Annotated in this window: 55 protein-coding genes and 1 pseudogene (2 of these 56 only partly in view); 19 read left to right on the top strand and 37 right to left on the bottom strand. The window is 65.5% G+C overall.

Annotation, left to right across the window (positions count from 1 at the left end; translation table 11 throughout):
- From tssF to EPK82_RS11690, 15 genes and pseudogenes are all read right to left on the bottom strand, one after another.
- Positions 1-1,638 carry the 5' portion of a type VI secretion system baseplate subunit TssF gene (tssF, locus tag EPK82_RS11755; RefSeq protein ID WP_134676672.1) on the bottom strand. It extends 153 nt beyond the left edge of the window, so 1,638 of the gene's 1,791 nt are visible here — the first part of the coding sequence; the start codon lies at positions 1,636-1,638; its stop codon lies beyond the left edge, outside the window.
- 14 nt (positions 1,639-1,652) lie between these two features.
- The gene (locus EPK82_RS11750) at positions 1,653-2,567 is read right to left on the bottom strand and encodes a hypothetical protein (RefSeq protein ID WP_134676671.1); all 915 of its coding nucleotides are present in this window, start codon (positions 2,565-2,567) and stop codon (positions 1,653-1,655) included.
- Positions 2,568-2,698: 131 nt separating this feature from the next.
- Positions 2,699-2,818 (bottom strand): annotated as a pseudogene (locus EPK82_RS24765) (type VI secretion system baseplate subunit TssF); the annotation flags it as partial.
- Complete coding sequence (locus EPK82_RS24760) at positions 2,818-3,351, bottom strand: carboxypeptidase-like regulatory domain-containing protein (RefSeq protein ID WP_167494338.1); 534 nt, start codon at positions 3,349-3,351, stop codon at positions 2,818-2,820. The gene EPK82_RS24760 and the pseudogene EPK82_RS24765, both read right to left, overlap by 1 nt.
- Positions 3,352-3,475: 124 nt before the next feature.
- Positions 3,476-3,865, bottom strand: coding sequence for a hypothetical protein (locus tag EPK82_RS11740; protein ID WP_134676669.1), 390 nt, complete (start codon positions 3,863-3,865; stop codon positions 3,476-3,478).
- Between the two features lie 190 nt (positions 3,866-4,055).
- A complete protein-coding gene (locus EPK82_RS11735; protein ID WP_134676668.1) occupies positions 4,056-4,397 on the bottom strand; it encodes a hypothetical protein in 342 nt (113 codons plus the stop codon).
- Positions 4,387-5,211: a hypothetical protein gene (locus EPK82_RS11730; protein WP_244229924.1), complete on the bottom strand. Its 825-nt coding sequence runs from the start codon at positions 5,209-5,211 to the stop codon at positions 4,387-4,389. The genes EPK82_RS11735 and EPK82_RS11730 overlap by 11 nt, the downstream gene beginning before the upstream one ends.
- Before the next feature lie 11 nt (positions 5,212-5,222).
- Positions 5,223-5,726, bottom strand: a complete 504-nt coding sequence (locus tag EPK82_RS11725; RefSeq protein WP_134676667.1) for a PAAR domain-containing protein — start codon at positions 5,724-5,726, stop codon at positions 5,223-5,225.
- Positions 5,716-6,141 carry a type VI secretion system baseplate subunit TssE gene (tssE, locus tag EPK82_RS11720; protein WP_037052140.1) on the bottom strand — a complete coding sequence of 142 codons (426 nt, stop codon included), beginning with the start codon at positions 6,139-6,141 and terminating at the stop codon, positions 5,716-5,718. The genes EPK82_RS11725 and tssE overlap by 11 nt, the downstream gene beginning before the upstream one ends.
- A 6-nt stretch (positions 6,142-6,147) precedes the next feature.
- Positions 6,148-7,626: a type VI secretion system contractile sheath large subunit gene (gene tssC, locus EPK82_RS11715; RefSeq protein ID WP_037052143.1), complete on the bottom strand. Its 1,479-nt coding sequence runs from the start codon at positions 7,624-7,626 to the stop codon at positions 6,148-6,150.
- A 25-nt stretch (positions 7,627-7,651) separates the two neighbouring features.
- A complete protein-coding gene (gene tssB, locus EPK82_RS11710) occupies positions 7,652-8,158 on the bottom strand; it encodes a type VI secretion system contractile sheath small subunit (protein ID WP_037052146.1) in 507 nt (168 codons plus the stop codon).
- A 54-nt stretch (positions 8,159-8,212) separates the two neighbouring features.
- The gene (gene tssA, locus EPK82_RS11705) at positions 8,213-9,775 is read right to left on the bottom strand and encodes a type VI secretion system protein TssA (RefSeq protein ID WP_134676666.1); all 1,563 of its coding nucleotides are present in this window, start codon (positions 9,773-9,775) and stop codon (positions 8,213-8,215) included.
- 435 nt (positions 9,776-10,210) lie between these two features.
- Positions 10,211-11,113, bottom strand: coding sequence for a D-hexose-6-phosphate mutarotase (locus tag EPK82_RS11700; RefSeq protein ID WP_134676665.1), 903 nt, complete (start codon positions 11,111-11,113; stop codon positions 10,211-10,213).
- A 105-nt stretch (positions 11,114-11,218) separates the two neighbouring features.
- Positions 11,219-12,595, bottom strand: a complete 1,377-nt coding sequence (locus tag EPK82_RS11695) for a TRAP transporter large permease (RefSeq protein ID WP_037052157.1) — start codon at positions 12,593-12,595, stop codon at positions 11,219-11,221.
- A complete protein-coding gene (locus EPK82_RS11690) occupies positions 12,588-13,133 on the bottom strand; it encodes a TRAP transporter small permease subunit (protein WP_037052162.1) in 546 nt (181 codons plus the stop codon). Before EPK82_RS11690 ends, EPK82_RS11695 begins: the two co-directional genes overlap by 8 nt.
- Before the next feature lie 244 nt (positions 13,134-13,377).
- On the opposite strand from EPK82_RS11690, the gene EPK82_RS11685 reads away from it, so the two are divergent.
- Entirely contained in the window at positions 13,378-14,478 is a 1,101-nt protein-coding gene (locus tag EPK82_RS11685; RefSeq protein WP_037052165.1) for a TRAP transporter substrate-binding protein, read from the top strand.
- Between the two features lie 78 nt (positions 14,479-14,556).
- Here EPK82_RS11685 and EPK82_RS11680 read toward each other — a convergent pair whose 3' ends face one another.
- Positions 14,557-14,961 (bottom strand): acyl-CoA thioesterase, encoded by a 405-nt coding sequence (locus EPK82_RS11680; protein ID WP_021442733.1) that lies wholly within the window; start codon positions 14,959-14,961, stop codon positions 14,557-14,559.
- Between the two features lie 365 nt (positions 14,962-15,326).
- Here EPK82_RS11680 and EPK82_RS11675 point away from each other — a divergent pair, with 365 nt between their 5' ends.
- The 4 genes from EPK82_RS11675 to EPK82_RS11660 all read left to right on the top strand — a co-directional run bounded on the left by EPK82_RS11675 (position 15,327) and on the right by EPK82_RS11660 (position 17,484).
- Positions 15,327-15,524: a hypothetical protein gene (locus EPK82_RS11675; RefSeq protein WP_037052167.1), complete on the top strand. Its 198-nt coding sequence runs from the start codon at positions 15,327-15,329 to the stop codon at positions 15,522-15,524.
- 19 nt (positions 15,525-15,543) lie between these two features.
- Positions 15,544-15,708: a DUF1328 domain-containing protein gene (locus EPK82_RS11670; RefSeq protein ID WP_037052169.1), complete on the top strand. Its 165-nt coding sequence runs from the start codon at positions 15,544-15,546 to the stop codon at positions 15,706-15,708.
- 10 nt (positions 15,709-15,718) lie between these two features.
- Positions 15,719-16,180, top strand: coding sequence for an inhibitor of vertebrate lysozyme family protein (locus tag EPK82_RS11665; RefSeq protein WP_134676664.1), 462 nt, complete (start codon positions 15,719-15,721; stop codon positions 16,178-16,180).
- A 74-nt stretch (positions 16,181-16,254) separates the two neighbouring features.
- Entirely contained in the window at positions 16,255-17,484 is a 1,230-nt protein-coding gene (locus EPK82_RS11660) for a nucleoside recognition domain-containing protein (RefSeq protein ID WP_134676663.1), read from the top strand.
- A gap of 6 nt (positions 17,485-17,490) precedes the next feature.
- Here the strand turns inward: EPK82_RS11660 and EPK82_RS11655 are convergent, their stop codons facing one another.
- Positions 17,491-18,069, bottom strand: coding sequence for a hypothetical protein (locus EPK82_RS11655; protein WP_037052179.1), 579 nt, complete (start codon positions 18,067-18,069; stop codon positions 17,491-17,493).
- Between the two features lie 218 nt (positions 18,070-18,287).
- Between EPK82_RS11655 and EPK82_RS11650 the strand changes: the two genes are divergently transcribed.
- Positions 18,288-19,265, top strand: a complete 978-nt coding sequence (locus EPK82_RS11650; RefSeq protein WP_134676662.1) for an NAD-dependent epimerase/dehydratase family protein — start codon at positions 18,288-18,290, stop codon at positions 19,263-19,265.
- Here the strand turns inward: EPK82_RS11650 and EPK82_RS11645 are convergent.
- The 8 genes from EPK82_RS11645 to EPK82_RS11610 form a co-directional block, all read right to left on the bottom strand.
- Positions 19,234-19,449, bottom strand: a complete 216-nt coding sequence (locus tag EPK82_RS11645) for a dodecin (protein ID WP_037052187.1) — start codon at positions 19,447-19,449, stop codon at positions 19,234-19,236. The two genes, EPK82_RS11650 and EPK82_RS11645, sit on opposite strands and share 32 nt — an antisense overlap.
- Before the next feature lie 133 nt (positions 19,450-19,582).
- Positions 19,583-22,015 (bottom strand): TonB-dependent receptor domain-containing protein, encoded by a 2,433-nt coding sequence (locus tag EPK82_RS11640; protein ID WP_134676661.1) that lies wholly within the window; start codon positions 22,013-22,015, stop codon positions 19,583-19,585.
- A gap of 783 nt (positions 22,016-22,798) precedes the next feature.
- Complete coding sequence (locus EPK82_RS11635) at positions 22,799-23,746, bottom strand: DUF4880 domain-containing protein (RefSeq protein WP_037052191.1); 948 nt, start codon at positions 23,744-23,746, stop codon at positions 22,799-22,801.
- Positions 23,743-24,249 carry a sigma-70 family RNA polymerase sigma factor gene (locus tag EPK82_RS11630; protein WP_134676660.1) on the bottom strand — a complete coding sequence of 169 codons (507 nt, stop codon included), beginning with the start codon at positions 24,247-24,249 and terminating at the stop codon, positions 23,743-23,745. Before EPK82_RS11630 ends, EPK82_RS11635 begins: the two co-directional genes overlap by 4 nt.
- Before the next feature lie 119 nt (positions 24,250-24,368).
- Positions 24,369-26,756: a TonB-dependent receptor gene (locus EPK82_RS11625; protein ID WP_134676659.1), complete on the bottom strand. Its 2,388-nt coding sequence runs from the start codon at positions 26,754-26,756 to the stop codon at positions 24,369-24,371.
- Positions 26,757-26,872: 116 nt separating this feature from the next.
- Positions 26,873-27,814 carry a FecR family protein gene (locus EPK82_RS11620; protein WP_134676658.1) on the bottom strand — a complete coding sequence of 314 codons (942 nt, stop codon included), beginning with the start codon at positions 27,812-27,814 and terminating at the stop codon, positions 26,873-26,875.
- Positions 27,811-28,476 carry an RNA polymerase sigma factor gene (locus tag EPK82_RS11615; RefSeq protein ID WP_244229922.1) on the bottom strand — a complete coding sequence of 222 codons (666 nt, stop codon included), beginning with the start codon at positions 28,474-28,476 and terminating at the stop codon, positions 27,811-27,813. Before EPK82_RS11615 ends, EPK82_RS11620 begins: the two co-directional genes overlap by 4 nt.
- The gene (locus EPK82_RS11610; protein ID WP_134676657.1) at positions 28,454-29,341 is read right to left on the bottom strand and encodes a LysR family transcriptional regulator; all 888 of its coding nucleotides are present in this window, start codon (positions 29,339-29,341) and stop codon (positions 28,454-28,456) included. Before EPK82_RS11610 ends, EPK82_RS11615 begins: the two co-directional genes overlap by 23 nt.
- Before the next feature lie 121 nt (positions 29,342-29,462).
- Here EPK82_RS11610 and trpB point away from each other — a divergent pair, with 121 nt between their 5' ends.
- A complete protein-coding gene (gene trpB / locus EPK82_RS11605; RefSeq protein ID WP_134676656.1) occupies positions 29,463-30,674 on the top strand; it encodes a tryptophan synthase subunit beta in 1,212 nt (403 codons plus the stop codon).
- Positions 30,671-31,480, top strand: a complete 810-nt coding sequence (gene trpA, locus EPK82_RS11600; protein ID WP_134676655.1) for a tryptophan synthase subunit alpha — start codon at positions 30,671-30,673, stop codon at positions 31,478-31,480. Before trpB ends, trpA begins: the two co-directional genes overlap by 4 nt.
- Positions 31,481-31,621: 141 nt before the next feature.
- On the opposite strand, the gene EPK82_RS11595 is transcribed toward trpA, so the two are convergent.
- The 3 genes from EPK82_RS11595 to EPK82_RS11585 all read right to left on the bottom strand — a co-directional run bounded on the left by EPK82_RS11595 (position 31,622) and on the right by EPK82_RS11585 (position 34,238).
- Positions 31,622-32,056, bottom strand: a complete 435-nt coding sequence (locus tag EPK82_RS11595; protein WP_047588709.1) for a hypothetical protein — start codon at positions 32,054-32,056, stop codon at positions 31,622-31,624.
- The gene (locus EPK82_RS11590) at positions 32,046-32,648 is read right to left on the bottom strand and encodes a nucleotidyltransferase domain-containing protein (RefSeq protein ID WP_134676687.1); all 603 of its coding nucleotides are present in this window, start codon (positions 32,646-32,648) and stop codon (positions 32,046-32,048) included. The genes EPK82_RS11595 and EPK82_RS11590 overlap by 11 nt, the downstream gene beginning before the upstream one ends.
- 147 nt (positions 32,649-32,795) lie before the next feature.
- The gene (locus tag EPK82_RS11585) at positions 32,796-34,238 is read right to left on the bottom strand and encodes a SulP family inorganic anion transporter (RefSeq protein WP_037052208.1); all 1,443 of its coding nucleotides are present in this window, start codon (positions 34,236-34,238) and stop codon (positions 32,796-32,798) included.
- 232 nt (positions 34,239-34,470) lie between these two features.
- On the opposite strand from EPK82_RS11585, the gene EPK82_RS11580 reads away from it, so the two are divergent.
- From EPK82_RS11580 to fauA, 3 genes are all read left to right on the top strand, one after another.
- Positions 34,471-35,214 (top strand): SDR family oxidoreductase, encoded by a 744-nt coding sequence (locus tag EPK82_RS11580; RefSeq protein WP_134676654.1) that lies wholly within the window; start codon positions 34,471-34,473, stop codon positions 35,212-35,214.
- 42 nt (positions 35,215-35,256) lie between these two features.
- Positions 35,257-36,252: a helix-turn-helix transcriptional regulator gene (locus EPK82_RS11575; RefSeq protein WP_051800583.1), complete on the top strand. Its 996-nt coding sequence runs from the start codon at positions 35,257-35,259 to the stop codon at positions 36,250-36,252.
- A 135-nt stretch (positions 36,253-36,387) separates the two neighbouring features.
- Positions 36,388-38,595 carry a TonB-dependent alcaligin siderophore receptor FauA gene (gene fauA, locus EPK82_RS11570; protein ID WP_134676653.1) on the top strand — a complete coding sequence of 736 codons (2,208 nt, stop codon included), beginning with the start codon at positions 36,388-36,390 and terminating at the stop codon, positions 38,593-38,595.
- A gap of 79 nt (positions 38,596-38,674) precedes the next feature.
- Here fauA and dkgB read toward each other — a convergent pair whose 3' ends face one another.
- On the bottom strand, positions 38,675-39,478 hold the full coding sequence (dkgB, locus tag EPK82_RS11565) for a 2,5-didehydrogluconate reductase DkgB (protein WP_134676652.1): 804 nt from the start codon (positions 39,476-39,478) through the stop codon (positions 38,675-38,677).
- Positions 39,479-39,701: 223 nt separating this feature from the next.
- On the opposite strand from dkgB, the gene EPK82_RS11560 reads away from it, so the two are divergent.
- Positions 39,702-40,625: a LysR substrate-binding domain-containing protein gene (locus EPK82_RS11560; RefSeq protein WP_134676651.1), complete on the top strand. Its 924-nt coding sequence runs from the start codon at positions 39,702-39,704 to the stop codon at positions 40,623-40,625.
- A gap of 80 nt (positions 40,626-40,705) precedes the next feature.
- On the opposite strand, the gene pbpG is transcribed toward EPK82_RS11560, so the two are convergent.
- The gene (gene pbpG / locus EPK82_RS11555) at positions 40,706-41,608 is read right to left on the bottom strand and encodes a D-alanyl-D-alanine endopeptidase (protein WP_134676650.1); all 903 of its coding nucleotides are present in this window, start codon (positions 41,606-41,608) and stop codon (positions 40,706-40,708) included.
- Between the two features lie 91 nt (positions 41,609-41,699).
- Complete coding sequence (locus EPK82_RS11550; RefSeq protein ID WP_037052233.1) at positions 41,700-42,620, bottom strand: choline sulfate utilization transcriptional regulator; 921 nt, start codon at positions 42,618-42,620, stop codon at positions 41,700-41,702.
- A 113-nt stretch (positions 42,621-42,733) separates the two neighbouring features.
- Here EPK82_RS11550 and betC point away from each other — a divergent pair, with 113 nt between their 5' ends.
- Genes betC through EPK82_RS11535 form a run of 3 tightly spaced genes read left to right on the top strand, consistent with a single transcriptional unit; the run spans position 42,734 to position 46,842 of the window.
- A complete protein-coding gene (gene betC / locus EPK82_RS11545; protein ID WP_134676649.1) occupies positions 42,734-44,242 on the top strand; it encodes a choline-sulfatase in 1,509 nt (502 codons plus the stop codon).
- A 49-nt stretch (positions 44,243-44,291) separates the two neighbouring features.
- Positions 44,292-45,212: a choline ABC transporter substrate-binding protein gene (choX, locus tag EPK82_RS11540; RefSeq protein WP_134676648.1), complete on the top strand. Its 921-nt coding sequence runs from the start codon at positions 44,292-44,294 to the stop codon at positions 45,210-45,212.
- A 58-nt stretch (positions 45,213-45,270) separates the two neighbouring features.
- Positions 45,271-46,842, top strand: coding sequence for a SulP family inorganic anion transporter (locus EPK82_RS11535; protein WP_134676647.1), 1,572 nt, complete (start codon positions 45,271-45,273; stop codon positions 46,840-46,842).
- Between the two features lie 32 nt (positions 46,843-46,874).
- Here EPK82_RS11535 and EPK82_RS11530 read toward each other — a convergent pair whose 3' ends face one another.
- The 3 genes from EPK82_RS11530 to hemF form a co-directional block, all read right to left on the bottom strand.
- A complete protein-coding gene (locus EPK82_RS11530; RefSeq protein ID WP_134676646.1) occupies positions 46,875-47,225 on the bottom strand; it encodes a DOPA 4,5-dioxygenase family protein in 351 nt (116 codons plus the stop codon).
- Between the two features lie 10 nt (positions 47,226-47,235).
- Complete coding sequence (aroE, locus tag EPK82_RS11525; RefSeq protein ID WP_134676645.1) at positions 47,236-48,057, bottom strand: shikimate dehydrogenase; 822 nt, start codon at positions 48,055-48,057, stop codon at positions 47,236-47,238.
- Positions 48,058-48,212: 155 nt separating this feature from the next.
- Positions 48,213-49,130 (bottom strand): oxygen-dependent coproporphyrinogen oxidase, encoded by a 918-nt coding sequence (hemF, locus tag EPK82_RS11520; RefSeq protein WP_134676644.1) that lies wholly within the window; start codon positions 49,128-49,130, stop codon positions 48,213-48,215.
- Between the two features lie 148 nt (positions 49,131-49,278).
- Between hemF and EPK82_RS11515 the strand changes: the two genes are divergently transcribed.
- The gene (locus EPK82_RS11515; RefSeq protein WP_037052249.1) at positions 49,279-50,256 is read left to right on the top strand and encodes an NADPH:quinone reductase; all 978 of its coding nucleotides are present in this window, start codon (positions 49,279-49,281) and stop codon (positions 50,254-50,256) included.
- 97 nt (positions 50,257-50,353) lie between these two features.
- On the opposite strand, the gene EPK82_RS11510 is transcribed toward EPK82_RS11515, so the two are convergent.
- The 3 genes from EPK82_RS11510 to EPK82_RS11500 form a co-directional block, all read right to left on the bottom strand.
- Positions 50,354-50,911: an L-threonylcarbamoyladenylate synthase gene (locus tag EPK82_RS11510; protein ID WP_047585274.1), complete on the bottom strand. Its 558-nt coding sequence runs from the start codon at positions 50,909-50,911 to the stop codon at positions 50,354-50,356.
- A gap of 262 nt (positions 50,912-51,173) precedes the next feature.
- Positions 51,174-52,289, bottom strand: a complete 1,116-nt coding sequence (gene dprA / locus EPK82_RS11505; protein ID WP_134676643.1) for a DNA-processing protein DprA — start codon at positions 52,287-52,289, stop codon at positions 51,174-51,176.
- Between the two features lie 86 nt (positions 52,290-52,375).
- Complete coding sequence (locus EPK82_RS11500; RefSeq protein ID WP_037052257.1) at positions 52,376-53,413, bottom strand: LysM peptidoglycan-binding domain-containing protein; 1,038 nt, start codon at positions 53,411-53,413, stop codon at positions 52,376-52,378.
- Positions 53,414-53,566: 153 nt separating this feature from the next.
- On the opposite strand from EPK82_RS11500, the gene def reads away from it, so the two are divergent.
- The 3 genes in view from def to rsmB are tightly spaced (at most 56 nt apart) and all read left to right on the top strand, a layout consistent with a single transcriptional unit that may run on beyond the window.
- Positions 53,567-54,073: a peptide deformylase gene (gene def / locus EPK82_RS11495; RefSeq protein WP_013713230.1), complete on the top strand. Its 507-nt coding sequence runs from the start codon at positions 53,567-53,569 to the stop codon at positions 54,071-54,073.
- 56 nt (positions 54,074-54,129) lie between these two features.
- Positions 54,130-55,062: a methionyl-tRNA formyltransferase gene (gene fmt, locus EPK82_RS11490; protein WP_047592741.1), complete on the top strand. Its 933-nt coding sequence runs from the start codon at positions 54,130-54,132 to the stop codon at positions 55,060-55,062.
- Positions 55,059-55,257: the start of a 16S rRNA (cytosine(967)-C(5))-methyltransferase RsmB gene (gene rsmB / locus EPK82_RS11485; protein ID WP_037052262.1), read on the top strand. 1,115 nt of this gene lie beyond the right edge of the window; the window shows 199 of its 1,314 coding nt (coding positions 1-199); its start codon is at positions 55,059-55,061; its stop codon lies off the right edge, out of view. Before fmt ends, rsmB begins: the two co-directional genes overlap by 4 nt.

Below are 55,257 nucleotides of genomic sequence, written 5' to 3'. Positions count from 1 at the left end.
CAGGTAGCCCTCCGGGTTCATCACCAGCTCGGTGCGCACCCCGCGCACTGGCAGGCCACGGTGCAGGCGGTCGACATGGCGGTGGCCGATCTTCTTCAGGCCGCCCAGCAGGCGCTTGCTGACCCGCTCGGCATGCTGGTCGTAGTAGCGCGGCAGGTCGTAGGTCTCGAGGATCACCTTGAGCGCCTCGACGTTGGCCAGCGACAGGTAGTTCAGCGACATGTTGGAAATCAGCTTCCAGAGGAAGTCGCGATGCAGCGGTGGCGCGTAGCACGGCGTGACCGCGCTGATGTTGCGGAAACTGAGGAAGTCCGGGGTGTCCTCGCTGGGCAGGCAGATGTCGCCCAGGCTCAGCTGACGCGGCAGGTTCTGGTTGGTGCAGGTCAGCTCGATGGACAGCGTCTCGTGGCGGTCCAGGTTGCGCAGGCCGAAACTGAGCCAGGTCTCCAGGCCATCACCGAGCATCGACGGCTGCTGGCGCACGCTGTAGTGCGGGCGCGCCATCGGCACGTCGAAGCTGGGGTCGTGCTCGAACGACTCGAACGGCACGTACTCCTCGTAACCCATGCCGCCCGGCTTCCAGCCGGTGACACGGTCGACCGAGAACACACCGCAGTGCTGGGCATCGAACTCGGCGGGCAGCAGCAGGTACTGGTCCTGCTTGCCGTCGAGGCGGATGGGAATGGCGTCGTGCTGGAACAGGTTGACCACCGGCGTGCAGTACAGGCGGACGTTTTCCAGGGTCGGGCGAATACGCTGCACGCCGGCCTTGTGGATATCGAAGCGCAGCTCCAGGCCGCGCGCCTGCTTGAGCAGGTCCTCGGGCAGGCTGTTGACGGCATCCAGGCCGAGCAGGTCGACGAACAGGAACTTCTCCTGGAAGGCGAAGTACTCCTGCAGGTAGCGGTAGCCGCGGAAGGTGTTGAGCGGGTAGGGAATCAGCGCCTCGTCTTCGGCGAACCCTACCGGCTGCACCAGCTCGGGCTTGAGCTGGAGGGTGCCGAGGGCCTGGCCGAAGGCATCCAGCAGCGGCTTGCCTGCGGCATCGAGGGGCACCACCTGGATGCCACCGAGGTTGCGCAGCAGCGCCAGGTAGAGCATCTGGCCGATGTATCGCTCGCCGGCCAGGTGCAGGCGCAGCTTGTTCAGGCCGATCTCGCCGATATGACCATCGGCGGTCATGCCCAGGCGCAGGCTGAGCAGCGCACCATCGCCCTTGACCGAGTAATCCAGGCCGTTCAGCGACAGCGGCAGCACCTCGGTGGGGAAGCACGTGCGGAAGCGGCAGGTAACGCCCTCGATGGCCTTGGCTTCCACCGGCGTACCGCGATTGACCGGCAGCGCCGGGCCGGGCCGGGTCAGCGGATCGAACTGCAGCATGCTGAAGGCCGGCAGCGGGCGCATGTAGTTCGGCCACAGCAGGTGCATCAGCGAGTGAGTCAGCTCCGGCAGCTCGTCATCGAGCTTCTGCCGCAGGCGCCCGGTGAGGAAGGCGAAGCCCTCCAGCAGGCGCTCGACGTCCGGATCGCGCCCCGCCTGGCCAAGGAACGGCGCCAGCGCCGGGCTGCGTTCGGCGAAGCGCTTGCCCAACTGACGCAGGGCCGTGAGTTCGCTCTGGTAGTAGTGGTTGAAAGACATCTATCTATCCTTGATCAGTCAGAGCCATTAGCTTGTCCAGCCAAGTACTCAATCCATTCATCACTGGCCTTGTGTTTCCTCAGATAAGCCATGCGGACTTCATCGGAGGCGTGCTGCCAAAAGGGACTCCAGATCCAGTCCCACCAGTATTCGAGGCTGCCCTGCTTACTCGTGATCGACTCGATGGGTGCCATGTCGGGAAAAGCAAACCATGGTGCTGGAGGTGCCTTGAAGGTCGCATCTAGCTCCTCGAGAAAGGTATTCGAATTAGTGATCAACTCGATAATCAAGCCGTTGAACTCTCGGCGTACGTTAAGCTTCAGACTGCTACCATCACCATTCGAATAGACGGAATCTTGCTCCAGGCTTATTTTCGAGTGATCGAATAGCCTATCCACTAAACTGCAAAACTCTTCAAATTCACTCTCGGCGATCATCATGATTACGTGACAAGCAAATAAATCTTGCTGTCCGAGAAAAGTCTTTCGAGGATAAAAAGCAAAGTCCTCTTCATTACCAGCATCTATGCCGAACTCAGCTCTCTTGCCGAACAGCTCGGTATTCCCCACCATCTTCATACCTGAGCTTGGCGACATACAAAAGGCCTCACGACCTGTGCCAACCGACTTAAAAAAAACTTGATAAACAAGAATTGTCAGCACCACAAACACATAACCAACTACGATTATGCAAGGCGAGAAAGCAACCCATAGGATAGCCATGGCAAAACCCGACATATCACCCATTGCGACATGAAACAATCCATACGTAATCCAGGGAATCCCATAGAACGGAATAAATATGAGAGGTGCCCACCAAACAAGCCGAACAACGGCGGACTCTGTTCTTTCCTTGATGAACCAAGTAGTCCATGCTGCAAAAATAAAATAAGCCAGGGTCCCGAACCAAAGCCCATAGGTCACGAGCATGTCCTCAAGACTTCCCTTGCCGCGACTCAAGACCTCAAGAAAAGGTAGCGATAATAAGAGAGCCGCAGGTGTCCAGAGGGCTAGCTGGAAAAATCGGGAGACTGACGTATTCACTGGGCTACGCTCGGCTTTTCAGGCATGGGCTCCGCCTGGCCAAGGAACGGCGCCAGCGCCGGGCTGCGCTCGGCGAAGCGCTTGCCCAGCTGACGCAGGGCAGTGAGTTCGCTCTGGTAGTAATGGTTGAAAGACATTAGCGGGCCTTCTCCATGGCCGATTCGGTGCATTGCCAGAGGCTGTCCGGCATCTCTTCTTCGCGCTCTGCGAGGTGTTCCGGCTGCAGCAGCAGCCGTGGCAGCTTCATCGGTTCTGACGAGCATCCCTGCAGGCTGATCCAGCCGCAGCGACGCGTGTGATAACCCGGGGCACTGACCGAGAGCGCGGTCAGGCAGCGTGGCGCATCGGCCAGCTGGACCATCAGGCGATGGTCGCGGCGCTCGGCAAAGGCGAAGCGCCCAGCGGAATCGCTGAGGGTTTCGGATACCCACGACGCGTCACTGCGAACCTGCAGCTCGATCGTGGCGCCCGCCACGCCCAACCCTGTCTCGGCAGACAGCACACGGCCCTCGATGGCAGCGTTTCGGGTCACCGAGTGCGGGTAGGGAACACAGGCCGCGAGCACAAAGAAAGCCGCAAGCATCAGACTGTTGATGAGCATATTGGAAAGCACCAGCGTACCCAGCGATGCGAACAGCGCAGCGATGCAGGCAGCACGTTCAGCGTTCACAAACCACAAGTTTCCGGCACCACTTTTCATCCCCTCAGGGCAACAGAACCCGGAACCCGGCTGTGCAGAGGCTGGCCGCAGAAAGCTAAAGCCCTGTTCTTCAATGCAGAGAAAGCACATCGCGTCAGTTCTCAACAACTTGGTAAGGCGTGTTACTGATAAAGACGTTCATCCAGCTATCTTTCCAGTCTGGAACCCCCACACTGAAGGACTGTTGTTGCTTGTCGAAGTCGAACCAAATAACGCCTACAACTCGATCATCTTCGTGCATACGCATATCGGTATAATATTTGCTGTAGAGCGGCGTACGGAAACTGGAATCCGGCGTATGGGTGTCGATAACTCGGATGTAGGCAAGATCACACCAAGTGCCGAACCATGGTAACAACAATACATTTTGAATAATAAATTGCCCTGATGGGCTGGCATATGAGTACTGCACACCTTGAGTCGTGGCCACATGAACCGCTCCCCATAAGGAGATCAAGAACGATACTGGCAACAACAGAATCATAGAGACCTTCTTAACACTCATCTCTTGCGCCCTGAATTAGCTGCCCTGAAGAACACCTCGCAAATGAGGCCTCCGAAAAACGATACACCGAAGGGTGATGTGTAGGTTCTGAAGCCCAGGCTGGCAAACACTGGGAAAGGTAGGCACACAAAGTGATGACATACCAAATCCGTAACTTTTTTCAGGCTCATTAATTACCTCCCAACTTGCTTTTGGCTTTGGGGGCACACCAAGTACTGACATCATTCCTCTGAAAGTCTTGGCAGGGCTGGCCCTTGCTCATTAGCAGGTATTCCCGCCCTGGCTCATAGGTGAAGTGGTAGTAGTTGTCGTTGTCTTCGGCATACAGCCAGTACGAACTTGATCCCTCGTTGATGACATAAGGATCGAGAGTGAAGATCGAAGCCTCTGCGGGTACGAAGTTCTCGCGATCCATAAGTAGCATCAGACCGTTGCCGACCACTCGGGTGAACAGCAACACGCCCAGCAGGACGACCGCCATGGCCAGACAGACAGCTCGTTTAGCGTTCATAGAAATACAAACTCGCGGTGCCCATTTTGGCGCGCTCAAGAAGATTCATGGCATCGCTGGCGTACTTTTCGGCCAGAGGGCCCGAGCCGTTGTAGGCACCGATAACCGCCTTCAGTTGCTGCGCTGTCAGGTTGCCCTTGTGGCAGGGGGTGCCGGTTACGCGATCAATCAGTTCACGCAGGTGGGCGGCGGCGTAGTAGAGGTCAGCCTTCCAGTCGTCGCCGGGAATACGGGTGTCTTGGTTGTAGCCAAAGATGCGGTACTGGACGTCCTCCGGCATGGGCCGCTTGCAGTAGTAATCTTCGGTATAGGTTGCAGCCTTTCGCAGCGTGTTGCGGCTCATATTGACGAAGCCGCTGGAGCTGCCAGCGATCCTGTCCGGAACGATGTCGAATGCGACCTCGTCGACAATAGCGAGAAAGGTCGTGAGCGAGCGCTCACCGAACTGCAGGGTCTGCAGGGTCTTGCTGGCTCCGGGGCCGTTCTCCTGTTGCAATATCACCGCAAGCAAGATGTGGGGAATGCCATGGTATTTGGCGGCATCCCTGATCCAACCGCGAATTTCAGAGTCCGGAATTTCGGTTTTGAGAACTTCGTTACCCTCGGGGACGTACCACATGAACTGCAGGGGCGAGGGCAGGTCGCCCGTATAACTCGGTATGCTCGCATACTCAGGAAGGGTGGTCAGTTCTTGGCCCGTGCAGCGGCAGTACGACAGCACTTCCGGTTCGGTTTGCTGCACCTCTGTCGAGGTGGAAGTACCTGCTTTAACGTAGGTAACACCGTCTCTCTTTCGAGTGGGTTGGCCGGCCATCTTGCGCCTCCTCAGAATTCGATAAAAACTTCGAGCGGCTCGGCCGCGCCATGCGCTGCCAAGCGGTGGGTCATCCCCTGCCCATCAGTTATCCCGGACTCTTCGCGTCCGTCCTGACGAACGATCAAATAACGGGTATTGGCCAGGGGATCCCCGAGGCTATTGGTGAGCTGGTACTGAGCATCGAAGCTGCCTTGGAAGGACAGTGTTGATGGCGAAATGAATGACGCGGCGGAGTGTGACGCTCCAATCAACACCGTCCCCGACCCACTAACCACCACATTGCCATGGCTACCGACGCTACCGACCACCGCCGCCGGCTTGCCGTTGATCAGCACGGTGGGAATCACCGCGCCGGCCATGGCGCCGCCACAGGCGGAGGCATCGCCCATGCGCGCGGCGGGCAGGGCGTCGAACAGCACGTCGGGCGAACCGGCGGCGATCGGGTTGGTGCCGTGGCCCGGGATCGGGCATGCGGTGGGATCACTCAGGCGAGCGGCGGGTTTACCGGACATGTGAGGCTCCTGGGTTGACGTTGACCTGACCGCTGCCATCCAGGCTCGCGGAGAAACTGACCTGACGCTTGATACCGTCCATCTCCAGCATCGCGTCGATGGCGAAGGCCTGACGCAGCGGATCGTGCGTGCGCGGCAGGGAAATCACGCGCACCTGGGACAGTCTCGGTTCGTACGCTTCGATGAAGCGTTCGATGGCGATACGCGCCTGCTGCAACGAGTCGTGCAGCGACAGGCGCATATCGTTCAAATCGGGCAACCCGTAGTCGGGCAGCGTCTGCACGCTGCCCGCACGGGTGCTGAGCATCTTGGCCAGATGGGCAGCCACCGAGGCCATGGCGGCGACCTCGCGGCTCCAGCCGGCACGTTGGCCGGCCTCGCCACCGAGGCGCTCGAACAGGCTGCCGTAGGCCATCGATGCTTACTCCTTGTCCAGCTTGCCGACCAGCGACAGGGTGAAGTCGGCACCCATGTACTTGAAGTGCGGACGCACGTTCAGGCCGACGCGGTACCAGCCCGGCTCGCCTTCGACATCGCTGACGATGACCTGGGCGGCACGCAGCGGACGGCGGCTACGCACTTCGGCGCTCGGGTTCTCCTGGTCGGCCACGTACTGGCGGATCCACTTGTTCAGTTCCAGTTCGAGGTCGGTGCGCTCTTTCCAGGCGCCGATCTGCTCGCGCTGCAGCACTTTCAGGTAGTGGGCCAGACGGTTGATGATGAACATGTACGGCAGCTGGGTGCCCAGCTTGTAGTTCAGCTCGGCGGTCTTGCCTTCTTCGCTGATGCCGAAGAACTTCGGCTTCTGCGCCGAGTTGGCGGAGAAGAACGCGGCGTTGTCGCTGCCCTTGCGCATGGTCAGGGCGATGAAGCCTTCCTCGGCCAGTTCGTACTCGCGGCGGTCGGAAACCAGCACTTCGGTCGGGATCTTGGTCTCGATCTCGCCCATGCTCTCGAAGTGGTGCAGCGGCAGGTCTTCCACCGCGCCACCGCTCTGCGGGCCGATGATGTTCGGGCACCAGCGGAACTTGGCGAAGCTGTCGGTCAGACGGCTGGCGAAAGCGTAGGCGGTGTTGCCCCACAGGTAGTGCTCGTGGCTGTTGGCCACGTTTTCCTTGTAGACGAAGGTCTTCACCGGGTTGTCTTCCGGGTCGTACGGGTTGCGCAGCAGGAAGCGCGGTACGGTCAGGCCGACATAGCGGGCGTCTTCCTGTTCGCGGAAGCTCTGCCACTTGGTGAACTGCGGGCCTTCGAAGTGATCCTTGAGGTCCTTCAGGTCCGGCAGGCCGGTGAAGGTTTCCAGGCCGAAGAATTTCGGGCCGGCAGCAGCGATGAACGGCGCGTGGGACATGCAGGCCACCGAGGCGACGTACTGCAGGGTCTTGACGTCCGGGGCGCTCGGATCGAAGAAGTAGTTGGCGATCAGGGCGCCGACCGGCTGGCCACCGAACTGGCCGTACTCGGCGGTGTAGATGTGCTTGTACAGGCCGGACTGAACGATTTCCGGGCTGTCTTCGAAGTCATCGAGCAGATCCTGCTTGGAGGCGTTGAGGATCTCCAGCTTGATGTTCTCGCGGAAGTTGGTGCGATCCACCAGCAGCTTGAGGCCGCGCCAGGAGGATTCCAGGGACTGGAACTGCTGGTGGTGGAGGATTTCGTCCATCTGCCGGCTGAGCTTGGCGTCGATCTCCGCGATCATGCGGTCGACCATGGCCTTTTTCACCGGCTCGTTTTCGTTCTGCGGCTTGAGCAGCTCTTCGATGAAGGCCGACACGCCACGCTTGGCGATGTCGTAGGCTTCGTCGTCCGGAGTCAGCTTGGTTTCAGCGATGATGCGGTCGAGGATACCGAGGTCGGCGGCGCTTTGGCTGCTTTCTACGGCTGCGCTGGTCGTGCTCATGAATATGCGTCCTTGTCAGTGAGTATCAGGAGTCGAGCTTGTCTTTGGCGGCCAGGCCCAGTTCGCCGAGCACGCGGTCACGCGAGTCGTCGTCGGAGAGCACGCTCTCGATGGCCTTGCGGAAGGCCGGGGCGTTGCCCAGCGGGCCTTTCAGCGCGACCAGGGCGTCGCGCAGTTCCATCAGCTTCTTCAGCTCCGGGACCTGATCGACCAGGTTGGCCGGGTTGAAGTCCTTCATGGAGTTGATCTTCAGCTGCACGGCCAGCTCGTCGTCGGTCTCTTCGTCCTGCAGACGGTTCGGTACGGCGAAGGTCAGGTTCAGTTCCTGCTTGGCCAGCACTTCGTCGAAGCTGTTCTTGTCGATGCTGATCGGCTTGCGGTCTTCGATCTTGCGATCGTCAGCGCGCTGGGTGAAATCGCCGAGCACCATGAGCTTCAGGGGCAGTTCGATTTCTTCCTGGGCGCCGCCAGTGGCGGGTTTGAAAGTGACGTTGATGCGTTCCTTGGGGGCTACCGAGCCTTCTTTGGCCATGGGTGTTCTCCTTTGCGTTGATGGCCCGGAGGCCTTGATTGGCGTATTGGCGCCTTACTCCAGCACCACCTCGAGATCGAGGTGGCACAGCCTGCGATAGATCTCGTCCTTGCTGTCACGCACCGCATGGTTCTGCGGCAGCAGCTCGCAGCAGTTGTGCAGCAGACGCAGCACGTCCAGGGCGAGATCGGGTTCCCACTCGCCGAGGCCGGAGGCCTGCAGCGTCTGGTCGAGCGATTCGAGTTGGGTCTTGGCCAGGTCGTACTTCTTCGCCGCGAAGCACAGACGGGCCAGGGTCAGTTGCCAGAAGAAGCGTTCGCGGCCGCCGCGGGCGCGCGACATGCCCTGCTTGAGCTGCTGCACGGCGGGTTTCAGGCCGTCCTTGCGCAGGCCAGGCAACACCTGCTGCAGGGCCTCTTCCCATGGCGGCGTGGCGCCTTGCTCAGTGGCGCTGGGCTTCTTCTCGACTTCCGGGGCCTGCAGGTGCGGCAGCACGTGAGCGCCGATCCAGGCACGGGTCTCGGCGTCGGCGAACGGCACGCCGTCGTGGAAGCGCAGTTCGTCGAGACCGGGCACGCGCTGCAGGAACAGCGCCAGCTGGATCTCCACCTCGCGCACGGCCTGCTCGGACTTGAGTTCCTGCAGGCACTCCCAGACCAGGCGCTGACCATCGAGCCAGAACGGCGCACGCGCGATGCTGGCCTCGAGGTCGGCCAGCAGGTCGGCATAGGCGCCCTGGGCGAAGCGCTCCTTATAGGACGCCAGCTTGTCGGCCGGCAGGCCACGCAGGGCGGTGATCTGTTCAGCGTTGCGCTCCGGCAGCGACTCGATGGGCAGCCAGAGCAGGGTGCGTGACAGGCGCAGCGGCTTGAGGTCGGTGGCCTTGTTCTTCAGCCACCAGCTGCACAATGGCCGAGCCGCGTCCTGCTGGGTGCGCAGGGCCTTGTGCGCATCCTTCTCGCTCTCGATCGGGCCAGTGCCGGTGATGATCTGGGTCGCGACCTGCTTGACCTGCGCAATCGCCGCTCCCACCGCGCCGGGCTCGGCCTGGCCCTGGCTGGCGCGCTTGATCTGCTCGTCCAGGCGCCGGCACAGCGGCAGCAGCAGGGGCGAGTCCTCGCCCAGGTGGCTGGACAGGCTGGCTTCGAGCCCGTGCAGGTGCTCGGCGATGCGCCGGAACAGTGGCAGCTGCTCGCTGATCGGCACGTGTTCGGCCAGCGCCTGTTCCAGGCGGGGCAGCAACCAGTTGATGGCGGCGGTGCGGGTACGGGCCTTGCGCGGATGCAGCTCGTGCCAGTGCTGTTCGCAGAGGTAGTGCAGCAGGTTGAGGCCGGCCTGAAGACCGGCGAAGGATTCGCGCTGGAACAGCCCCCAGGTCAGCCAGGTGGCGGCCCGCAGGTCCTTGGACTGGGTGCTCAGCAGGCTCTCGCTGCCCTCACGCACTTTCTGCCAGTCGATGCCGCCGGTTTCATGCAGGGAGGCCGCTTTGCCGAGTTCGGTTTCCAGCAATTCGTATTCGCTGGAATAGCGCACATCCTCGCCGGCGAAGTTGCCTTCATTAATAGGCGTCCTGGCCAGATCGAGATAATGCGCTGTCAGCTTGCTGGAGTACGTCATTCCATGACTCGACTATTAAAGTGGGCAACTTCCACGGCATCGCAAACGGCCATCCGGCCATCGCAAAAACACCGCAATGCGCAACTTTTTGCGCAGTTGTTTGTGCAACAAATTGCGCAAGATCCTTATGAGTCGGGCATCCTAGCCCCATGATCGAAGGTGGGCAACCGCCCAAAGTGTGAAATGCCTAACATTCGTCGACATCTTCCGGATTATTGCCGGAACGTCAGTACCTGGTATTTGTCGCGCACTTCCAACAAGTTGTTATCGATGTTTTGCCGTACGGATAAGTTCTTCGATAGCTGTAGGAAATAACTTACTAGCAAATTAGTGGCGCATCACATTTGATGGCTTATTGATATTGTCTTTTTGTGATGCCGACCACTGTTTGCAGTGCTGGCTTTATGCCAGAGCGACAGGCGAGGACGACGCCCGTCAGGACGCCGTAGCCTCGCTGGACAGGCGTAGCTGCAATCGATGCCGTTCGTCGCTTTCCAGCTGTACGACATCCTCCAGCAGGTTGGCGGTCTCGATGCACAGCATGTTCTGCCAGGCCTCATCGGGAAACTGCGACAGGCGCCTGGCCTTGTCGATCCACGGGTTCCACAGCACCGCCGAGCGTGACCCGGTGCTGTCCAGGTGAATGCGCCGCCCCCAGGCCGGGTCGACGATGCTCAGGCGAGCCGGTGTGTCGAGGTAGATGCGGTCGGTCTCGCCGGCGAATCCTGGCGCCGCCTCCTGGCGCAGCTCCTGCCAGTCCTGCAGGGTGTCGATGTAGCGGCACCCCTGCAGCCCTTCCACGTGAACCTGGCGCACGTCGCTGACGGCGAAATAGGTGTGCAGTGCCTGGCTCAGGGTCAGCGGGTGGTCGCTGCGGTTCTGCGTCTCCAGGCGCAGCTGCAGGTCGTCTCCCAGGCGGATGTCGAAGTGCACGGCGGCATCGCGCGGCCAACCGGGCAGCGGCTGTTCGCGGCTGTCGAAGGCAAAGCGCAGGTTGACCGCGCCATCCTCCTCGGCGATGCCCAGCAGTTGCCAGTCCAGGCCACGGACCAGGCCGTGCGCCGGCGCCTCGGCGTGCTGATAGTGCGCTTGTACCGCCTCGGGGTTGCGCCGCAGATCGCCGAACCAGGGCCAGCAGACAGGCACGCCGCCACGCACGCTCTGGCCATGCCGATAGGCCGCGTCGGGGCTCAGCCAGATCAGCGGGGGCTGATCATCCTGCTGGTAGCTGAGAATCTGCGCGCCCTGCTGGGCAACCAGCAGCTCGCTGCGCTGCGCCCGTATGCGCCAGCAGGTGAGCTGGTCCAGCTCCACGCGTTCGACTTGGGTCTTGCTCATGAGGGCCTCTCGCTCCACGAAGTAGGGTCTGGTTGAAGCATGCCGTGCACAGGAAGCAAAAACGCCCGTCACAGGGACGGGCGTCTGCTCACTGCAAGCTATGACCTACGGACCATAAACCTGTTCCGGCAGCCAGGTGATCAGCCCCGGGAACAGGTAGGCGATCACCAGCAGCAGAATCTGGATCAGGATGAACGGCAGCACGCCCTTGTAGATGGTGCTGGTCGCCACGCTGGCCGGTGTCACGCCCCGCAGGTAGAACAGCGCGAAGCCGAACGGCGGGGTGAGGAACGAGGTCTGCAGGTTGAGGGCGATCATCACGCCCAGCCAGATCGGGTCCAGCCCCATGGCCAGCAGCACCGGCCCGACGATCGGCACCACCACGAAGGTGATCTCGATGAAGTCGAGGATGAAGCCGAGCAGGAAGATCACCAGCATCACCAGGAAGAACGCACCGAGCACGCCACCCGGCAACTGGGCGAACACGTCCTCGATCAGCACTTCGCCACCGAAGCCACGGAACACCAGGGAGAACAGCGAGGCGCCGATCAGGATCATGAAGACCATGGCACTGATTTCGGTGGTGCCGTAGGCCACTTCCTTGAGCTGGCCGAGGTTCAGCTTGTTCTTGCTCAGCGCCAGCAACATGGCACCGACCGCGCCCAGCGCAGCCGCCTCGGTGGGCGTCGCGTAGCCGGCGAGGATGGAGCCGAGCACCGCGCCGATGAGGATCAGCGGCGGAATCAGCGCCTTGGCCAGCTTGCCCCATTCGATCGGGCCGAGCTCTTCCTGCGGCAGCGCCGGCAGTTTCTTCGGCTGGAAGATCGCGACGAAGATGATGTAGGCGATGTACAGGCCGACCAGCAGCAGGCCGGGCAGCAGCGCGCCGACGAACAGGTCACCGACCGATACGGTCTTCGGCGAGAAGATCCCCATCTTCAGCTGCGCCTGCTGGTAGGCGCTGGACATCACGTCACCCAGCAGGACCAGGACGATGGACGGGGGGATGATCTGCCCCAGGGTGCCGGTGGCAGCCAGGGTGCCGGTGGCGATCGCCGGGTCATAGCCACGCCGCAGCATGGTCGGCAGCGCCAGCAGGCCCATGGTCACCACGGTGGCGCCGACGATGCCGGTGCTCGCGGCGAGCAGGGCGCCGACCACGCACACGGAGATCGCCAGGCCGCCACGCAGGGTACCGAACAGGCGCGACATGGACTCGAGCAGGTCCTCGGCCACCCGTGAGCGTTCCAGCATCACCCCCATGAACACGAACAACGGCACGGCGAGCATGGTCTGGTTGTTCATGATGCCGAACAGACGGTTCGGCAGGGCACTCAGATAGCCTGCGTCGAAGGTTCCGGTGAGCACGCCGATACCGGCGAACAGCAGGGACACGCCGGCCAGGGTGAACGCCACCGGGAAGCCGGCCATCAGGGCCACGCAGATACTGACGAACAGCAGAATCGCCATCAACTCAGCCATGTTTCACCTCCGGAGCCGGCAGGCGACCGCTGATGACGCAAAGTGCCTTGATCAGGTTGGAAATGCCCTGCAGCACCAGGCTGGCGACCAGCACCAGGATGATGCTCTTCTGCAGGTAGACGAACTTCAGGCCGCCCGACTCGCTGGAGGCCTCCAGCGTCGACCAGGAGTTGCTGACGTAGTCCCAGCTGGCCCAGCCGAGAAACAGCGCCACCGGCAACAGCAGCAGCAGGTTGCCGAGCACCTCCACCAGCGCCTGACGGCGGCCGCTGAAGTTCTGATAGAAGATATCCACGCGGACGTGGCCGTTGCGCTGCAGAACCCAGGCGGCAGCACCCATGAAGACCAGGGCATGCGCGTAGAGAACCGCCTCCTGCAGGGCGGTGGCGCCGATACCGAAACCGTAACGCAGCACCACGACGATGGCGGTGCCGATCACCAGGAACAGGGTCAGCCAGGCGCAGGCCTTGCCCAGCCAGGCGTTGAGAGCATCGATCAGGTACGCAAGAGCGAGGGGGAGTGGAGGCTTGTCGGACATAGTGAGTCCTTTATCGTTATGAGTAGGAGACAGGACAGCAAACCGGTTGGCTGCACATCACGCCGCCCGCGTCCTTGTGGGCCGCAGGCCGGGGATTCTAGGCAGGCTACCGGTGATGCAGCAATGCCCGTACTACTTTAGTCGTAGCAACTAGGCTTGTGGGTCACGACCCCCTATGTTATTCACGCCCGGTCTACCTTCGGCGATCCCGTGGTCAGACCAATACAACAAGAAGGAGCATTGCATGAAACGTCGCGACATACTCGCCGCAGCGGGCGTAGGCCTTGCAGCAACCGCACTGGCTGGCTGCAAAGAAGAGGCCAAGAGCAGCGCAGCACCTCAAGAGGGTTCGAGTGCCCAGACCTTCACCTGGAAGATGGTCACCTCCTGGCCGAAGAACTTCCCCGGCGTCGGCGTGGGGGCCGAGCGCTTCGCCAAGCTGGTCGATGAAATGAGCAACGGCCGCCTGAAGGTCAAGGTGTACGCAGCCGGTGAACTGGTGCCGGCCCTGGAAGTGTTCGATGCAGTCTCTCGCGGTACCGCCGAAATGGGTCATGGCGCACCGTACTACTGGAAGGGCAAGGTGCCGGCCGCACAGTTCTTCTGCGCCCTGCCGTTCGGCCCGAATGCCCAGGAAATGAACGCCTGGCTGCACTACGGCGGCGGCCAGGCCCTCTGGGAAGAAGTCTACAAGCCGTTCGGCGTGCTGCCGATGGCCTGTGGCAACACCGGCGTACAGACCGCTGGCTGGTTCAACAAGGAAATGAACTCGGTCGACGACTTCAAGGGCCTGAAGATGCGCACCCCGGGTCTGGGCGGCGAAGTGCTGACCAAGATGGGCGGCACCGTGGTCAACATGCCGGCCGGTGAGATCTTCACCGCCATGCAGACCGGCGCCATCGACGCCACCGAGTGGATCGGCCCATACAACGACCTGGCCCTGGGTCTGCACAAGGCAGCCAAGTACTACTACACCCCGGGCTGGCAGGAGCCGAGCGTCCTGTTCGAGCTGGACATCAACATCAAGGCCTGGGAAACCCTGCCGGCCGACCTCAAGGCGATCGTTCGTGCCGCCGCGCGTGACGTCAACGGCGACATGCTCGACGACTACAACGCCAAGAACATGGAAGCCCTGGAGCAACTCAAGGCCGATGGCGTCGAAGTGCGTCGCCTGCCCGACGAGGTGCTGGCACGCCTGAAGGAAGTGGCGGGTGAAGTGGTCGAGGCCAGCGCAGCGGCCGACCCGGCAGCGGCCAAGGTCTGGGAACACCAGAAAGCCTACCTGCAGCGCCTGTACGACTATGCGGAAGTGGCCGACAAGGACATCTACAACATCCGCGGCTGATCACTCGGCAGCAAACAAAACGCCGGCTTGTCGCCGGCGTTTTCGTTGTAGCTGTTCGCTTTCCCGTTGCGCGGTCGCTCAACCGCGACGTGGCGGTACCGGACGGGTGCGGCCACTGCCGTCGATGGCGACGAACACGAACACCGCCTCGGTCACCTTGCGCCACTCGTTGGATAGCGGGTCGTCGCTCCACACCTCGACCATCATCTGGATCGAACTGCGACCGACCTCCAGCGCCTGGGTGTAGAAGGACAGCTGTGCGCCCACCGCCACCGGCACCAGGAAGGCCATGCGATCGATGGCCACGGTGGCCACCCGGCCGCCAGCGACCTTGCTGGCCATGGCGGTGCCGGCGAGGTCCATCTGGGACACCAGCCAGCCGCCGTAGATATCACCGAAACCATTGGTCTCACGCGGCAGCGCGGTGATCTGCAGGGCGAGGTCGCCCTGGGGTATCGGGTCTTCCTGTTCGTAGTCGTTCATCGGCTCGAGACTCGCGGCGCGGTTGTTGTTCTGGGCGCGGAACCCGCATGGCAGGCGCTGCGAGTATACCGACTGCGCAGTCGACGGGCGACCACTCTGGCAAGCGCCGGCGCGTCATGACGCCTGACCGATCGGGCAAAACGCACGACCGGCGCAGGCCCATTCGGGCAGGATGCCCGCCAGGTTCGTCGCAGGAATTTCGTAACCATATGATTTTCAAGAACTTTAATTATCAGAAAAGACTGGCACGGGCGCTGCAATACCTTCAGTGAGCGACCTGTCATGTACCGGTCGCAGCGTTGAAGGAAGAGACGGACCCGCCAGCAACCCGAGCGATCCGCCTCAGGTGCAACAGGAGAACCGCCATGTGGATAGTCGCCCTGGTACTTGCCAGCTTGCTGCTTCTGCTCGGCCTGACGCTCGCCAGCGTCCTGCTGATCGGCCAGACCCTGTGCGCAAGCCGCAACACCGCCGAACTGGAGCTGCCCACGGGCAACTCGCCGCAGCCGGCCGTTGCGAGCGACACGCAAGACCCATGGCCTGCCTGGGCCATCACTCACTGAGTCATCGAGGAGAAACGCCATGCTGAGCTGGGCACTTACCTTTCTGATCATCGCCATCATCGCTGCTGTACTGGGCTTCGGTGGTATCGCCGGCACCGCTGCAGGTATCGCCAAGATTCTATTCGTGGTGTTCCTGGTGCTGTTCATCATCTCGTTCGTGATGGGCCGTCGCCCCCGCGTGTAAGGAGACCTAGATGCAGTCGATCCACGCCATTGCCGCCGCCCTGCTGATGGGCGGCGGCCTGGCGGCTCAGGCCGCCGATCGAGACGCGAGCTTCCACCCCGGTGAACTGCTGACCAGCAACGCCGAGTACCGCGAAGCCTGGCAAGACCTGGTCAGGGACGAACAGCGCCTGCCGGAATGGCTGATGAACCTCAGCGGCCTTTCCACCCCCATGCAGGCCATGGAGGCCGAGAGCGATCGCTTCCTGGTCGGTCAGGTGTGCGAAGCGCACAACTGCTTCAACCAGCGCGTCTACGTCGCCTTCGAATGGGAAGACGACGATGCCTATGCGCTCTACGTACAGGTGCCGGACGGTCTGCCGGAGGACCGCGCCCCCAGCGAACATGCCAGCCTGCGCTGGCTGGGCGATCCGGACGAAGAGGTCCGTGAGCTGCTGGAAGAACAGCTGCGCAGCGACCCGAACTGGTACTGAAGCCCGTACGCTGGCCGCAGCATTGAAGCGGCCGGCGCGCTATCATCCCCCGCCATAACCCAAGGGGGATCGCAATGCTCAACGGCCTGTGGCTGAGCTTCTTCGTGCTGGGCGCCATCGCCGCCCTGGCACGCTGGCTGATTGGTGGCGACGCCAGCGTATTCGGCGCCATGGTCGAGAGCCTGTTCGCCATGGCCAAGCTCTCGGTGGAGCTGATGGTGGTGCTGTTCGGCACCCTGACCCTGTGGCTCGGCCTGCTGCGCATCGCCGAGAAGGCCGGGCTGGTCGACCTGCTCGCACGCCTGCTCGGGCCGCTGTTCGCCCGCCTGATGCCTGAGGTACCGCGCGGCCATCCGGCGCTCGGCCTGATCAGCATGAACTTCGCTGCCAACGGCCTGGGCCTGGACAATGCCGCGACGCCCATCGGCCTCAAGGCCATGCGCGCCCTGCAGGATCTCAACCCCAGCGCGACCACGGCGAGCAACGCGCAGATTCTGTTCCTGGTGCTCAACACCTCGTCCCTGACCCTGCTGCCGGTGTCGATCTTCATGTACCGCGTGCAGCAGGGCGCCGACGACCCGACCCTGGTCTTCCTGCCGATCCTGCTGGCCACCAGCGCCTCGACCCTCGCCGGCCTGCTGGCCGTGGCGGCGATGCAGCGCCTGCGCCTGTGGGACCCGGTGGTGCTGGCTTACCTGATTCCCACCGCCCTGCTGCTGGGAGGCTTCATGAGCCTGCTCGCCGGCATGAGCGCCACGGCCCTGGCCGCGCTGTCCTCGCTGCTGGGCAACCTCACCCTGTTCGGCCTGATCCTGCTGTTCCTGGTCGTCGGCGCCCTGCGCCGCGTCGCGGTGTACGAAAGCTTCATCGAAGGTGCCAAGGAAGGCTTCGACGTGGCCAAGAGCCTGCTGCCCTACCTGGTCGCCATGCTCTGCGCCATTGGCGTGCTGCGTGCTTCCGGCGCTCTGGATTTCGGCCTGGACGGCATCCGCTGGCTGGTCGAGGCACTGGGCTGGGACACACGCTTCGTCGACGCGCTGCCGACCGCGCTGATCAAGCCGTTCTCCGGCGGCGCCGCACGCGCCATGCTGATCGAGACGATGGAGAACTTCGGCGTCGACAGCTTCCCGGCGCTGATCGCCGCCACGGTGCAGGGCAGCACCGAGACGACCTTCTACGTGCTGGCGGTGTACTTCGGCGCGGTCGGCCTGCAACGCGCACGCCACGCCGTGGGCTGCGCCCTGGTCGCGGACGCGGCCGGCATCGTCGCCGCCATCGCGGTGTGCTACTGGTTCTTCGGCTGAGGTCCGCTAGTCGGCGAAGCCCAGCGTTCGCCCGGCCCAGGTCAGCAGTGGGTCGTCATGCCGGTACTCGCGCAGCGCGCGCAACTTGGGAGCGATGAATGCCTCGAAGTCGCCGGGCTCTTCGAAGTAGATGCCGGTGAAGATAGTGAACATGGATTTGTTGCCCACCGTGGCATAGAACAGGTTGCCGACCGGCTCGCCGTCCTGGGTCAGCAACTTGAGGCTGATGCGGCTGGCCAGCTCGGTCTCCAGGGGCAGGTCCTGCTGCTCCAGGCCGCTGTCGCGCAGGCCGAACGACGCCCCGAAGGTCTCGGCGTAGCTGGTCATCAGCGCATCGCTGGCGCGCGGATACAGCGACACCCCGCTGTAGAGGTAGAACCACTCGTTGTCATCGCTCTCGAAGCTGAGGTCGATGGTGCGCGCGGCGTAGGTCACCTGCTTGTCGTAGTGGCCGTCCACCGGCACCTCATAGGCGGCGAAGTCCTCGCCACTGAGCAGCAGGTGCTGCTCCTCGGCCAGCGGCACTTCATCCTCGACGCAGCCGGCGAGCGCCAGCAGGCCCAGCAACAGTATCGGTCTGAACATGGCATTCCTCCCTGAATGAGTGCAGGCAGCTTGCCCGATCCGGCCCCGCCTGACCACCCGGGCCGGCCGAGGCTGTGCGCGCGGGCACACCGTTCATCCGCCTGGCGCGAATCGCCAGTGTCGCTGACCGGCTGTGTCACTGCTCGCCTCACCCCATCCACCTAGGCTGAACATCGACAGCAACGATCCGCACCCGGCCAGCCCGGCAGGAGACCGCCATGCGTGTTCTGATCACCGGCGCCGCCGGCTTCATCGGCCATCAACTGCTCGAGGAGCTGGCCATCCAGCACCCGGAGTGGACGCTGATCGCCGCCGACATTCGCCCCCTCGATGGCCGTGGGCTGAAAGCCAACATCGAGCCGGTGCTGCTGGACATGGGCCGCCCGGCCCAGGTCCGCGCGTGCATCAGCGGCTGGCAGCCGGATGCCATCGTGCACCTGGCCACAGTGATTCGCCCCCCACGCGACATGAGCGAGGCGCGTCTGCACGCCATCGAGGTCGGCGGCACCCAGTGCCTGGTGGACAGCGCCGTCGCCAACGGCGTGCGCCAGCTGATCGTGACCAGTTCCGGCGCCGCCTACGGCTACAGCGCGGAAAACGCCGAGTGGATCGACGAGAACCACCCCCTGCGCGGCCATCCGCGCTTCGCCTACGCCAGGCACAAGCTGGAGATCGAGCAGCTGCTGGCGCGCTGCCGTGGTGAACATCCGCAGCTGCGCCAGCTGGTACTGCGCCCCGGCACCATCCTCGGCAAGCGTCTGAACAACCCGATCAGCGACCTGTTCAGGAAACGCGCGGTGCTGGGGGTGCGTGGCCATGCCAGCCGCTTCGTGTTCATCTGGGAACAGGATGTGGTCGGCATCATCCTCCAGGGCCTGGAAGAGGCCCGGGAGGGCATCTACAACCTGGCCGGCGACGGCGCCCTGAGCCTGGCGGAGATCGCCGGGATACTCGGCAAGCCCTACAGCCCGCTGCCGGCGGCGTTGCTCGCCGGCGCACTGCACCTGCTCAAGCCACTGGGCTTGAGTCAGTACGGCCCGGAGCAACTGGACTTCCTGCGCTACCGCCCGGTACTGGCCAACCGGCGCCTGAAGCAGGAGTTCGGCTATCAGCTGCGCTACACCAGCCGCGAAGCCTTGCTCGCCTTCCTCGGCGCCCAGGGCATCAGCTACCGCTCAGGCGAAAGCCCACCTTGAGCGTCACCTGGTAGTGCCCCACCTTGCCATTCTCGATGTGGCCACGGGTGTCCACCACTTCGAACCAGTCCATGTTGCGCACGCTCTTGGCGCATTCGGCCAGGGCATTGTCGATGGCCTCTTCGATGCTGGTCCGCGACGAACCGACGATCTCGATCTTCTTGTAGGTGTGATGGTTGGACATGCTGGAACTCCGCTCGTGGTGAAAGGCTCACGCTGAAGACTAGACGCTCGCAGGCGCGGCACCTGCCTTCACGTCATCGCTCCCGAGCGGTTGAGCCGCACCGGCGCCCCCCGATGCGGCCCGGGCCGGGGCTCTAGAACTCCACCTGGTAGGCCAGGGTAAAGGTGCGCCCACGGCCCTTGAAGTTGTAGTCGTCGGCGACCCGCGCGGACTGCGAGTAGTAGGTGAAGTAGTCCTCGTCGAGCAGGTTGTCGATGCCCAGCGACAGGCTGCCCAGCGGCAGGCGGCGGCTGACGCTGGCCGCGAGCAGGGCATAGCCGTCGAACTTCAGCCGTGGGTCATCGAACTCGCGGCTGCGGTACAGGTTGTACTGCAGGTAGCTGGCCCAGTCGTCGTTCCACTGTGCGTTCCAGCTCAGGCTGAACTGGTCCGGGGCGATGTTCAGGCCGGTCAGCTTGGTGTCCACCTTGCCATCGTCATCGGTGTCGGACTCGCCCTCGCTGTGGGTGTAGCTGGCACGCAGGCTGTGGCCCTGGTTCAGGCGCCAGTTGCCGGTCAGTTCGTAACCCTGGATTTCCACCCGTTCGCGATTGGCGATGTAATTGCCGGCGCTGTTCACCGACAGCCGTTCGCCGAGGTTGGAGGAGGATTCGTAGTAGCTCAGCTCGAGGTCGACATCGCTGAAGTTCAGGCGCAGGCCCAGCTCGTTGGAGCGGGTGATGATCGGCTCCAGCTCCAGCAGGTTTTCCACATCCTGCCCGGGCGTGTCGACGGCACGCAGCACACGACCGATGTCGGGCATGCCGAAGCCTTCCGAGTAGCTGCCGTAGAACTGCGCCCAGTCGTTGGCCTGGTAGGTGAAGCCGTAGTTGCTCAGGGTCTTGGCGAAGGAGAGGGTACCGCCGCCGACATCCACGCCTCCGGCGTTGTTGGTGCCCCACACGGTGTGGAAATCATCCACGTCCAGTTCGGCATGCTCGCGACGCACGCCGGCCATCAGGGTCAGGCGCTCGCCCAGGTGCAGGTCGCCCTGGAGGAAGCCGGCCTGGTTGTCGTAGGTCGACGGCGGCACGTAGCTGCGGTTGCTCAGCACCAGCACCTGCTCGCCCTCGTCGCGCATCAGGTCGAGGCCGCCGGCCAGGTCCAGCAGGCCGTCGAACAGGCCCGTACGGCGCAGGGTCAGCTTGCCGCCGAGTTTCTCCGAGTCACTGCGGCTCTGCTCCCAGAACGTGCCGACGGGGGCGATGCCCGGGTCCTGGAAGGAGCCGCTGAGCAGGGCGCCGAACTGGCCGCGATAGCGCTGCTGGTACAGCTGCACGTCGAGGATGTTGCCGAACCAGTCCGAGTGGCTGTAGTCGAGGCTGTACTGACGGTTCTCGTTGAACGGCGCCTCGCCGGGCACGTCGCCGCGCGTCGCACTGGTCGGGATACCGGCGTCGCGGTCGCCAAGCACCGGCAGATAGTCGTTGTTGCCGGTCAGGCGGTAGTGGTTGGCGCTGAACTGCAGGTGCTGGGCATCGTCGATCCAGTAGCCGAGCTTGAGCATCAGGTCGCGGTCACGGGTGTCCTGGATCTCGCCGGGATAGGCCACGCCGATGCGCGTGTTGTCGCCGTCGTAGAACATCCCGCGCGATTGCCAGGTGCTGCCGAACAGGGCCTCCCAGTCGCCCTGCTGGGCACTGACGCGGTAGTTGAGCTTGTAGCCGAAACCGTCGCTGCTGAAGGTGTCGTCGCTCTCCAGGCTGATCCCGGCGTGCTGGCGCACGCCATAGCCCTGCGGACGACGGCTGATGAAGTTGATGATGCCACCGGTGGCACCGCCGCCGTGCTCGGCCGAGGCGCCGTGGATCACCTCGATGCGCTCCACCTGTTGCAGGTCGATGGTGTAGCTGCTGCGTCCGTCGTTGCGCAGCGAGCTGGCCTGCGGCACGCCGTCGACGAGGAACTGCGGCGCCCGCCCGCGCAGGGTCTCGCCGGCGTTGGACAGCTTCTGCCGGCTCGGCGAGTAGGACGGAATGAGGTTGGCGAGCACCGCCCCAGGGTCGCTGCTCAGCGCCAGCTGGCGCTCGATCTGCTGGCGGTCGATGACGGTGACGCGCTGGCTGGTCTGGCCCACGGCCGTATCACCGCGCAGGGTGCTGACGGTCACCTCGGTGTCCTGCAGGCGCAGCACATCGCCAGCGACCCGGCTGGGTGCCGGACTGGCCACAGCGGCCTGTGGTTGCGGGGTCAGGCCGTAGACGCCCTCGGCCTGGCGCACCGCCTGCAGACCACTGCCCTGCAGCAGCCGGGCAAAACCGTCCTCGACGCCATACTGGCCCTGCAGCCCCTGGCTCTGCCGGCCCTGCAGCAGCGCCGCATCGAACGACAGGGCAACCCCGGCGGCGCTGGCGAAGCGGCCGAGCACCTCGGCCAGCGGCCCGGCACTGATCTGATAAGCCTGCGTGTGCGCGCTGTCGGCCTGGGCCAGTGTCGGCAGCGCAGTGCCCAGGGCCAGGCCGGAACAGAACAGGGCGTTGCGGATGGCGCTACGAAGCGCAGAGCGGATGGAGCGTGGTGACTGCATGGCGGATCCCTGACGACAAGACGCGGAGTGGGTGTTTGCAGGGAGGGCCGAAGCCGCGCGGCAAAAAGTGCAAGGAACCGGAGATTTTTTCTCGCCATGCCGCGCTCCACCCGTAGGAGCAGCTGTAGGGACGGCTGTAGGAGCGGCTTCAGCCGCGAAACCGCCGCAGCGCGGAAGTGCCTGCTGCAGCCGAAAACGGATCGCTTTCAGCAGCACTCAGGCTGCCAGGGCGCCTTGCTGGTGGATGGATGAAGCGTCATCCACCCTACGGGTAGAACCCGACGACCCCGTAGGAGCAGCTTCAGCCGCGAAACGACAGCACCGCCGGGGTGCCTGCTGCAACCGGGAGCGGATGGTTTCAGCTGTACTCAGGCTGTCAGGGAGCCCCGCTGGTGGATGGATGAAGCGTCATCCACCCTACGGGTAGAACCCGACGACCCTGTGGGAGCGGCTTCAGCCGCGAAACGGCAGCACCGCCGAAGTGCCTGCTACAGCCGGGAGCGGATGGTTTTCAGCTGTACTCAGGCTGTCAGGGAGCCCCGCTGGTGGATGGATGAAGCGTCATCCACCCTACGGGTAGAACCCGACGAATCCGTGGGAGCAGCTTCAGCCGCGAAACGAACGCACCGCCGGAGTGCCTGCTACAGCCTGGAACGGATCGCTTTCAGCAGCGCTCAGGCCGCCAGGCCGCCCTGCTGGTGGATGAATGAAGCGTCATCCACCCTACGGGTAGAACCCGACGACCCTGTGGGAGCGGCTTCAGCCGCGAAACGGCTGCACCGCTCAGGCGCCGCGCGGTACCAGTGTCACCCAGTAGTCGCTGCGCCGTACCACTTGCAGCGGGAAGCTGTGTTGCAGGGCGGCCAGCGCGCGGTCGCTGTCGAGCAGCGGGAAGCTGCCGGAAACCTTCAGCCCGGCCAGCGCCGGATCGACCCGCAGGATGCCGTGGCGGTAGCGCGCCAGCTCCGCGACCACCTCGCCCAGTGGCTGGTCGATGGCCAGCAGGCTGCCCTCGGCCCAGGCCGTGCTGCGCGCATCCAGCGGCTGCGGTGCGCCGATCCGCTCGCGCTGCAGCAGCAGTTGCTGGCCGGCCTGCAGGCGTTGCCAGCGTGCGGGCTGCGCCGCGCAACTGACCTCGACGGAGCCTTCGAGCAGGGCGATGCGGCTGCCATGCGGGTCGCAGCGCAGGTTGAGGCGACCGCCGCCGGCGCGGATCAGCCCGTCACGGGTCAGCACGTGCAGCGCCTGCGGCCCATCGGCAATGTCCAGCTGCGCCTCGCCGTCGAGCAGCTGCAGCTGGCGCCGGGTGCCGTCGAACTGGGCGGCGCCGGCACTGCCGAGCAGCAGGCGACTGCCGTCGGCCAGTTGCCAGTGGCGTTGCTCGCCGACCCCGCTGCGGTAGTCGGCGGTCCAGTAACGGCGACTGTCACTGCGCCAGGCGAACCAGCCCAGTGGCAGCGCGGCGCCGGCCAGCAACAGGCTGCCAAGCACGCGCCGACGGCTGTAGGCGGCGCCTCGCAGGGTCGGCGCGGCGATCTGCGCCGGCAGCAGGCCGAGCTGATCGCGCAGGCGTTCGATCTGCTGCCAGGCCTGACGATGCACGGGGTCGGCGTCGTACCAATGCTGCCAGGCCTGCTGCTCGGCCGCGCCACTGCTGCCGGAGTTGAGGCTGGCATACCAGCTACTGGCGGCCTTGAGCGCGGCGCGCTCGCCGGGGGTGGGCGTGCTCATGCCTGCCAGCCGGCCTGCAGCAGGCAACAGTGCTCCACCGCACGGGCCATGTAGGTGTTCACGCTGCGCAGGGAAATGCCCAGGTGCGCGGCGATCTGGGCGTAGGTGAGGCCATCGAGCTGGGACAGGATGAACACCTCGCGCACCTTGGTGCCCAGCCCCTCGAGCAGGCGGTCGACCTCCATCAGCGCCTCCAGCAGCAGCGCCTGCTGCTCCGCACCAGGCTGTTCGGCCGCAGGCTGACTGGCCAGCACGTCCAGGTAGGCTTGCTCCAGCGAACGCCGGCGCAGGAAGTCGACCATCAGCCCCCGCGCCACCGTGGCCAGGTAGTGGCGTGGCTCGCGGATGCTCGCCGCATTGCCGGCACGCAGCAGGCGCACGAAAGTGTCCTGCGCCAGGTCGGCGGCATCGCAGCGGTTGCCCAGGCGCCGGCGCAGCCAGCCCTGCAGCCAGGTGTGGTGATCGTGATAGAGACTGTGCAGGGCCTGGGCGTCGACGGACATGAAAGCGAATACGGATCAAATGACAATGAATCGCATTGTCATCCATCCCGACACGCTTGCCAAGCGTCGGCAGACCGCGCCCGCGACGCCCAGGCGCGGCTGCCGACACGGAGCGGCGCTTAGAACGCCACTTCGTAGCCCAGGGTGAAGGTCCGTCCGCGACCCTGATAGTCGTACAGGTAGGCCGGGCCGTAGGTCGGCGAGTAGAACAGCGTGGCGCGTTGCCCCCAGACGGTGCTGTAGCGCTCGTCCAGCAGGTTCTGGATACCGGCGCTGAAGGTGCCGTAGTCGGTCTGGCGCTGCGCGGTCAGGTCGAAGGTGGTGTAGCCGTCGATCTCGTGGCCGGCGTCGTCGTCCAGGTCGACGGCATGGTTGGCCTGCAGCCGTGCACTGCTGTTGCCGTCGCTCCAGCCGACGAAGGCGGTGTACTTGGACAGCGAAGCGTAGCGGGCATCGCGCTTGATCCAGCCACCGTCGGCGTCCTCTTCCTCGGAACGCACCAGGTGCAGGGTCGCACCGGCCTGCCAGCCGCTGTCGAAGTAGTGGCTGAGGGCCCCCTCGAAACCGAAATCGCGGCTCTTCTGATCTTCCACGTCGATGGTCAGGGTGCTGCTGTCGTAGCTGATCACCTGGTCCGACCAGATGTAGTAGAGCGCCGCCTGCGCCTGCCAGCGGCTATCGGCAAAGCGCCAGCCCAGTTCGGTCTGGCGGCTCTTGATGCCGGCCAGCGGGTTGTCTTCCACCGACAGACCGGGCTTGCCGTAGTACTTGGCCGGGTCGGCCAGGTCGAAGCCTTCGCTGTAGTTGCTCCACAGCTGGTGGCCGTTGGCGAAGTCGTAGATGACACCCAGGTTGTACAGGTTGACGTCATAGTCGTTGCGGCCGCCGGCCACGCCCTTGAAGTCGCCGACCTCGACATCCATGCGCTGGTGGCGCGCACCACCGGAGAGGGTCAGCCGCTCGGTGAGCTTCCAGTCCAGCTGGGCATAGGCCGACAGGCTGTCCACCACGTAGCTGGGGTAACGCGGCGCGCTGCTGGCGGTGTCGAGCACCAGGCCCCCGCTGGCAGAGGAGGTCTGCTGGTCGAAGACCTTCTGCTCGGCATTGAAGCGCTCATGGTCGAAGTCCAGCCCGTAGGTCAGGGTGAAGCGCTGCCACTGCTTGCTGAACAGCCCCTTGAGCCCGCTCACCTCGAAGTTCTGCTGCGAACCAGCGAAATACACGCCGCTGCTGCCGCGCGGGCTGCCGGAGTTGTAGTAGGGGAAGGGGTAGAAGTTGTTGTCTTCCCGGCGGTAATAACCCTGCAGGTAGAAATCCTGGCCCAACAGGTCGCTGTGGTGGTAGCTGGCGTTGAGCAGGGCGCGACGGGTGCGCGGCTGCAGGTCGGTATCCAGCCCGCTGCGAATCTCGGCGTCGTTGAGGTCGGACGGCGCCCGGTAGTTCAGGTTGGGGAAATAGATACCGGTGCTGCCATCGTTGCCGGAGTCGTAGTACTGCGCCAGCAGGTCGAGGCTCTGCTCGTCGCTGAAACGCGCGCTGAGGTTGCCCAGCACGTCGATGGCGCGGTTGTACTGCAGGTCGGTCTGCGTGTTGTCGATGAAGATCTGCTCGCCGTCGCCGTCGTAGAAGGCTTCGTTCTTCTCCACCGAAACGCCGATGCGCCCGCTCAGCCGCTCGTTGCCGCCACTCACCGACTGCGCCAGGCGCATGGCCAGGTCATCGCTGTTGTTGAAGCCGCTGCTGACGCTGGCGCGCGTCTGGTAACGGGCCTCGCCCGGCTCACCCTTGCGCGTGATGATGTTGATGATGCCGCCGGTGGCCCCGCCGCCGTACAGCGCGTTGGCGCCCGAGAGCACCTCGACCCGCTCGATGTTGAACGGCGAGATGCTGTCGAACTGGCGCGACAGCCCGCGCGAGCTGTTCTGGCTGACCCCGTCGATCATCACCAGCACGCTGCGCCCGCGCATGTTCTGGCCATAGTTGGTACGCCCTTCCGGCGCCAGGTCGAGGCCGGGCACCAGCTTGCCGAGCGCCTCCTTGAGGCTGACGCCGACGTCGAGCTGCTCGCGCAGCTGGGTCTGGTCCACCACCCAGACGGTACCGGGAATGGCGCTGATCTCGGTCGGGGTACGCGCGGCCACGCTGATCTGCATGGACTCCAGCTTGAGCCGCCCGGACGCGTCAGGGCCGCGGCGCTGCAGCAGCACGGTGCGCGCATCGGTGAAGGTCCAGCTCAGGTCGGTGCCGGCGAGCAGACGCTGCAACGCCTCCTCCACGGTGAAATGGCCGTCCAGTCCGGCGCTGCGCAGCCCCTGCAGGTCATCGGAGTTGAACATCAGGTGCAGGTCGGCCTGGTCGGCGAACTGGGTCATCGCACTGTCCAGGCTGAGCGGGGCGATATGCAGTTCGACGCTGATCGGTTCGGCGGCCAGAGCCAGCGGGGTGGCGCCGCCGAGCAGCGAGGCGAGCAGCAGGGCACGGTGCAGCGGAGAAACATGACAGCGCATTACAGAGGTTTCCATGTCGTGTGGCAGGTGGCGCTACTTAGGAATAAGTCGCGTTCATACCCACGACGAAACAGCCGCCAGGATCTTGCAGCCGCGTGCAGAAAAAATTCTGCCCGTCAGCCGCGTGGCGCCGGTCGTACCAGGATCAACCAGGGCAGCCGGGTGATCTGCACCGGCTGCAGACGCTCCAGCGTGGTCAGCAGCGCCTGCGGATCGTCGAGGTCGAAGACGCCGCTGATCTTGCGCCGGCGCAGTGCCTCGTCGCGCAGCAGGATGCGCTCGGGCAGGTAGCGTTCCAGCTCCGCGAGCACCTCGCCCAGCGGACGCTGGTTGAAGATCAGCTTGCCGCGCTGCCAGGCACTGGCGCTGCTCGGGTCCAGCGCCTGCACCGCACCCGGCGCCACGCCGGGCCGATAGCTCACGCGCTGCCCCACGCCGAGGCGCAGCGGTACGGCGCCACCGCTGTCCACCTGCACCACGCCCTCGCTGACCGTCACCTGCGCCTGCGCGCCATGCAGGTCCACGTCGAAGCGCGTCCCCAGCGCCTGCACCTGGCCGTCCCCGGCGCTCACCACGAAAGGCCGCTGGCGATCCTTGGCCACCTCGAACAACGCCTCGCCGTGGTACAGGCGCACATCGCGCCGCGTGGCGCTGAAATCCACCGACAGGGCGCTGCCGCTGTTGAGCCACACCCGGCTGCCGTCATCCAGCTGCACCAGGCGTCGTTCGCCGACGGCGGTACTGTGGTCGGCATACAGCCCGACCAGGGTGCGCGGCGCCGCCAGCAGGCCGAGCAGCAGTGCCAGGCACAGCACTGCGGCCATGGCCGGCAGGCGCCAGCTGCGCTGCGCGGTCCGGCGATGGCGGGCCGCCGCCTGGGTGTGCCCCAGCGCCTGCCACAGCACCTCGGCTTCGCGGGCCGCATGTTCGTGCGCCGCGCTCTGCCTGCGCCAGCGCTGGAACTCCGCACGCTCCCTGGCCCCCGCAGTGCCACTGTGCAGGCGCAGCAGATGATCGACGGCCTGATCGTCCAGGCTGAGAGGCTCGACCTCGCTCATCGCTCACCTCCCTGCTGGCTGCGCCACTGGCGGCAATGACGCATGGCCTGGGCCAGGTACTTGCCGACCATGCTCTCGGACACCCCCAGGCGCCGTGCGATCTGCGCGTGGGTCAGGCCGTCGAGGCGATTGAGCAGCAAGGCCTCGCGCGCCTTGGCCGGCAACTGTGCGAGCGCCGCATCGAGCTGCACCAGGCTTTCCCGCGCCAGCAGGTGTTTTTCCGGTGCCGCCAGCGGATCGCTGAGCTCGTCGAGCACGTCCTCCTCCACGTGCAGCTCGGCCAGACGGTTGTCACGCCGCAGATTGTCGATGGCCAGGTTGCCGGCGACGCGGAACAGATAGGCGCGCGGATTCTCCACGCGCTGCTCGTCCGGATGATCGGCCAGGCGCAGCCAGGTGTCCTGCGCGACGTCCGCCGCGCGCTGGGAGTCGCCCAGGCGCCGGGACAGGAAGCGCAGCAGATCCCCGTAGTGGGTCTGGAAGCTGTGCAGCAGGGAGGAGGGAGCGCGGCGCCGCATGAGGATCGCAAGGTTCTCGAAGGCCCGGCGCAGGCCGGACCGCTGAAAGGGACCGCCAGCATACACGCAATCGAGAATAGTTATCACCAGCATGAAGCCGATCGCCCGCACGTCACCGGGATCATGCCGCGCGCTGCAGTTCATGGCGCAGCCAAGCGGCCAGGCGTTCGCTGCGCGGGTCGTCCCGCCGCGCCCAGAGCGCCAGACGAGCCGGCGTGTCGATGAAGCCCCAGGGCGCACTCAGGCGCCCGGCGGCCAGGTCGTCGGCTACCAGCAGTTGTGGCGCGATGGCCACGCCGAGCCCGGCGGCAGCGGCCTCCAGCAGGTAGTAGAGATGCTCGAAGCCCTGCCCCAGCTTAAGCCCCGCCGGCGCCAGGCCCTGGGCCGCCGCCCACTGCGGCCAGGCCTGCGGCCGCGATGCGGTATGCAGCAGCGGCTCCCCCAGGAGCACCCCCGCTGCCTGCCCGGCCAGTTCGGCATGACGGGCATGACGCGAGCTGAGCACCGGGCCGATGCGCTCGGTCGCCAGCTCGTACACCTGCATGTCGCCAGGCCAGGGCGGCTCGGCGAACAGCAGGGTGGCGTCGATACCGGGGCGCCGTGGGTCCAGCTCGCCTTCGCTGGCCGACAGTTGCAGGTTGAGCTCAGGCAGCTCGCGCTGCAGGCGATCCAGCCGAGGAATGAACCAGCGCGCCAGCAGACTGCCCGGGCAGCCGAGCACGAACGGGCGCTCCTCGGCCTCGCGCCGCAGCTCGGCGCAGGTGCTGCGCAGGCGCTCGAAGGCTTCGCCTGCGGCATCGCGCAGGCGGAGGCCGGCATCGGTGAGTTTTACGCCACGCCCGTCCTTGGCCAGCAGGCTCAGGTCGAGCTGCTCTTCCAGTTGCCGGATCTGTCGGCTGATCGCCCCGTGCGTCACGTTCAGCTCGCTTGCCGCCTGCTTCAGGCTGCCCAGGCGGGCCACGGCTTCGAACGCACGCAGCGCATTGAGGGGAGGCAGGCTGCTCTTCATAGGTGAGTTTTCCTGACGTATTGCGGCGATCTTATCGCTTTTTTTCCCCGCTGCATGCAGTTAGGGTGGACACATCGCGTAGGAGCCGCCTCCTACATGGAGAATCCCAGGAGAGCTTGCCATGACTTCACTGCGTAACGGCCCGGACAATCGCGGCCTGTTCGGTCGCTTCGGCGGCCAGTTCGTCGCCGAAACCCTGATGCCGCTGATCAACTCGCTGGCCGCCGAATACCAGAAGGCCAAGGATGATCCGGCGTTCCTCGACGAGCTGGCCTACTTTCAGCGCGACTACATCGGCCGCGCCAGCCCGCTGTATTTCGCCGAGCGCCTGACCGAGCACTTCGGCGGGGCGAAGATCTTCCTCAAGCGTGAAGACCTCAACCACACCGGCGCGCACAAGATCAACAACTGCATCGGCCAGATCCTCCTGGCCAAGCGCATGGGCAAGCGGCGCATCATCGCCGAGACCGGCGCCGGCATGCACGGCGTGGCCACCGCCACCGTGGCCGCGCGCTTCGGCATGCAGTGCGTGGTGTACATGGGCACCACCGACATCGACCGTCAGCAGGCCAACGTCTTCCGCATGAAGCTGCTCGGCGCCGAGGTGATCCCGGTCACCGCCGGCACCGGCACCCTGAAAGACGCGATGAACGAAGCGCTGCGCGACTGGGTGACCAACGTCCACAACACCTTCTACCTGATCGGCACCGCCGCCGGCCCGCACCCGTATCCGGAAATGGTCCGCGACTTCCAGTCGGTGATCGGCAACGAAGTGCGCGAGCAGTTGCAAGAGAAGGAAGGGCGCCTGCCCGATTCGCTGGTCGCCTGCATCGGCGGTGGCTCCAACGCCATTGGCCTGTTCCACCCCTTCCTCGATGATGCCGGCGTGCAGATCGTCGGCGTCGAAGCGGCCGGCCACGGCATCGACAGCGGCAAGCACGCGGCGAGCATGGCCGGCGGCGCGCCGGGCGTGCTGCACGGCAACCGCACCTTCCTGCTGCAGGACGAGGACGGCCAGATCACCGACGCCCACTCGATTTCCGCCGGCCTCGACTACCCCGGCGTCGGCCCCGAACACGCCTGGTTGCATGAGATCAAGCGCGTCGAGTACGTGCCGATCAGCGATGACGAGGCCCTGGAGGCCTTCCACCACTGCTGCCGCCTGGAAGGCATCATCCCGGCGCTGGAGTCGTCCCACGCGCTGGCCGAAGCCTTCAAGCGCGCACCCAAGCTGCCCAGGGACCACCTGATGGTGATCAACCTGTCCGGTCGTGGCGACAAGGACATGCAAACCGTGATGCACCACATGGGCGAACAGGAGAAACACGCATGAGCCGCCTGCACAACCGCTTCGCCGAACTGAAAGCGGAGAACCGCGCCGCGCTGGTCACCTTCATCACCGCCGGCGACCCCGACTACGCCACCTCGCTGGAGATCCTCAAGGGCCTGCCCGATGCCGGTGCCGACGTGATCGAGCTGGGCATGCCGTTCACCGACCCGATGGCCGACGGCCCGGCCATCCAGCTGGCCAACATCCGTGCGCTGGACGGCAAGCAGAACATGGTGAAAACCCTGCAGATGGTCCGCGAGTTCCGCGCCGGCAACCAGGACACGCCACTGGTGCTGATGGGCTACTACAACCCGATCTTCTGCTACGGCGTCGAGCGCTTCATCGCGGATGCCAAGGCCGCTGGCGTCGACGGTCTGATCGTGGTCGACCTGCCGCCGGAGCACAACGACGAGCTCTGCGAACCGGCCCAGGCCGCCGGCATCGACTTCATCCGCCTGACCACGCCGACCACCGATGACGAGCGCCTGCCGACCGTCCTCAACGGCAGCTCCGGGTTCGTCTACTACGTGTCGGTGGCCGGCGTCACCGGCGCCGGTGCGGCGACCATGGATCATGTCGAGGAAGCCGTGGCGCGCCTGCGCCGCCACACCGACCTGCCCGTGTGCATCGGCTTCGGCATCCGCACCCCCGAGCACGCCGCCGAAGTGGCCAAGCGCGCCGAAGGTGCGGTGGTCGGCTCGGCACTGATCGACAAGATCGCCCAGGCGACCTCGCCGAGCGAAGCGGTCAACGGCGTACTGAGCCTGTGCCGCGAACTGGCCGAAGGCGTGCGCAACGCACGCCGCTGAGCCCATCTCCGGCAAGTGAAGAAGCCGCTGGCGGAGCGATCCGTCGGCGGCTTTTTTCTCTGGCACGGGCGCCCGAGTGGAGAACAGCGGTCGCTACGAACTGACCGACAGGATTCGCCAGGCTGGAGCCAGCCTGAGCGCTCATGCCGGCCAAGCCGTCGCCATGGCTTCCTGGACCACAGGTAAAAGCTCATCGGTCGCCGCGACCAACTCGGCCAGCAGCGGCTCATCCATGTCCATGTACCCTTCGTACTCCGCCAGATTGCGCCGATCATGGCACAGCGCAAACAGGCGCACCTGTGCCTTGCTGACCGCCAGCGTGTGCGTCAGGCACTGGAACACCAGGTATCGACGGTCGGAGCGATAGCCACGCAGACGCAGCGCGGTCAACGCCAGTGCGTGCGCAGCGTTATAGGCGAGGTCGAAGCGGCTGGCGAATGACAGCTTGGGTGCATGGGCATCCTGCAGGCGATCAATGGCCGAGCGTAGCAGTCCTTCGCATTCCCTGCGGTCTGGCGGTTCGGCCTTGAGGCCACCCGTGCGCAGCAGGTTTTCAAGATTGTCGTTACTGACCATGTTCGGTTCCCTCCGGATCGTGGCCGATCAACTCGATCTTTTCCTGCTGCGCCACGCGCAGCACGAAGCTGTTGCCAGCGGCTTTCCTGGCCCGCCACTCGTCCGGAGTGTACAGCGTCGGATTGATGGTACGCCGCAGTTGCGCCTCGACCGGCAGCAGGTGTTCCATCACCTCGGCATAGCGCAGGCTGTCGCCGATCAGCATCAGGTCGATATCGCTATCGGCATGTTCGCGGCCTTTGGCCAGCGAACCATAGACGAAAGCCCACGTCAGGTGCGCGGAGAGCGGCGCGAGCGCCTCGCGCAGCGGCGCACCGATGCCAAAGGTCTTGCGCACGATACCCTGCAACTCGGCATAGATCGGACAATCCGGGTTGGCCTGGTAATGGGTCTGATTGCCTTGGCGGGTCAGGGTCAGGATGCCCACCTGCTGCAACCGCTCCAGTTCACGCATCAGACTGCCTTTGCCAACCTGCGCATGACGAGCAATCTCGTTGGCATAGAAGCTCTGCTCCGGCTTGCCGTACAGCAGCCCCAGCACCTTGCGCTGGGTGCCGGTGAACAGCGCCTCGCTTAATGAAAGAGTTGGCATAGAAGCCCCGTTGAGTCCCAATAGTGGAACGATAAGTCCTAAACAGGGACTCTTCAATGCTCTTTCAGCAAGATTGCAGGCAGCGCTGCCGGCACCACCCTCGCTGATCACTGCCCCGTGCTAACGCCTGCACATGGGCGGACGCCCCTACTCGCCCGCCCCGGCACGCTTGAGCAGTTGCTTGCAGCGCTCGGACAGGTGCACCACGCGCAGGTGCTTGCCGGCGCGCTCGTAGCGTTCGCGCAGGGTTTTCAGCGCGGCGATGGCGGAGTAGTCGACGAAGCTCAGGTGGCGGCAGTCCAGCGTCACCTGCTGCGGATCGTCGGCCGGCTCGAACTGATTGAGGAAGGTGGTGCAGGAAGCGAAGAACAGCGTGCCATGGGCACGGTACAGCTTGCTGCCGTCGGCCTGCAGGTCGCTGTCGGCATACAGCTCACGGGCATGCTGCCAGGCGAAATTGAGCGCGGCGATGACGATGCCGCAGAGCACCGCGGTGGCCAGGTCGGTGACCACGGTGATGGCGGTCACCGCGACGATCACCAGCACGTCGTTGGCCGGCACCTTGCCGGCGACCCGCAGCGAGCCCCAGGCGAAGGTCTGCTGCGCCACCACGAACATCACGCCCACCAGCGCGGCCAGCGGGATGCGCTCGATCAGCGGCGAGAGGAACAGCACGAAGAGCAGGATCATCACCCCGGCGACCACGCCGGACAGCCGGCCACGGCCGCCGGAGCTGAGGTTGATCATGGTCTGGCCGATCATCGCACAGCCGCCCATGCCGCCGAACGCGCCGGAGACCATGTTGGCCGCACCGAGCGCCACGCACTCGCGGTTGGTGTTGCCGCGGCTCTGGGTGATCTCGTCGGTGAGGTTGAGGGTCAGCAGGGTTTCCAGCAGGCCGACCAGCGCCATCAGCACCGCGTAGGGGGCAATGATGCGCAGGGTCTCCAGGTTCCACGGAATGTCCGGCAGGGCGAATTGCGGCAGGCCGCCGGCGATATGCGCCATGTCGCCAAGGGTGCGGGTGGGCAGGTCGAGCAGGTACACCAGCAGGCCGACGCCGAGGATCGCCACCAGCGCCGGCGGCACCGCGCGGGTCAGCTTCGGCAGCAGGTAGACCACGGCCATGGTCAGCGCCACCAGGCCCAGCATCCAGGACAGCGCGGCCCCTTGCAGCCAGCCGCCTTCGGCATGGAAGTGCTCCAGCTGCGACATCGCGATGACGATGGCCAGGCCGTTGACGAAGCCGAGCATCACCGGGTGCGGCACCATGCGCACCAGCTTGCCCAGGCGCAGCAGGCCGAACAGGATCATCAGCACGCCGCCGAGCAGCACGGTGGCCAGCAGGTACTGCGCACCGTGTTGCACCACCAGGGCGACGATCACCACGGCCATCGAGCCGGCCGCACCGGAAACCATGCCGGGACGGCCCCCGAACAGGGCGGTGAGGGTGCAGATGATGAAGGCGCCGTACAGCCCCATCAGCGGGTTGAGCTGGGCGACCAGGGCGAAGGCGATGCACTCCGGCACCAGGGCGAAGGAGGAGGTCAGGCCGGCCAGCAGGTCGGCGCGTATGCGTGCGGGTTTCATGACGTCTCGGCTAGCCGGCTGGACCGGGCGATGGCGGATGAAGAAAAAAGGGGGGCGCATGGTAGCGCCCATGCGCCTGGGCAACCAGTGAAGCGGGCAAAACACTGACTGATGGCAACGGGCCAAGCTCGCCAGCAGAGGGCGGTGGCGGCATTCCGATCTGCGTGCAATGCGGCTTGGGCTGGATGGCGCGCGCGGGTAACCTGAGCGGAAACCGACGAGGATCCCGCTGATGAGCAAGAACCTGCTGATTACCGGTGCCAGCCGTGGCATCGGCCGCGCCACTGCCCTGCTGGCCGCCGCGCAGGGCTGGACGGTCGGCGTCAACTATCGCGAGGATCGCGCGGCCGCCGACGCGGTGGTGGCGCAGATCCAGGCGGCCGGCGGCCAGGCCGTCGCGCTGCAGGGCGACGTGGCCATCGAAGCCGACGTGCAGCGGCTGTTCGAAGCCATGGACACACTCGGACCGCTGCAGGGTCTGGTGGTCAATGCCGGCATCGTCGCACCGCCCCTGCCGCTGCTGGACATGAGCGGCGAGCGCCTGCGGCGCATGTTCGAGGTCAACGTGCTGGGCAGCTATCTCACCGCCCGCGAAGGCGCCCGACGCATGGCCCGCAGCCGTGGCGGCGCGGGCGGCTCGATGGTGCTGGTGTCTTCGGTAGCAGCCAGCCTCGGCTCACCCTTCGAGTACGTCGACTATGCCGGGGCCAAGGGCGCCATGGACGTCCTGACCCGTGGCCTGGCCAAGGAGCTGGGCGGCGAGGGCGTGCGGGTCAACGCCGTGCGTCCGGGGCTGATCGATACCGACATCCACGCCAGCGGCGGCCAGCCGGATCGTGCCGAGCGCCTGGGCAAGGGCACCCCGCTGGGACGCGCCGGACGTGCCGAGGAAGTCGCCGAGGCGATCGTCTGGCTGCTCGACGACAAGGCCAGCTACACCACCGGCGCACTGCTGGATATCGCCGGCGGGCGCTAGTCCCAGGGCAGCAAGGGCGCGCCATATCATCGAAATACGCAAATGATAATCAATGTTATCATCTGCGTTTTCGCCGCCCGGGTGACGCCCATGGTCCAGCCCCTGCACGCCCCATGCCTCTACTCGCTGGATGACCTGCGCCAGCTGGGCCGCCGTCATCATGTGCACTACAGCCTGATTGGCCCACAGCATGAAGACAACCCGTGCGTGATGCGGGGCTACATCAACGAGCAGCAAACCCGTCTGGGCATGACCCTGGTCAGCTCCGAGGTGCACACCTTGCACGGCTACCAGGCGCAGTCCTTCACCGCCCCCAGTCTCACCATGATCGTCCTGCTGGAAGGACAGGCCCAGCTCGACGGCACCACCTCCACCACCCTCACGCCGGGTCAGGGCGTCACCCTGCTCAGCCAGGACGGGCCCGGCCAGAGTGCCCGGCATCACGCTCATCACCACCTGCGTGGCCTCAACCTGTCCATCGCTGACATCGATGACCTGGCGGATGAGCAACTGGCCGATCTGTTGCGTGCCAGCCTCCGACAGCGCCGCGTGTACACGCAACGCTGGAGCGTTCCGGCAGACCTGCAGCCTGCCCTGCAGGCCCTGGCCGGCGAACGCTCGCACGGTTGCCTGCAGCGCCTGCTGCACGAAGGCCTGGCACTGCAGCTGCTGGCACATGGCCTGAACGCCATCGACGCCGACGAGCGCCACGCGCCCTCGCTCAACCCACGTGACCGCAGCCTGCTGGAGCGGGTACGCGACTACCTGCATCAGGAACCTGGAGCCGAGCACAGCCTGCATCAGCTGGCACAGCTGGCGTGCATGAGCCCCAGCTCACTGCGCCAGAAGTTCCAGCAGGCCTATGGTGTCAGCGTCATGGCCTACCTGCGCCAGCGCCGCATGGAGCTGGCCAGGCAGTACCTCGGACAGGGCTGGCGCGTTCAGGATGTCGCCCACTACGTCGGCTACCGCCATGCCAGCAACTTCGCCACCGCATACCGGCAGCACTTCGGCGTAGCGCCCCGCGAATCCATCTAGCCTGGCCCGACAGCATCCTCGCAGCGTCGTTCCAGGCCTGGCATCCGGCAAAGGAACACTGGCATCGAGCAAAGGTATCGCCCGGACAAATGTGAATAATTCTCATCGACAAATTTTCCCGATGAGACGCCTGCAATGTCGAAATGCTCGATCCTCCCGCTCGCCCCGACCCTGCGCCGCGCATTGCTCGCCAGCGCCCTGCTGCCCCTGACGGCAGGCGCAGCCGCGCAAGAGGACGTTGAAGACACAGACGCACACGAAAGCAGCCTGACGCTGCCGGCGATGAACGTGCAGGGCACGCAGCTGCCGCAGTCCGAAACCGAGGGCACCGGCAGCTACACCACCGGCAGCATGTCCACCGCCGTGGGCCTGCCGCTGTCGATCCGCGAGACACCGCAATCGGTGAGCGTCGTCACCCGCCAGCAGATCGAAGATCGCGGCCTGCGCGACACCGCCGCGATACTCGCCAGCGCCCCCGGTATCTCGATGAGCCGCAGTGACAGCAATCGCGTGTCGTTCTCCGCTCGCGGCTTCGACATCGACAACTTCCAGTTCGATGGCCTGGCTTCGCCGATCAACAACTTCTGGAACTTCGGCGCCACCGATGTCGACTCGGCGATCTACGATCGCGTCGAGATCGTGCGGGGCTCCACAGGGTTGCTGACCGGCGCCGGCAACCCTTCGGCTGCGGTCAACTTCATCCGCAAGCGCCCGCTGCCAGAGTTCGCCATCGGCGGCTCGCTCGGCAGCGGACGCTGGGACCAGCGCCGTGGCGATATCGATGTCTCCACCCCGCTGACGGCCGACGGCCGGATCGCAGCCCGCGTGGTGGCGGCCTACTCCGAGCGCGATACCTTCATCGACTATCAGCACTACGACAGTGAAACCCTGTACGGCGTGATCAGCGCGGAGCTGACCCCACGCACGCAACTCACGCTGAGCCTCGAACACCAGAAGAACGATACCGACGGCATGGGCGCGGGCGTGCCGATGTTCTACGCCGACGGGTCGCGCACCCACTATGGACGCTCCACGGCCAACAACACCCGGTGGTCGTACTTCGGCACCGAGTCGAACACCGCCTTCATCGATCTCGAACACCAGTTGGAAAACGACTGGACGCTACGCGCGGCCTACAGCCGCACCGAGGCCGACTACGCGATGCGCTATGTGTTTCGCGGCGGCTATCCAGAGCGCAACGACGCAGGCATGAGCGCCAGCTTCCTCAAGTATGACGGCGAGCGCACCCGTGACGACTGGCACCTGACCGGCAGCGGGCCGTTCGAGCTGCTGGGCCGCACGCATGACGCCGCGTTCGGCTGGATGAGCATCGCCGACGACCTGCAGATGGACCAGTACCTGCCGCTGCCCGGCACCGCGCCGATTGCCGACTCGCAACTGGACTGGAGCAACGGCGCGATTGCCGAGCCCATCTGGTCGGGCACGCGCGCCAACGGCGACCGCACCGATATCCGCCAGACCGGCGGCTATGCGGTGACGCGCCTGTCGCTGGCCGATCCGCTGCATCTGATCCTGGGGGTCCGCGTCAGCACCTGGGAGATCGAACAGAACTACTTCGGCACCCAGCGCACCTATCGCTACAGCGACGAGGTCACGCCCTACGCCGGCCTGGTCTATGACCTCGACCGGACCTACAGCCTGTACACGAGCTACACCAGCATCTTCAAGAACCAGACGCAGCGCGCGCCGGATGGCAGCTTCCTCGATCCGGTCAGCGGCGACAGCTACGAACTCGGCATCAAGGCGGGCTACCTGGACGGCCAGCTGAACGCCGCCCTGTCGGTCTATCGCACCAGGCAGGAGGGCCTGGCCGAGGCCATTCCCGATACCTTCCTGAGCGCCGACCCCAGCCAGCAGGCCTACAAGGCCGGCGAGGGGGCCGTGGTCGACGGCTTCGACCTGGAACTGAGCGGCGCGCTGAGCGAGGCGTGGAACCTGTCCACCAGCTACACCCACTTCATCGCCCGCAATGCCGAGGGCAAGGCGATCAATACCACCCACCCACGCACGCAGTTCAAGCTGTTCACCACCTACCGGCTGGACGGTGTACTGCGGGACCTGACCCTGGGCGGCGGCACGACCTGGCGCAGCGACATCTCACGCGCCAACACCGGCAGCCCCAACGGCCCGGTGGACGTCAGCGCGGACAGCTATGCCCTGGTCGACCTGATGGCCAGGTACCAGATCAGCGAACACATCGCGGCGACCGCCAACCTCAACAACGTCTTCGACAAGCGATACCTCGAGCAGGTCGGCTTCTACAGCCAGCTCTGGTATGGCGAGCCGCGCAACCTGCAATTGACCCTGAGCGCGAGATTCTGAGCGTCGGCCGCCATCCAGCCCCGGTTGGCAGCTTCTCGCATGAGCCCCGCGCTGACGTCACTCGCGCGGACCGGCAAGCTCAATCCCAGCGCGGCGCGAAGCCCGGGTTGGCCACCCGCTCAGCGCGCTCCAGGGTGGCGATGGCGGCCATGTCGGCGTCACTCAGACGCAGGTCGGCGGCGGCCAGGTTGGCGGCCAGGTTCTCGCGTTTGGTCGACGACGGAATCACCGCATAGCCCTGCTGCAGCGACCAGGCCAGGGCCACCTGCGCCGGGCTGGCGCCATGCGCGGCAGCGATGCGCTGGATCTCCGGCTCGACCAGCACCTTGCCGTAGGCCAGCGGCATGTAGGCCGTCAGGTGAATACCCTGCTGGCGGGCGAAATCGACCAGCTTGCGGTTCTGCAGCAGCGGATGGATTTCCACCTGGTTGGTCGCGATCTCCTCGACACCCACCGCAGCGATGGCCTCGCGCAGATGGGCGATGGTGAAGTTGGAGACACCGATGGCCGATGTCAGCCCCTGGCGCTTGGCTTCCAGCAGTTCCTCCAGGTACTGCGCCACGGGAATCTCGTCGTTCGGCGATGGCCAGTGGATCAGCGTCAGGTCGACGCGCTGCAGAGCCAGGCGTTGCAGGCTCTCCTGCAGGCTGGCGAGCACCCGGCCACGGCCGAGGTTCTCGGTCCAGACCTTGGTGGTGACGAACAGCTCGTCGCGGGCCACGCCACTCTCGGCGATGGCCTGACCGACCGCCGCTTCGTTGCCGTAGGCTTGCGCGGTGTCGACATGCCGGTAGCCCAGTTCGAGGCCGCTGCGCACAGCGTCGATGGCGACCTGGTCCTTGAGACGGAATGTGCCAAGGCCGACAGGGGGAAGAAATGTCATGACGGGTCTCCTCATGGGTTGCGCAGCGCTTACCGAGCGCGGAGTGGCTCAGGGAATGAAAGGTTCGGCCCGCTCACCGCGGGAAAAGTTGCACGGCCGCAGCCAGGAGGCACATGGCGCCGGCCAGACAGGGCGAGCAGGCTTGCTGGAGACGCAGTATCCGGGCCAGACTCATGCGGAAAAAGCCGACAACCTGGCAAACACCTTTGACTGAAGTTCAACAATGAAGACCAGCCTGGAAGAAATGCTCGCCTTCGTCAGCGTGGTCGACAGCGGCTCGATCAGCGCCGCCGCCGAACAGCTGGAGCAGACCGCCTCCGGCGTCAGCCGCGCCCTTAGCCGCCTGGAAGAAAAGCTCGCGGTGACCCTGCTGCGCCGTACCACGAGACGCCTGGAGCTGACCGAGGAGGGCGAGCTGTTTCTCGCCCAGGCCCGGCGCATCCTCGCCAGCGTGGAGGAGGCCGAGGAGCAGATGGCCCTGCGTCGCCAGGCACCCGCCGGGCGCCTGCGCATCAACACTGCCTCGCCCTTCATGCTGCACGTGATCGTTCCGCTGATCGGCGAGTTTCGCGCACGTTACCCGCAGATCGAGCTGGAGCTGAACAGCGACGACCGCATCATCGACCTGCTCGAGCGGCGTACCGACCTGGCCATCCGCATCGGTCACCTGCCGGACTCCAGCCTGCATGCCCGACCGCTGTATCACAGCCGCCGGCGCGTGCTGGCCAGCCCGGAGTACCTGCGCAGGCATGGCCACCCGGCGCGCAGCGAAGACCTGCAGGGGCACTGCCTGATCGGCTTCACCGAACCCGACAGCCTGAATGAATGGCCACTGCGCCATGCCCTCGGCGAGCGCTGGCGGATCACCCCGAGCCTGCGCGCCTCCAGCGGCGACACCATGCTCGAACTGGCCCTGGCCGGCGAAGGGCTGGTGTGCCTGTCGGACTTCATGACAGACGCGGCCCGCGCCCGTGGCGCGCTGGTGGAGGTGCTGGCCGAACAACGCGTGGAGGTGCGCCAGCCGATCAATGCGGTGTACTACCGCAACACCGCGCTGGCCTCACGCATCACCTGCTTTCTGGACTTTCTCAGCGAACACCTGGGCGACCCGGGCCAGGGCGGTATGAGCGGCGAACCGCGAAACTAGCCGCTGCAGCCCCGGCAACGCACCGGAGGCACGATGAAAAAGGGCGACTCAGCGAGTCGCCCCCTTGTCCCGCCAAACGCTCACTGCGCCGCCTGCAGGCTCCACTCGGCGAGCTTCTGCTGCTTGTAGCTGAGCGCCGCTGCCGGCACCGGCGTGACCTTGCCGGTCTCCATCCAGCGCTTGAGGCGGTTGGCGTCGGCCATGTGGGTGTATTTGCCGAACGCGCCGAGCACGACGAACGCCACCGAACGATTGGCCATGGTGGTAGCCATCACCAGGCACCGACCGGCGGCATTGGTGAAGCCGGTCTTGCTCAGGTTGATGTTCCAGTCGGCCTTGCGCACCAGGGCATTGGTGTTGCGAAAGCCCAGGGTGTAGTTGGGCTTGCGAAAGGCCACGGTGGCTTCCGAGTCCGTGGTGAACTGATGGATCAGCGGATACTGGGCCGCGGCCTTGACCATCAATGCCAGGTCGCGGGCGGTGGACACGTTCTCCTCGGAGAGACCGGTGGGCTCGACGAAGTGGCTGCGGTTCATGCCCAGGGCCTTCGCCTTGGCGTTCATCGCCCTGATGAAGGCGACCTGGCCACCCGGATAGTGATGGGCGAGGCTGGCCGCCGCGCGATTCTCCGAGGACATCAGCGCCAGGTGCAGCATGTCGCGACGGCTGAGCTCGCTGCCCACGCGCACGCGCGAGAACACGCCCTGCATTTCCTTGGTGTCGCGGATGTTGACCGGCAGCACCTCGTCCAGCGGCAGCTTGGCGTCGAGGGTGACCATGGCGGTCATCAGCTTGGTCACCGAGGCGATCGGCAGACGCAGGTCGGGGTTGCTGGAATAGAGTTCCTTTCCGGTCTTCAGATCCACTAACAGCGCGCTACCGGCGGCCAGCTCCTGCTGGGGCTGAATAGGCGCAGCCTGAAGGTTCGAAACTGCAAGGCTGCCGCACAGCAGCAAGCCTAAAATCGAATGACGGAATTTCACGGTTCACTTCACCGGTTGTATGAGGAAGCCGACGAGATGGCGGCAACAACCAGTATAGGGATTGTGCCCGCGCTCTTGCAGTATGGCCCGATCAAACACTTGCGCCTGGCGCATCCAGCTCGGCCTGCAACCAGTCGACGAAGCGCGCGGTGAGGCGCTGGCGCCGCTTGCGCTCGGGCAATACCAGGTAATAACCGAACGCCGACTGAGCTTCGGCATCACCCAGACGACAGAGTAGGCCCTGGGCCAGCAGTTCGTCGACCAGGTGGCGCCAGCCGATGGCCACCCCCTGGCCGGCAATGGCCGCCTGGATCAGCAGGGTGTAGTTGTCGAAGCGCAGCGCGCCGGGCGTGGGCAGGCTGCTGATGCCCAGTGCGCGGAACAGCCCGTCCCAGTCGAACCAGCGCGAGCGGTGCTCGGGGCGCAGGTGCAGCAGGGGCAGCTCGGCCAGCGCCGCAACCGGCAACGGCGGCTGGCGCTCGCCCAGCAGGCGCGGGCTGCACACCGGAAACACCTCCTCGCGAAACAGCAGGTGCGCCTCGCCGTGCTTGAAGCGGCCATCGCCAAAGCGGATCGCCACATCGATGTCGCTGGGTACCGTGGCCGGATCGCGCTCGCTGGTGATCAGGCTGACGTCCACCTCCGGGTACAGACGATTGAAACGCTGCAGACGCGGCATCAGCCAATAGGCGGCGAAGGCGAAGTCGGTGGCCACCTGCAGCACCTCGTGCTGCTGCCGTGCGGTGACCGCCGCCAGTCCGGCGTCGAGACTGGCCAGGCCCTCCTGCACGTGAGCCAGCAGCAGCTCGCCCGCCTCGGTCAGCACGATGCCGCGGTAGACGCGGTCGAACAGGCGCGTGGCCAGTTGCTGCTCCAGGCGCTTGATCTGCTGGCTGATGGCCGGCTGGCTGCTGCCCAGTTCGTTCGCGGCCGCCGTGAAGCTCAGCTGGCGCGCGGCCGACTCGAACACCCGCAATGCGTCGAGGGACAGGCCATCGATGGCTTTAAACATAAGTTCTGCTTATCCGAGGCATGTTTCTCAGCCGGGTTTACCCTGCCGGGGTTCTACCGGAATCATGGCCCCAGCACTGTCGCATAAACCAACAGTATGGAATACCCGCCACCATGAAACGCCCGAACATCCTCTTCATCATGGCCGACCAGATGGCCGCGCCGATCCTGCCCCTGCACGATGCCGCCTCGCCGGTGCAGATGCCCAACCTGATGAAGCTGGCCGAGCAGGCCGTGGTGTTCGACTCGGCCTACTGCAACAGCCCGCTCTGCGCGCCTTCACGCTTCACCCTGGTCAGCGGCCGCCTGCCGTCGAAGATCGGCGCCTACGACAACGCCGCCGACCTGCCCGCCGATGTGCCGACCTACGCCCATTACCTGCGTCGCCTCGGCTACCGCACGGCGCTGTCGGGCAAGATGCACTTCTGCGGCCCGGACCAGCTGCACGGCTACGAGGAGCGCCTGACCAGCGACATCTACCCGGCGGACTACGGCTGGGCGGTGAACTGGGACGAGCCGGACACGCGCGCCACCTGGTACCACAACATGTCGTCGGTGCTGCAGGCCGGCCCCTGCGTGCGCAGCAACCAGCTCGACTTCGACGAGGAAGTGGTGTTCAAAGCGCGCCAGTACCTCTACGACCACGTGCGCCTGACACCCGAGCAGCCGTTCTGCCTGACCGTGTCGATGACCCACCCGCACGACCCCTACACCATCCCGCGCGAGTACTGGGATCGCTACGAGGGCGTGGACATCCCCATGCCGCGCCAGCACATCGCGCAGAGCGAGCAGGACCCGCACTCGCAGCGCCTGCTGAAGGTCATCGACCTGTGGGACAAGCCGTTGCCCGAGGACAGGATCCGCGATGCGCGGCGCGCCTACTTCGGCTCCTGCAGCTATATCGACGACAACATCGGCAAGCTGCTGAAGACCCTGGAAGAGTGCGGCCTGACCGAGGACACCCTGATCGTCTTCTCCGGCGACCATGGCGACATGCTTGGAGAGCGCGGCCTCTGGTACAAGATGCACTGGTTCGAGATGTCCGCCCGCGTGCCACTGCTGGTGCACGCGCCGCAGCGCTTCGCCGCGCAGCGGGTCAGCCAGTCGGTGTCGACCCTCGACCTGCTGCCGACCCTGGTGGAGCTCGCCGGCGGCCAGCTCGATGCCGACCTGGAACTGGAGGGGCGCTCGCTGCTGCCGCACCTCAAGGGCGAGGGTGGGCATGACGAGGTGCTCGGCGAATACATGGCCGAGGGCACCGACAGCCCGCTGATGATGATCCGCCGCGGGCCGTGGAAATTCGTCTACTCCGAGCGCGACCCGCTGCTGCTGTTCGACCTGCATGCGGATCCGCAGGAGCAGCACAACCTCGCCGAGAGCAGCGCGCATCGCAGCACCGTCGCCGGCTTTCTCGCCGAAGCCCGTGAGCGCTGGGACCTGGCGGCGATCCATGCCGCGACCCTGGCCAGCCAGCGCCGCCGGCGCCTGGTCGCCGCCGCCCTGAGCCAGGGCCGGCTGACCAGCTGGGACCACCAGCCCTGGGTCGACGCCAGCCAGCAGTACATGCGCAACCACATCGACCTCGACGACCTGGAACGCCGCGCGCGCTTCCCTCAGGTATGAACCTTTACCGACTGCCGCCCCCAAAACAGAAGAAAAAAGGAGAGACGCCATGAACCGATTCAGCGTGCTGTTACTCGCCACCGCGCTCTGCAGCGCCGGCAATGTCTGGGCCGAGGACGCAGCCTGCTCCACGGTCAAGCTGGGTGATCCGGGCTGGAGCGACATCGCCGTGACCAACGGCATCGCCAGCTTCCTGCTCGAAGGCCTGGGCTACACGGCAAAAAGCCAGACCCTGGCCGTGCCGATCATCTTCGCCGGGCTGCAGAAGGGCCAGGTCGACGTGTTCCTCGGCAACTGGATGCCAGCGCAGCAGAGCAACTACGACAAGTTCGTCGCCAGCGGCGAGGTGGACAAGCTGGCGCAGAACCTCGAGGGCACCGAGTACACCCTGGCGGTTCCGAGCTATGCCTATGAGGCCGGAGTGAAGACCTTCGCCGACCTCGACAAGCACGCCGACCAGTTCGGCAGGAAGCTCTACGGCATCGCCTCCGGCTCACCCGCCAACGAGTCGATCAAGCAGATGATCGCCGCTGACGAGTTCGGCCTGGGCGACTGGAAGCTGGTGGAGTCCAGCGAGCAGGCGATGCTGGTGCAGGTCGGCCGCGCGGTGAAGCGCGAGCAGTTCGTGGTGTTCCTCGGCTGGACCCCGCACCCGATGAACGTGCAGTACGACATGCAGTACCTGCGCGGCGGCGAGAAGTACTTCGGTGACAGCGGCCAGGTCAACACCCTGGCGCGCAAGGGCTATGCCGCGCAGTGCCCCAACGTCGGCAAGCTGATGAGCAACCTCGCCTTCACCCAGGACATGGAGAACAGCATCATGGACCAGGTGCTGAGCAAGGAGGCCAGCAACGATGCCGCGATCAAGGCCTGGCTCAAGGCCAACCCGCAGGTGCTCGACGGCTGGCTGCAGGGCGTGACCACCCGTGACGGTGGCGACGGCCTGGCGGCGGTGAAAGCCCGGCTTTGAATTAGCCGGCACAAGTGAGTAGGGTGGAGTCGCCTGCGGCCCACCCTCGAGCCTGACCATGCGCCTACCCGATCGACAGACCCTGCTGCCATTTCTGCGCTGGCTGCCTGGCACCAGCCGCAAGACCCTGGGCAACGACCTGCTGGTAGGCCTGACCGGCGCCATCCTGGCCCTGCCACAATCGCTGGCCTATGCCCTGATCGCCGGGCTGCCGGCCGAATACGGCCTGTACGCCGCCATCGTGCCGGTGATCATCGCCTGCCTGTGGGGCTCGTCCTGGCACCTGATCTGTGGGCCGACGGCGGCCATCTCCATCGTGCTGTTCACCAGCGTCAGCCCCATGGCGCGCATGGGCAGCGAAGAATTCATCGCCCTGGTGTTGCTGCTGACCTTTCTCGCCGGCCTGTTCCAGTGGCTGCTCGGCCTGCTGCGCTTCGGCGCGCTGGTCAACTTCGTCTCGCAATCGGTGGTGCTCGGCTTCACCCTTGGCGCGGCGCTGGTCATCGCCCTCGGCCAGGTCCCCAACCTGCTGGGCGTGGAAATGCCCAGCCAGGCCACCGCGCTGAGCAGCCTGCTGCAGATCGGCCAGCACCTGCCCGAGACGCACTGGCCCAGCCTGGCGCTGGCCGCCTTCACCCTGCTGCTGAGCGTCGCCATCCGGCATTTCTGGCCCAAGGCACCGGCACTGCTGATCGGCCTGGTCGGCGGCAGCCTGGTGGCCTGGCTGCTACCGGCGCACCTGGTCGGGGAGATCGCCCTGGTCGCGCCCTTCGCCGGCAGCCTGCCGCCACTGACGATGCTCAGCTTCGACCTCGACGACGTCCTGCGCCTGCTGCCTGCAGCGGTGGCCTGCGGCATGCTCGGGCTGGTCACCAGCCTGTCCATCGCCCGCGCCCTGGCGGTGAAATCGCATCAGTTCCTCGACGCCAACCAGGAAGTGCGCGCCCAGGGTCTGTCGAACATCGTCGGCCCGTGGTTCTCCGGCTCGCTGTCGGCTGGCTCCTTCACCCGCTCGGCGCTGAACCTGCAGGCGGGTGCGCGCACTCCTCTGGCGGGGATCTTCTCGGCCTTGCTGGTGGCCCTGTTCGCCGTGTTCGGTGCGGCGCTGCTGACCCACATCCCGCTGCCGGTGATGGCCGCAGGCATCCTGCTGATCTGCTGGGGGCTGGTGGACCTGCCGGCGATTCGAGCACTGCGCCGGGTCAGCCGCTCCGAGTTCGCGGTGATGCTGCTGACTTTCGCCGCCACCCTGGTGCTGGAGCTGCAGACGGCGATCTACGCGGGCGTGCTGGCATCGCTGTTCTTCTACCTCAAGCGCACCTCGCAGCCGCGCGTACGCCTGTGGCATGACGGCGACGACGAGGTGCTGCGCATCGATGGCTCGATCTTCTTCGGCGCCTGCCAGTACATCCAGCAGTTGCTGCAGCGCAGCCGTGGCCAGCGCCTGGTGATCGACGCGCGGCACATCAACTTCATCGACTACGCCGGGGTGGAAATGCTGCATCAGGAAGCACGCCGCCTGCAGGCCCTGCAGCGCAGCCTGGTGCTGCGTCAGGCGCGGCCCCAGGTGATCGAGGAGATTCTCAAGCTGGAAGGCGCGGAGCACTGCCCGGTGCAGTTCGAAGACTGAGTGAGCGGCGTCGAACCCTACGCGGCTGACCCTCAGTCCTCGGCGTCATCGAGCACGCTCAGATCCAGCACGTGCGAACGCCCGATCCACATCGCACAGTCGCGATGGTCGCGCAGTTCGTTGCCGGTGATCGGGTGCAGCAGGACGTCCAGGCCACCGCGGTTGAGCATCAGCCAGGGCACCAGGTCGGCGAACAGGTCGGCGCGGAAGGCCAGCTGGCAACTCCAGCACGGATGCGGCCCGACCAGGCGCTCGTGCACCCGCCCCATCTTCACTGGAAAGCGCTTCGCCGCGTTCTCGCAGAGGGCGCGCGCCTGCTCCAGCGTAGCGGCATCGAAATAGACGTGGGCATGGTAACCACTGATACGCACCATCTCGTCCATCTGCCGCTCCTCAGGCCATCAGTTGACGACGCAGTTCGGCCAGCACCGGCGCCGTGTCCGGGCGCACGCCGCGCCACAGCGCGAAGGCCTCGGCAGCCTGCTCGACCAGCATACCGAGGCCGTCCAGGCACTGCGCCGCACCCTGCTCGGCGGCCCAGCGGTTGAAGGCGGTCGGCTCGCGGCCGTACATCATGTCGTAGCACACCGTGTGGCCGGGCTGGATCAGGCCCGGTGCAATCGGCGGCAACTCGCCGCCGAGGCTGGCCGAGGTGCCGTTGACGATCAGGTCGACCGGCGCGTCGATCCAGTCGAAGCCGACGGCCTTCAGCGGGCCCAGCTCGGTGAACTCCAGCACCAGTTTCTCCGCCTTGCACAGCGTGCGGTTGGCCACCACCAGGCTTGCCGGACGCTGCGCCAGGAAGGGCTCGAGCACGCCGCGCACGGCGCCACCGGCACCCAGCACGAGGATGCGCTTGCCGGCCAGGCTGAAACCGGCGTTGTCCTGCAGGTCGCGGGTCAGCCCGGCGCCGTCGGTGTTGTCGCCGAGCAGGCGACCGTCCTCCAGCTTCTTCAGGGTATTCACCGCGCCGGCCCGGCGGGCGCGCTCGGTCAGCTCGTCGGCGAGGCGAAAGGCCTCTTCCTTGAAGGGCACGGTGACGTTGCCACCAAGGCCTTCCGCGAAGAAGGCACGGGCATCGCCGACGAAGTCATCGAGGGGCGCCAGACGCGCCTCGTACGTCAGCGCCTGCCCGGTCTGTTCGGCGAACAGACGATGGATCAGCGGCGACTTGCTATGGCCGATGGGGTTGCCGAAGACGCAGTAGCGGTCCATGGAAAATCCTATCTGTGTAGGAGCCAGCTTGCTGGCGATTCGCTCTGCAGCCAGATCGCCCGCAAGCGGGCTCCTACGAGGTACGGGGATGACTCGTAGCCCGGATGCAATCCGGGAGCGCTCATGGAATGGCCCCGGACTACATCCGGGCTACATCATGGGTTGGTCGACAACCAGTCGCGGTCGGTGAGGAAGTACTCGGTCAGGCGCGCTTCTTCACTGCCCGGCTGCGGCTTCCAGTCGTAACCCCAGCGCACGTGCGGCGGCAGCGACATGAGGATCGACTCGGTACGCCCGCCGGACTGCAGGCCGAACAGGGTGCCACGGTCGAACACCAGGTTGAACTCGACGTAGCGGCCACGCCGGAACGCCTGGAACTCGCGCTCGCGCTCACCGAAGGGGGTCAGCTTGCGGCGCTGCACGATGGGCAGGTAAGCCTGGATGTAGGCATCGCCGATGGCGCGGATGAAGGCGAAGCAGGTGTCGAAATCCCACTCGTTGAGGTCATCGAAGAACAGCCCGCCGATACCGCGCGGCTCGCCACGGTGCTTGAGGTGGAAATAGCGGTCGCACCAGGCCTTGTACTTCGCGTACACCTCGGCACCGAACGGCGCACAGGCGTCATGCGCGACCTGGTGCCAGAACACGCAGTCTTCCTCGTTGGCGTAGTAGGGCGTCAGGTCGAAGCCGCCACCGAACCACCACACCGGTTCCTCGCCTTCCTTCTCGGCGCTGAAGAAGCGCACGTTGGCGTGCGAGGTGGGCACATGGGGGTTTTCCGGGTGGATCACCAGCGACACGCCGAGGGCCTGGAAGCCACGTCCGGCCAGTTCCGGACGGTGGGCGCTGGCCGAAGGCGGCAGGCTGTCGCCGAACACGTGGGAGAAGTTGACCCCGCCTTTCTCGATCAGCGCGCCGTTCTCGATCACCCGCGTGCGGCCACCGCCGCCGGCCGGACGCTGCCAGGCATCTTCGATGAACACGGCCTGACCGTCTTCGGTTTGCAGGGCGGAGCAGATACGGTCTTGCAGGTCGAGCAGATAGGCCTTAACGGCCTCGGTACGGTCAGTCACGGCGGCACCTTGAACAGGGAGCAGGTCGAAATCGGAGGGCAGCATAGCACTCGACAACCCCGCTCCGCAGTTGACGTCAGTCAATCGGGAGGATTGGATAGGCCCTTTCGCCGCCAGCAGGCGGCTCATGTCAGACAAGGAATCGGAGATGGCCAAGCGCATTCAGTTCAGCCAGCACGGCGGCAGCGACGTGCTCGAGTACCGTGACTACCAGCCGGCCGCCCCGGGCCCGCGCGAAGTGCGGGTGGCCAACCAGGCCATCGGCCTGAACTTCATCGACACCTATTTCCGCAGCGGCCTGTACCAGCCACCGGCCCTGCCTTCGAGCCTGGGTACCGAGGGTGCCGGCGTGGTCGAGGCGGTGGGCAGCGAGGTCAGCGGCTTCGCCGTGGGCGACCGCGTCGCCTACGCCACCGGCCCGCTCGGCGCCTACAGCGAGCTGCACGTGCTGCCCGCCGAGAAGCTGGTGAAGCTGCCGGACGGCATCAGCTTCGAGCAGGCCGCCGCAGTGATGCTCAAGGGCCTGACCGTGCAGTACCTGCTGCGCCAGACCTGCGAACTGAAGGGCGGCGAGACCATCCTCTTCCATGCCGCCGCCGGTGGTGTCGGTTCCTTTGCCTGCCAGTGGGCGAGGGCGCTGGGCGTCAGGCTGATCGGCACCGTCAGTTCGGCGCAGAAGGCCGCACGCGCCCGAGAGCAGGGCGCCTGGGCGACCATCGACTACAGCCATGAGAACGTGGCGCAGCGCGTGCTGGAGCTGACCGACGGGGCCAAGTGCCCGGTGGTCTATGACGGCGTCGGCAAGGACACCTGGGAAACCTCGCTGGACTGCGTGGCGCCGCGCGGCCTGCTGGTCAGCTTCGGCAACGCCTCGGGTGCGGTCACCGGGGTCAACCTGGGGATCCTGGCGCAGAAGGGCTCGCTGTTCGTCACCCGCCCGACCCTGGCCGGCTATGCCACCAACGCCGAGCGCCTGCAGGCCATGGCCGACGAACTGTTCGGCATGATCGCCAGCGGCCAGCTGCAGGTGGAGATCAGCAGCCGCTACGCGCTGAAGGACGCCGCCGCCGCGCAGGACGCACTGAGCTCACGGCAGACCACCGGCTCGACCATCCTGCTGCCCTGAGCCAGTGGCCCGGATGCACTCCGGGGGACGATTCAAGCCCCCCGGAGTGCATCCGGGCTACGTGTGGGAGGGGCTTTGGCCGCGAGCTTTCAGCGCTTCAGGACGGGCGGATCACATCGCCCGTGCGCAGGTCACGGATCAGGCTGGGGTTGCGCCGACCACCCAGTGCGCCACCCAGCACCTTGTCCAGCTCGCCGGGGAAATACTGCTCGACGCGCAGGCGCGAACGCGCCGACGGGCGGCCAGCCGGATTGGCCGACGTGGAAATCAGCGGCCCGGTGTAGCGGCACAGCGCGCGCACCAGCGGGTGATCGGTGACGCGCAGGGCGACGGTGTCATGCATGCCGGTGACCCACTCGGGCAGACGGTTCTGATGCGGCACCAGCCAGGTGTTCGGTCCCGGCCAGCTGCCGGCCAGACGCTCCTGCCAGACCTCGGGCAGGTCCCCGAGCAGGAAGTCGAACTGTTCGATGGCATCGGCCACCAGAATCAGACCCTTGTGCATCGGGCGCTCCTTGAGCGCCAGCAGTCGGTCCACCGCCTCTTCGTTCCACGGGTCGCAGCCCAACCCCCAGACCGCCTCGGTCGGATAGGCGATGACGCCACCCTCACGCACCACACGCGCCGTTTGCTGTATCTGCCAGTTGCTGGCCATCGACTGTCTCCCGCTGAACGAATGGCCGGCAGTCTATCCAAGACGGGGCGGCGACTGTAGCCCGGCGACCATGCGGGGATCACATCGGCGCCTGCGCCACGACAAAGCGGGCCGCCGGCGCCTTCTGCAAGCACCGTGGCGAGTGAGCCTGATGCGGCCTGGTGGATGGATGAAGCGCCATCCACCCTACGGACAGCCCGATGGAAGGGTGAGGCGCCATCCGCCCTGCGCGGATCGCACGGCGGCGAACAGCAGACGCCGCTCACGCCTGGCGCGCCAACCAGCGTCCGGCCTCGCTGCATACCCGCCCCTCGAGCTCCAGCTCGGTCAGGGCGGCGAGAACCTCTGCCAGCGGCAAGCCACTGGCCTGGACCAGCGCCTCGGTGCTGTGCGGCGCGGCATGCAACAGGGCCAGCAGTGGATGCTCGACGCGGGCCGGCGGCGCCGACGGGGATGCGATGGGTGACACGTGCCAGCCCCGCAAGGCCTCAAGAACATGCTCGGTGCTCTCCACCAGCGTGGCGCCGTCGCGAATCAGCTGGTGGCAGCCACGCGCGCCCGGATGATGAATCGAACCGGGGATGGCGTAGACCTCGCGCCCCTGCTCGGCCGCCAGCCGGGCGGTGATCAGCGAACCGCTCGACGGGCTGGCCTCGACCACCAGCACCCCAAGCGACAGGCCACTGATGATGCGGTTGCGCCGCGGGAAGTTGCTCGCCTGGGGTGGGCAATCCAGCGGCAACTCGGAAACCAGTGCGCCGCCCTGTTCGGCGATCTGCCTCGCCAGGCGTTCATGGCGACGCGGATAGAGGCGCTGCAGGCCCGTGCCGAGAATCGCGACGGTCCGGCCACCCGCGTCCAGCGCGCCCTGATGGGCCGCCCCGTCGATCCCCAGGGCCAGGCCGCTGGTTATCACGAAACCGCCCGCCGCCAGACTGCGGGCGAAGGCTCGGGCGTTGTCCAGCCCCGGCGTCGATGCGCGGCGGCTGCCGACCATCGCCAGTTGCGGCGCCTCCAGCACCAGCGGGTCGCCCGCCACGAACAGCAGCGGCGGTGCATCCGCCAGCTCCGCCAACAGCGCCGGATAGCGTGGATCGTCCCACATCAGCAGGTGCTGGCCTGGCTCATCCAGCCAGCGCAGCGCCTCCGTGGCCCGCTGACGGATCTCGGCACTGCGCCGCGGCTCGGCACAGGCGGCCGGCAAGCCCAGCGAACGCCAGGCACTGGCCGGCGCACTGAGCGCGGCCGAGGCACTCGCGAAGGCGCTGAGCAGTTTGCGAAAGCGACGGGGCCCCAGCTCCGGCAACAGATGCAGGCGCAGGCGCGCTTCGAGTTCGGCGGGAGAAATGCTGGGGGACAGCGAGGAGGACGCAGACATGGCGATTCTTCCCTGAGCGGTGCAGTCGCCATCCTGGCGACACCGGTAGAAAGCACGAGCCCCGCATCAGCGGGGCTCGTCGGGTGTTACGGGTTGCGAACCTTGTCCATCACCGCCAGTTGGCGGCTCGCCTGCAGGATCAGCCCATAACTGAGCTTGTCGTAGGTGCGGAACACCATCAGCAGGCCGGAGCGCTCGTCCGGGACCTTGACGTTCTCGCCGGTCACGCGATCGCGCACGGTCTCGCCGGTCTTGTACACCGCCAGCACGTTGCCGATCTCCAGGCCGTCACGGGTACCCTTGTTCAGGGTGACCACGTCGAACTGGCCGATCTGGCTGACACCACGCGGCACGTCGAGAATCACACCCTTGATCTCGCTGGTCGGCTCACTGGGCATGAAGGAGGAGTTGATCGCCCGCTCCTCGGTGGGGAACAGACGGTCGCCCAGGCGCACTTCCTCGGTCGAACGGCTCAGCACGAAGGTGCCGATATCGCCTTCCTCGGCAACGATCTCACCGGTGCCGATATCGTCGGCGTTGATACCGAGGAATTCCTTGGTATCCGGATCGGTGTAGGTCTTGCCCTGGCGGAACACGCCGTAGATCGGGTTCTGCTCGTCGAACTGGCCACGGGCATAGACACGGTCACCGGCGCCACTGACCACGCGCTCGGCGTTGCCGGCAACGATGTAGGGCTTGCCGTTGAACTCTTCGGGCGTATCGACGATGCGGTTGCTCAGCAGGAAGCTATTGATCGCCTCCAGCGGAATGGTCGGGATCGCCTGGGCCATCGGCGTGCTGCGCACCTGCGGCGACAGCTTGATGGTGCCGCGCGACTCGCCGCGATTGAGCATCAGGCGCGGCTGGCCATCCACGTAGACGAGATTCAGGGTGTCGCCGGGGTAGATCAGGTGCGGGTTGGCCACCTGCGGGTTGGCGTGCCAGATCTCCGGCCATTTCCACGGCTGACTGAGGAACTTGCCGGAAATGTCCCAGAGGGTATCGCCCTTGACGACGGTGTAACGGTCCGGATGACCGTCCTTGAGTTGCACTGCGGCCTGAGCCATGCAGGTCAGGGCCATTCCGCCAGCTGCCAGGAGCAAGGCGAGTAGTGATTTCCTCATACGGTGAATCCCTTTATTATGTGTCTTCACGTGAAGCGCCCTAGCGCCGCGTGCCAAACCCGCTGAATACGCGGCGTGAAGCCGTTTTTCAATGCTGTTCATCATCTTAGCAGCGGATTTTGACTTTATTCCACAAGTGCATCACAAACGCATATGGCGATCCTGAATATCCTCGAATTTCCTGATCCACGCCTGCGTACCATCGCTAAACCGGTGGACGTCGTGGACGACTCCATCCGTCAGCTGGTCGATGACATGTTCGAGACCATGTATGACGCTCCGGGTATCGGCCTGGCCGCAACCCAGGTCAACGTGCACAAACGCGTGGTGGTCATGGACCTGTCCGAAGACAAGTCCGAGCCGCGGGTGTTCATCAACCCCGAGTTCGAATCGCTGACCGACGAGATGGACCAGTACCAGGAAGGCTGCCTGTCGGTGCCCGGCTTCTATGAGAACGTCGATCGCCCGCAGAAGGTCAAGATCAAGGCGCTGGACCGCGATGGCCAGCCTTACGAGCTGATCGCCGAAGGCCTGCTCGCCGTGTGCATCCAGCATGAGTGCGATCACCTCAACGGCAAGCTGTTCGTCGATTACCTGTCCAACCTCAAGCGCGACCGGATCAAGAAGAAGCTGGAAAAACAGCATCGCCAGCGTGCCTGACCCCCGTTTACCCGAAAGGCTTGCCACGGCAAGCCTTTTTCTTTGGTGACTGCCCCATGCGTATCGTCTTTGCCGGCACCCCGGAATTCGCCGCCGAGCACCTCAAGGCCCTGCTGGCCAGCCAGCACGACATCATCGCCGTCTACACCCAGCCGGATCGCCCGGCCGGGCGTGGCCAGAAACTGATGCCCAGCCCGGTCAAGCAGCTGGCCCTGGAGCACGGCATCGCCGTCTACCAACCGGCCAGTCTGCGCAATGCGGAGGCTCAGGCCGAACTGGCGGCGCTGCAACCCGACCTGATGGTGGTGGTGGCCTACGGCCTGATCCTGCCGCAGGTGGTGCTCGACACCCCGCGCCTGGGCTGCATCAACAGTCACGCATCCTTGCTGCCGCGCTGGCGCGGCGCCGCGCCGATCCAGCGCGCGGTGCAGGCCGGCGATGCCGAGAGCGGCGTCACCGTGATGCAGATGGAGGCCGGCCTGGATACCGGGCCAATGCTGCTCAAGGTGACGACACCGATCTCTGCCGAGGACACCGGCGGCAGCCTGCATGATCGCCTGGCCCGGCTCGGCCCGCAGGCGGTCCTGCAGGCCGTCGACGGCCTGGCGGCTGGCACCCTCGCGGGCGAGGTGCAGGACGATGCCCTGGCCAACTACGCGCACAAGCTGAACAAGGACGAGGCACGCCTCGATTTCAGCCGGCCTGCCGTGGAGCTGGAGCGCCTGGTGCGCGCCTTCCACCCCTGGCCGATCTGCCACAGCACGCTGAACGGTGAGGCCCTGAAGGTGCATGCCGCCGAGCTGGCGGACGGCACTGGCGTCCCCGGCAGCATTCTCGCCGCGGACAAGAGCGGCCTGACCGTGGCCTGCGGCGAGGGCGCGCTGCGCCTGACCCGCCTGCAGCTGCCCGGCGGCAAGCCGCTGGCCTTCAGCGACCTGTACAACAGTCGTCGCGAACAGTTCGCCCCCGGCCTGGTGCTCGGTCAATGAACCCACGTCTGGCCGCCGCCCGCGCCTTGACCGCCGTGCTGTCCGGCAAGGCCTCGCTGGGCAGCAGCCTGCCGCCGCAGCTGGACAAGGTCGAACACCACGACCGCGCCCTGGCGCAGGACCTGGCGTTCGGCGCCGCCCGCTGGCAGCCGCGCCTGCAACTGCTCGCCGAGAAGCTGCTGGAAAAGCCCTTCA

Origin of the sequence: Ectopseudomonas khazarica, assembly GCF_004521985.1 — a bacterium.
Taxonomy (GTDB): Bacteria; Pseudomonadota; Gammaproteobacteria; order Pseudomonadales; family Pseudomonadaceae; genus Aquipseudomonas; species Aquipseudomonas khazarica.
The sequence above is the reverse complement of the archived record's forward strand: the minus strand, read 5'-3'. Positions and strand labels throughout refer to the sequence as shown.

Coding starts and splice junctions, on each gene's coding strand:
- EPK82_RS11615 (WP_244229922.1), bottom strand. CDS start 28,476: ATGAACTGCAGCGCGCGGCATGATCCCGGTGACGTGCGGGCGATCGGC.
- EPK82_RS11630 (WP_134676660.1), bottom strand. CDS start 24,249: ATGTCCGTCGACGCCCAGGCCCTGCACAGTCTCTATCACGATCACCAC.
- EPK82_RS11635 (WP_037052191.1), bottom strand. CDS start 23,746: ATGAGCACGCCCACCCCCGGCGAGCGCGCCGCGCTCAAGGCCGCCAGT.
- EPK82_RS11590 (WP_134676687.1), bottom strand. CDS start 32,648: ATGCCAACTCTTTCATTAAGCGAGGCGCTGTTCACCGGCACCCAGCGC.
- tssB (WP_037052146.1), bottom strand. CDS start 8,158: ATGGCCAAAGAAGGCTCGGTAGCCCCCAAGGAACGCATCAACGTCACT.
- EPK82_RS11725 (WP_134676667.1), bottom strand. CDS start 5,726: ATGTCCGGTAAACCCGCCGCTCGCCTGAGTGATCCCACCGCATGCCCG.
- EPK82_RS11645 (WP_037052187.1), bottom strand. CDS start 19,449: ATGTCCAACCATCACACCTACAAGAAGATCGAGATCGTCGGTTCGTCG.
- EPK82_RS11735 (WP_134676668.1), bottom strand. CDS start 4,397: ATGAACGCTAAACGAGCTGTCTGTCTGGCCATGGCGGTCGTCCTGCTG.
- EPK82_RS11700 (WP_134676665.1), bottom strand. CDS start 11,113: ATGAGCAAGACCCAAGTCGAACGCGTGGAGCTGGACCAGCTCACCTGC.
- choX (WP_134676648.1), top strand. CDS start 44,292: ATGAACCGATTCAGCGTGCTGTTACTCGCCACCGCGCTCTGCAGCGCC.
- EPK82_RS11680 (WP_021442733.1), bottom strand. CDS start 14,961: ATGAACGACTACGAACAGGAAGACCCGATACCCCAGGGCGACCTCGCC.
- EPK82_RS11665 (WP_134676664.1), top strand. CDS start 15,719: ATGCAGTCGATCCACGCCATTGCCGCCGCCCTGCTGATGGGCGGCGGC.
- aroE (WP_134676645.1), bottom strand. CDS start 48,057: ATGGACCGCTACTGCGTCTTCGGCAACCCCATCGGCCATAGCAAGTCG.
- EPK82_RS11560 (WP_134676651.1), top strand. CDS start 39,702: ATGAAGACCAGCCTGGAAGAAATGCTCGCCTTCGTCAGCGTGGTCGAC.
- EPK82_RS11690 (WP_037052162.1), bottom strand. CDS start 13,133: ATGTCCGACAAGCCTCCACTCCCCCTCGCTCTTGCGTACCTGATCGAT.
- EPK82_RS11655 (WP_037052179.1), bottom strand. CDS start 18,069: ATGTTCAGACCGATACTGTTGCTGGGCCTGCTGGCGCTCGCCGGCTGC.
- trpA (WP_134676655.1), top strand. CDS start 30,671: ATGAGCCGCCTGCACAACCGCTTCGCCGAACTGAAAGCGGAGAACCGC.
- EPK82_RS11550 (WP_037052233.1), bottom strand. CDS start 42,620: ATGTTTAAAGCCATCGATGGCCTGTCCCTCGACGCATTGCGGGTGTTC.
- tssE (WP_037052140.1), bottom strand. CDS start 6,141: ATGGCCTACGGCAGCCTGTTCGAGCGCCTCGGTGGCGAGGCCGGCCAA.
- EPK82_RS11750 (WP_134676671.1), bottom strand. CDS start 2,567: ATGCTCGTGACCTATGGGCTTTGGTTCGGGACCCTGGCTTATTTTATT.
- EPK82_RS11670 (WP_037052169.1), top strand. CDS start 15,544: ATGCTGAGCTGGGCACTTACCTTTCTGATCATCGCCATCATCGCTGCT.
- EPK82_RS11530 (WP_134676646.1), bottom strand. CDS start 47,225: ATGGACGAGATGGTGCGTATCAGTGGTTACCATGCCCACGTCTATTTC.
- EPK82_RS11695 (WP_037052157.1), bottom strand. CDS start 12,595: ATGGCTGAGTTGATGGCGATTCTGCTGTTCGTCAGTATCTGCGTGGCC.
- EPK82_RS11640 (WP_134676661.1), bottom strand. CDS start 22,015: ATGCAGTCACCACGCTCCATCCGCTCTGCGCTTCGTAGCGCCATCCGC.
- fmt (WP_047592741.1), top strand. CDS start 54,130: ATGCGTATCGTCTTTGCCGGCACCCCGGAATTCGCCGCCGAGCACCTC.
- EPK82_RS11510 (WP_047585274.1), bottom strand. CDS start 50,911: ATGGCCAGCAACTGGCAGATACAGCAAACGGCGCGTGTGGTGCGTGAG.
- EPK82_RS11585 (WP_037052208.1), bottom strand. CDS start 34,238: ATGAAACCCGCACGCATACGCGCCGACCTGCTGGCCGGCCTGACCTCC.
- EPK82_RS11650 (WP_134676662.1), top strand. CDS start 18,288: ATGCGTGTTCTGATCACCGGCGCCGCCGGCTTCATCGGCCATCAACTG.
- EPK82_RS11595 (WP_047588709.1), bottom strand. CDS start 32,056: ATGGTCAGTAACGACAATCTTGAAAACCTGCTGCGCACGGGTGGCCTC.
- EPK82_RS11535 (WP_134676647.1), top strand. CDS start 45,271: ATGCGCCTACCCGATCGACAGACCCTGCTGCCATTTCTGCGCTGGCTG.
- tssC (WP_037052143.1), bottom strand. CDS start 7,626: ATGAGCACGACCAGCGCAGCCGTAGAAAGCAGCCAAAGCGCCGCCGAC.
- EPK82_RS11500 (WP_037052257.1), bottom strand. CDS start 53,413: ATGAGGAAATCACTACTCGCCTTGCTCCTGGCAGCTGGCGGAATGGCC.
- EPK82_RS11685 (WP_037052165.1), top strand. CDS start 13,378: ATGAAACGTCGCGACATACTCGCCGCAGCGGGCGTAGGCCTTGCAGCA.
- trpB (WP_134676656.1), top strand. CDS start 29,463: ATGACTTCACTGCGTAACGGCCCGGACAATCGCGGCCTGTTCGGTCGC.
- EPK82_RS11515 (WP_037052249.1), top strand. CDS start 49,279: ATGGCCAAGCGCATTCAGTTCAGCCAGCACGGCGGCAGCGACGTGCTC.
- tssA (WP_134676666.1), bottom strand. CDS start 9,775: ATGACGTACTCCAGCAAGCTGACAGCGCATTATCTCGATCTGGCCAGG.
- def (WP_013713230.1), top strand. CDS start 53,567: ATGGCGATCCTGAATATCCTCGAATTTCCTGATCCACGCCTGCGTACC.
- EPK82_RS11580 (WP_134676654.1), top strand. CDS start 34,471: ATGAGCAAGAACCTGCTGATTACCGGTGCCAGCCGTGGCATCGGCCGC.
- betC (WP_134676649.1), top strand. CDS start 42,734: ATGAAACGCCCGAACATCCTCTTCATCATGGCCGACCAGATGGCCGCG.
- EPK82_RS11620 (WP_134676658.1), bottom strand. CDS start 27,814: ATGAGCGAGGTCGAGCCTCTCAGCCTGGACGATCAGGCCGTCGATCAT.
- EPK82_RS11625 (WP_134676659.1), bottom strand. CDS start 26,756: ATGCGCTGTCATGTTTCTCCGCTGCACCGTGCCCTGCTGCTCGCCTCG.
- EPK82_RS11730 (WP_244229924.1), bottom strand. CDS start 5,211: ATGGCCGGCCAACCCACTCGAAAGAGAGACGGTGTTACCTACGTTAAA.
- dprA (WP_134676643.1), bottom strand. CDS start 52,289: ATGTCTGCGTCCTCCTCGCTGTCCCCCAGCATTTCTCCCGCCGAACTC.
- EPK82_RS11610 (WP_134676657.1), bottom strand. CDS start 29,341: ATGAAGAGCAGCCTGCCTCCCCTCAATGCGCTGCGTGCGTTCGAAGCC.
- EPK82_RS11675 (WP_037052167.1), top strand. CDS start 15,327: ATGTGGATAGTCGCCCTGGTACTTGCCAGCTTGCTGCTTCTGCTCGGC.
- EPK82_RS11660 (WP_134676663.1), top strand. CDS start 16,255: ATGCTCAACGGCCTGTGGCTGAGCTTCTTCGTGCTGGGCGCCATCGCC.
- fauA (WP_134676653.1), top strand. CDS start 36,388: ATGTCGAAATGCTCGATCCTCCCGCTCGCCCCGACCCTGCGCCGCGCA.
- dkgB (WP_134676652.1), bottom strand. CDS start 39,478: ATGACATTTCTTCCCCCTGTCGGCCTTGGCACATTCCGTCTCAAGGAC.
- EPK82_RS11575 (WP_051800583.1), top strand. CDS start 35,257: ATGATAATCAATGTTATCATCTGCGTTTTCGCCGCCCGGGTGACGCCC.
- EPK82_RS11740 (WP_134676669.1), bottom strand. CDS start 3,865: ATGATTCTGTTGTTGCCAGTATCGTTCTTGATCTCCTTATGGGGAGCG.